This is a genomic window from Flavobacterium chungangense LMG 26729 (assembly GCF_000735715.2).
GTDB classification, from domain to species: Bacteria; Bacteroidota; Bacteroidia; order Flavobacteriales; family Flavobacteriaceae; genus Flavobacterium; species Flavobacterium chungangense.
In genome coordinates, this window is record NZ_JASY01000001.1 from 461371 (window position 1) to 519041 (window position 57671).

The following is a 57671-nucleotide window of genomic DNA, read 5'->3' on the forward strand; positions in this document are numbered from 1 at the left end:
TGTTTTATCTCTTTTTTAGTTTTTTTAGGAACAGACTCATTGATACTCCACAAGAATGGATATTCTTTATGCAGGATACTGATTCCTGACTTTTCCAGATTATTTTCAACAGTAATCAAAGCATTGGAAACTTCAATTTTTCGTTGTACTGTTAATCTTTTCTTTGTGTTTAGAATCCCTTGATTTTTAGTCATTAGACTATCTGTTGCAAGATATCTTTTTTTAAGGTTTGCAAATTCCTTTTTAAACTGTTTTCTTCGAATAGTATCTTTTAAAAGCCCCGTGAGTGTTTTGTCTTTTCGGAGTTCAATAAATCTGCCTTTAATTTTTTCCAGATTCTGGTTGCGCAAATTAATAGCGGTATTTTGTTCGTCCAGTTGCTGCTGCAATTCTTTTAGAACTGTATAGTACATTTGCTGGTTGCGAACGTTTGGGTTAGCATCTTTCAAACTTGCCAGAATAAGGTCAAGTTTGCCTTGTGTTCTTTTAATTTCGCCAAACAAATGATGAGATGCACTGTCAAAATCGGCATCGTTGTAAGCTGATTCCATTACCTCACCGGCTTTTTCAATAGCCATTAAATAATCGCTGTCTGTAGTAGTTTCTTCAAATAATTTTGAACGGTTTTCTTTTTTTTGAGATGACGTTTGCGAACTCACATTTACGTTATAAAATAAGATAATCAATGTCGCGAGAAGATGAAGAAAATTTCTTTTTTGGAACATAATTTTAAATATAGATTTGGATTTTCAAATGTAATTTTTTTAAAACAGTTTAGTTGTATTTACAGATGAATTATTATAAAAACTTAACTGAAATTAAGTTTCAATTTGCTCATAGGAATGTTTTAATTAAATGAGTCTTACCTGACTGATATTGATGAGATAGATATTTTATAAAATTTAAAAGACAACATATAAAGCGATCTGTTTTGCGTAGTCTAAATTTGAAAGTGAAATAATTAAAACACAGATAAATATGATACATATAATTGATACTGCAGATAATGTAGTGGCTTTTAGAGCACTTGCAGAAGTAACAAAGGAAGATTTTCAGACAGCTGTTGTTCCTGCCATAGATAATTTGGTAAAAAGAATTAATGAAATCAATTTTTTACTGGTATTAGATACTGATATTGGAAACTTTACGGCAGGAGCATGGCTTCAGGATGCTTTAATTGGATTGAAACATTTGGGAAAATGGAACCGGGCTGCTATTGTTACGGATACTGAAGAGATTATTTCATTTACTAATGGATTTAGCTATGTCGTTCCGGGAGAATTTCGTGGTTTTAAAAAAGAAGAATTTAATAAAGCACTGAATTGGGTCGAAGGAAACATTTAAATTATTTTTTGGCATTAAAGTTTTACATGTTTTTTTTCTTTAATATTGTTTTGATACGACTAAATCTTATCAGTTGATTTTTATTATATGATAACAGACAAAAATGAATTCAGCAATTTGATGACTAAAATTTACAGGCATGGTGCAACTGGGGCGCTCCTTGACGAATATGAAAAGGCAATTACTGAAGTACAACAACTAATTTCTGATATTTCTGATATTGAATTAATTAAAATTATTGATGATAATACAACCGATCCGAGTTGTAAATCTATACAAACAATTTTAGCACATGTTGTATGTTCGGGATTTTGTTATGCAATGGATATTAGACAGTTTTTAGGAGAAAAAGTAGAGTATCCTGATGATTTGCTTCGTTTTACAATAAAGGATTATAATACTGATTTAAATCGTTTTTTAGCCTTCACAATCGAGACTTTTAAAACTATTCAGGATAATCAACTCGAGGAATTTGACAATAGTAAAAAAATAGCTACTCCCTGGGGACAGGTTTATGATATTGAACAAATGACAGAGCATGCAATTGTACATGTTTTACGGCATAGACGACAAATTGAAAAATTCAAAATTATATTGAAGAAATCATTATAATGAGCTTTCATGTAAAGGGTATCTAGGATTTTTTGTATTTAAAGTCCTTCACCTTCGTTCAGGATCACAATTGAACGTGATTTATATTGATTAAAACAAAAAACATTCTCAATTTCTTGAGTAAATTTTCGAAAATCAGAGTCCCAGTAAAAGATAAGCAATGCCATTAGGCAGATTGTACAATTTATCTGTTTCCAATTCCTTAAAATTCATCAATTAGTAAATAATAACTAAAAAACTTGTGTAAAATTTTTTTCTTTAAACACAATACCATATTTTTACGCAACCGATTGTTTTTGTTATTTTGTTTATGATAATGTATTTTTTAAGGTGAAATTTAATCAAATGTATTATTTAAGCATTAATTCAATTCAAAATGTTTTTAAAAAGAATAAATTAGTAAAAGATGATTTCATTGCGATTAATTCTCCTTGTATTTATTATTTCCTCTTCTGCAATAGCTCAAAAGGATTATAAATTATGGCTTCAATTTGATAGGATAACAGATACCCGGCTGGCTTCTGAATACAGAAGTAGACTGCAGGGGATTGTTTCTTTCGGGAATTCTGAAACTTCCAAAATTGCAACAAAAGAATTAGAAACAGGAATTTTTAATATGCTGGAAAACAAACCGGATGTTCTTTCAGAAATTAAAGGAGAAAACAAAATAATTATAGGCTCAAGAGCGGTATTAAATTCTGAAATACAAAAGTCAATAAGCTCTGATTTTGATAAAATAAACGAAGAAGGATTTATCATCAAAACCATTTTATTCAAAAACAAGAAACACATTCTAATTACCGGTAAAAAAGAGGTTGGGGTTTTGTATGGTGTTTATAATTTCTTGAGGTTGCTTCAGACTAATAAATCAATTCAGGATTTAAATATTGCTGATTCTCCAAAAACGAATATTAGAATTTTAAATCACTGGGATAATTTAGACAGAACGGTTGAGCGCGGTTATGCAGGTTTTTCTTTATGGAACTGGCAAAAACTGCCTGATTTTATTGACCAGCGATATATCGATTATGCCCGTGCAAATGCTTCAGTAGGTATTAACGGAACCGTTTTGACCAATGTAAACGCAAATGCCTTAATCTTAACGCCTCAATATTTAGAGAAAGTTGAAGCTTTGGCAAATGTATTCAGGCCCTACGGAATAAAAGTCTATCTAACAGCACGTTTCTCAGCACCAATTGAAATTGGAGGATTGAAAACTGCTGATCCAAAAGATGCTGATGTGTCCAATTGGTGGAAAAATAAAGCAGCCGAAATCTATAAACGAATCCCGGATTTTGGAGGATTTTTGGTAAAAGCCAATTCAGAAGGACAGCCGGGACCGCAAAATTACGGCAGGGATCATGTTGACGGAGCGAATATGCTGGCAGATGCCGTAGTCCCTTTTGGAGGTGTGATTATGTGGAGAGCTTTTGTGTATTCTGAGCATGATGCAAATGACCGTGCCAAACAGGCTTACGCAGAATTTCAGCCGTATGATGGAAAATTCAGAGATAATGTAATTGTACAGGTAAAAAACGGTGCCATTGATTTTCAGCCAAGAGAACCATTTCATCCGTTATTTGGAGCAATGCCAAGAACTCCTTTAATGATGGAGTTTCAAATTACACAGGAATATTTAGGGTTTAGCACACATTTGGTTTACCTGCCTAAATTATATCAGGAGATTTTAGAGTCAGATACGTATCAAAAAGGTAAAGGAACAACAGTTGCTAAAGTGATTGACGGTTCTTTGACAAAAACTAAATTGACCGGAATTGCCGGGGTTTCGAATATTGGAAATGATTTAAACTGGACAGGACATCCTTTTGCACAGGCAAACTGGTATGGTTTCGGAAGATTGGCATGGAACCCTAATTTAGATTCAGAAACTATTGCGGATGAATGGCTGCGATGTACTTTTTCAAATCAGGAAAATTTTATAAAACCGGTTAAAGAAATGATGATTCAGTCGCGTGAAGCGGTTGTGAATTATATGACGCCATACGGTTTACATCATATTATGGACACAGGACATCATTACGGTCCCGGGCCATGGGTTTCAAACTTGTCAAGACCGGAATGGAATCCTGTATATTACCACAAAGCTGATAAAAACGGAATTGGTTTTGACCGTTCAAAAAAAGGAACGAATGCCACAGCGCAATATGCTCCTGAAATAGAGAAAATTTTTGATAATTTAGAAACTTGTCCGGAAAAAGATTTATTATGGTTTCATCATGTTTCCTGGGATTATAAATTAAAAAATGGACAGACACTTTGGAATGGTATGGCTTTAAAGTATCAGGAGGGCGTAAACCAGGTAAAAGATATGCAGAACATTTGGAATAAAACAGAAAAATATGTTGATGCTGACCGTTTCAGGGAAGTTCAAATGTTATTAGAAATTCAATATAAAGAAGCAAAATGGTGGCGTGATGCATGTTTATTGTATTTTCAGCAATTTTCAGGAAAAGAATTACCAAAAGGAGTAGAGAAACCTATTGAAACATTAGAATATTTCCAATCATTAAAATTTCCTTTTGCACCGGGAAATTAAAAATAATCCAAAGTGTAAAAACTAAGTATTTAGGTTTTAAATAATTAATTCAGGTCGAAATGTATTATATAAAATTTCCTTTGTTGCCCGTAATTTTAATGCTTTTCCTATTTGGAATAAGCACAAAATCGCATGCAATAAATGGAGAGAAATATGTAGTAAATAAAGTTTCTTCAGAAAATTTTCCATTGGCATCAAAAGGAAAAACTGCTTCTGTTTTAATAAGTAAAAATGATTTTGCAGGTGTTTTAAGAGTTGCCGGACATTTAGAAAATGACCTTTTTAAAGTAACAAATGTTTATCCGAATCAAATTAATACAATTTCTGAAGCGAATGATTATGTACTCATTATTGGTACAATTGGAAAAAGCGAAATTATAGATCAATTGATTCGTGAAGAAAAAATTGATGTAAGTGAACTGAAAGGGAAATGGGAAAAATTCACTACACAAATTGTTGTCAATCCTTCAAAGGGAATTAAAAAAGCATTGGTAATTGCGGGATCAGATAAAAGAGGAACGATCTACGGAATTTATGATCTATCTAACCAAATAGGTGTTTCTCCCTGGTATTTTTGGACAGATGTTCCGGTGAAAAAACAATCAGAATTGCATATTTTACCTGGAATTCATACAAATGGAGAACCAAAAGTAAAATACCGTGGTATTTTTATTAATGATGAAGCCCCGGCATTATCAGGCTGGGCATTTGATACTTATGGCGGATTTAATGCGAAATTTTACGATAAAGTTTTTGAATTAATTCTGAGAATGAAAGGCAATTATTTGTGGCCATCGATGTGGGGAAGAATGTTTTATGTAGATGATCCTCAAAACGCTGTCCTGGCTGATGAATACGGAATTGTAATGGGAACTTCGCATCATGAACCGTTAACAAGAGCGCATGCGGAATGGGCTACTTTAGGGAAAGGAAAATGGGATTTTAGTACGAACTCTGAAAACCTGATTTCGTTTTGGAAAGAAGGAATGAAAAGAATGGGCAATACAGAAACCATTGTAACGGTTGGAATGCGCGGAGATGGCGATGAACCCATGACACAGGGAACCGCGATTGATCTTCTGGAAAATATTGTAAAAATACAACGAGAAATCATAAAAGAAACCAATCAAAAACCAATTGAAGAGATACCTCAAATGTGGGCGCTTTACAAAGAAGTTCAGGATTATTATGACAAAGGAATGCGCGTTCCGGATGATATAACACTTCTATTATGTGATGACAATTGGGGGAATATCAGAAAGTTACCAGAATTAAATGCAAAACCCAGAAAAGGCGGTTACGGCATTTATTACCATTTTGATTATGTAGGCGGACCCCGAAATTACAAATGGATCAATACCAATCAAATAGAACGAACATGGGAGCAAATGGATATGGCGTACCAATATGGCGTTGATAAAATTTGGATTGTCAATGTGGGTGATATCAAACCAATGGAATTGCCAACGGAATTTTTCCTTGATATGGCATGGAATCCGGAAAAGTTTAATGCCGGAAACTTACAAGAATATTATGTGAATTGGACCAAAGAAAATTTTGGAAATCAGTTTACAGCAGAAGTTGCAGAGATTTTAAAACTGTATACCAAATACAATTCAAGAAGAAAACCGGAATTATTGGACGAGAAAACGTATAGCATTTCGAATTATGAAGAAGCAGATCGAGTTGTTGCGGATTATCAAAAATTGGTTGAAAAAGCCAATGCCATAAACGCGAAATTGCAACCCGAATATAAAGATGCTTTTTATCAGCTGGTTTTGTATCCGGTTTTGGCAAGTGCAAATTTAAATGAATTGTATGTTGCAACCTCTAAAAATTATTTGTATTCAGAACAGTGGAGGCTTTCGGCAAATGATTATGGAGAAAAAGTAAAAGAGTTGTTCGAAAAAGACAAACAGCTTACGAATTATTATCATACCCAATTAGCAAACGGCAAATGGAATCATATGATGTCGCAGACGCATATTGGCTATACAAATTGGCAACAGCCAGATAAAAATGTGATTCCGGTAACAAGACATCTTTTATATAATTCAGAAATAAAAGAAGGAATTGTAATTGAAGGAACAAAAGAAGCTTTTGACGGAGTTCTTAGAAGCAAAGGGGTATTAATGGAAATAAATTCATTAGAAAATAACACAGCATACGTTGATATCATAAATTCTGCAGAGAAAAGTTATCCATTTAAAATTATTTGCGATAAAAGCTGGATTTTGTTTTCTCTTACCGAAGGCACAGTGCAGAGCGAACAAAGAGTTTTAATCAATATTGACTGGAAAAAAGCACCGAAAGGATTTGCTAAAAATCAATTTATAGTTATTGCTGATCATAAAAAGTTTACTTTTCAAATAAAAACTAATAATATAAAGTCTGATAAAGTTCGTGGTTTTATAGACAGTAATGGTTACATTTCGATTGAAGCTCAAAATTACTCAAAAGCCATAAATTCTGACGCAGTAAAATGGACGGTAATTCCAAATCTTGGTAAAACCGAATCCGGAGTTACTTTAAAACCTTCCAATGTTCCGTCAATTGAAATTGCTGAAAAATCTCCACGATTGGAATATGATATTCATTTATTTCAAAAAGGAATTGTAAAAGTACACGCTTATTTTTCGCCGACTATTAATTTTTCTGTTCATGACGGATTGAAATATGGAATCGCTATTGACGATGAAAAGCCTCAAATCATTAATTTTAATGAAAATGATTCAGATAAAACCTGGAATAAGGCTGTGGCCGATAATATTAAAATCGTAACCTCGTCGCATTCTATTGAAAATGCAGGGAATCACACTTTAAAGTTTTACGGAATTGATCCTGCTTTAGTACTTCAGAAGATTGTAATTGAAACGGCTTCAGGAGAAATATTGAAATCGTATTTAGGACCACCGGAAAGCTTTAAAGTGAAATAACTATTAACTAAAAAAATAAAAGGATGAAATTAATCAAACCTTGTTTACTTGCCCTTACTACAATGCTGTTTTTGAATTGTACATCAAAAAAAGAATTGGCTTCATTAAAAAATTCTTACAAAAATGATTTTTATATAGGTACAGCGTTAAGTGCAGACCAAATAGAAGAAAAAGATGAGAAAGTTGATTCTTTAATTCGTAAAGAATTTAATGCTATAACAGCGGAGAATATTATGAAATCAATGTTTGTACATCCTGAAAAAGGCAAATACGATTTTGCGTTGACAGATAAATTTATTTCGTATGGCAAAAAAAACAAAATGTTTATTCACGGACATACCTTAATCTGGCACAGTCAGTTGGCACCATGGATGGAAAAAATTAAAGACAGCACAGAAATGAAAGCCTTTATGAAAGATCATATTACAACAATCGTTTCTAAATACAAAGGAAAGATTGATTCCTGGGATGTTGTAAATGAAGCTTTGAACGAGGATGGTACATTAAGAAAATCGGTTTTTTTGAATACATTGGGAGAACAATATCTTATTGATGCTTTTAAATTAGCTGCTGCAGCTGATCCTAAAACCGATTTGTATTACAATGATTATAATAATGAAGAACCTGCAAAAAGAAAAGGGACTATTAATTTGATTAAAAAAATCAAAGAAGGGGGAGGAAAAGTTGACGGAGTTGGTATTCAGGCGCACTGGAGATTGGAAAGTCCGTCATTAGAAGAAATTGAAACAAGTATTTTGGAGTATTCAGCACTTGGAATTAAAGTCGCTTTTACAGAATTGGATATCACAGTTTTGCCAAATCCCTGGGATTTAAAAGGAGCAGATATAAATCAGAATTTTGAAGGCAGTGCCAAAATGAACACGTATCCTGAAAAACTTCCGGATTCAGTTCAGGAAAAACTGGCACAGCGTTATTCAGATATATTTAAATTATTTCTGAAACACAAAGACAAAATTAGTCGCGTGACTTTTTGGGGAGTTCATGATGGGCAGTCCTGGTTAAATGACTGGCCCATTAAGGGAAGAACAAATTACCCATTGTTATTTGATAAACAACTTAACCCTAAAAAAGGTTTTGAAGCTTTGATAGAATTAAAAAAATAACAGCTTTAATAATTACTAAGCATTATTTAATATATAAAATTTTAAAATAAAACTCTAAATAGATAAACTAAATTTGGTTGCTATAGATTTTTTTATAATTTTACACAACCGATTGTTTAATTTGTTTTTCTTATTTTCTTAGTACATAATATTAGTTAATTGCTCTAAGTATTTAAAAAATTAAATAAACATTTAAATAAGTTTTTTTTTAGCTTAACTAACCTAATCAAACCATAAATAAGTAATGAATTTATCCTCTCAAAAATTATCCATCAAAGAAAAAATAGGATATAGTCTTGGTGATCTTGCCGCCAATTTAGTTTTTCAGACACTGATGACTTATCTGGCTTATTTTTACACAGATATATATGGATTATCACCAACACATTCTTCCATAATAATGCTGGTTGTAGGTTTGATAGCTGCCTTTATTTTTAACCCAATCATTGGGGCTTTGGCAGACAGAACGAATACAAAATGGGGTAAATTTCGTCCCTGGATTTTGTGGACATCAGTTCCTTTGGGGGTCATTGCACTTTTGGCTTTTACAACTCCGGCATTTTCGTATCAGGGAAAAGTAATTTATGCAGTGATAACGTATTCATTATTGTTGTTATTTTATGCAGCTAATAATTTGCCTTATTCTGCCTTAAGCGGCGTGATAACAGGCAATATGGGTGAGCGTAACAGTATGTCAGCATACCGGTTTGTAGCTGTAATGTTTGCACAGTTTTTTGTACAGGTTTTTATGCTTGGAATTATCAAAAGTGCCGGAAACGGTGACAAGGCAATAGGTATCGAAAAAGTAATGACAGCACTTGCAATTATTGGTACTATTATGCTATTGATTACTTTTCTAACAACCAAAGAGCGTATCGTACCAAAACCGGAACAAAAATCCAGCGTAAAGGAAGATTTAAGCGATCTGATAAAAAACAAACCCTGGATTATCATGCTGACGCTTACTTTACTGGTTTTTGTAACACTGGCGATGAAAGGCGGCTCGTATGTATATTATTTTGAAAACTACGTAAACAAAGCGGAGTTAGCTGTTTTTATTCAGCCTATTTTAGATTTTCTTTCCAATATAGGTTTAAATACGTTTGGAGACGACCCTGTTTCTGCAGGATTCGGATTGTTTAATGCCGGCGGGATTATTTTTATGATAGTCGGAATCACATTATCAAAAAGATTCGCTGATAAATACGGTAAAAGAAACGTCTTTGGATTATTTCTGTTTATTTCGACTTTATTCATAATTGCCTTTTATTTCTTTTCGCCAACTGCTGTTGGTCTGATGTTTTTTTCTCAAATTTTTCATGGTTTTTTCTACGGCATCACAATTCCGCTTCTTTGGGCGATGATTGCAGATGTAGCAGATTATTCAGAGTGGAAAAACAATCGTCGTGCGACGGCCATTATATTTTCGGCTATGATGGTGGGGTTAAAAGCCGGGCTTAGTATTGGAGGTGCATTGACAACGTCTCTTTTAGGGCATTTTGATTATATACCAAATGCTGCTTCGCAAAGTGAAATTGCTATTAACGGAATCAAATTACTGGTAAGCATCTTTCCTGCCATACCATTTTTAATTGGTGGCGCATTATTGTTTTTCTATGAAATTGACAAGAAGATGGAAGTACAAATAGAAAGTGATTTAAAAGAAAGAAGAGCATAAATTATTATCATTAAAACAAAAATACGACTATGCCTGAAGATAGTATTGAACAAATTAATTTTGAAACAATTAATAAAATAGCCATATCGCAGCCTTTGGTAAAACATATGTATACAGCCGATCCTTCGGCGCATGTATTCAAAGGTAAAATTTATATTTATCCATCACATGACATTGATGCAGGAATTCCGTTTAATGACAATGGAGACCATTTTGGAATGGAAGATTACCATGTGTTTTCTATGGAAACTATAGAATCTGAAGTTACAGATAATGGAGTTGCACTGCATGTTAAGGATGTTCCGTGGGCAGAAAAACAAATGTGGGCGCCTGATGCTGCTTGTAAAAATGGTATGTATTATTTGTATTTTCCGGCAAAACGTGCAGACGGAATTTTCCAGATTGGAGTAGCCATCAGCGATTCGCCTACAGGTCCATTTGTTCCTGAACCTGAGGCAATTAAAGGGAGTTACACTATCGATCCGGCTGTTTTTGAAGATAATGACGGGAAATTTTATCTTTATTTTGGAGGGATTTGGGGCGGCCAGCTTCAAAAATACAGAAATAATAAATTCTCTGAAGATAACGAAGAGCCTCATAAAAATGAACCGGCATTAGGGCCGATAGTAGCATTATTGAGCGATGACATGAAGCAATTTGCCGAAGCTCCAAGAGAAATTAAAATCCTGGACAAGAAAGGTGAAGTGCTACTAGCTGGAAATAATGAACAGCGATTTTTTGAAGGGCCGTGGCTCCATAAATACAATGGTAAATATTATTTTTCTTATTCTACAGGAGATACGCATTTTATTTGTTATGCTATTGGGGATAGTCCTTATGGGCCATTTACGTATCAGGGCCGAATTTTGAATCCGGTAATTGGCTGGACTTCACACCATTCTATTTGTGAAGTAGAAGGAAAGTGGTATCTTTTTTATCATGATTCCAGTCTTTCAAAAGGAGTTACCCATTTGAGATCGATAAAAGTTACTGAAATTACATATAATGAAGATGGTTCAATTAATACGATTGATCCTTATGGCAAAGAAGAATAGATAAAACTCTTTAGATTTAATTGAAATATTTAGGAAGCATGTTTAAAAAAGAAACCATACATCTAAAAATTATAGTTGCAGCTATTTTATTGGTTTCTGTTTATTCATGTAAAAAAATTTCACAAAAATCACAATCGGTTGTTTATGCCGATTATGCCTCATTTGACTGGTTTGAGTATAAAGGAAAAGATGAAGCTTATGACAATATATCGAAATCAGACAGCGAATTTCTGAATCCAATTTTAGCCGGGTTTTATCCGGACCCCACCATCTGCAGGGCTGAAAATAAATTTTATCTGGTCAACTCTTCTTTTTGTTATTTTCCTGGGTTGCCTATTTTTGAGAGTACCGATTTAGTCAACTGGAAACAGATAGGAAACATAATAAATCGTCCGGAACAGGCTGATTTTGGTACTTCACGTTTGTCCGGTGGAATGTATGCGCCAACCATAAGGCATCATAAAGGTGTTTTTTATGTGATTTGTACTAATGTAAGCGGTGTTGGTAATTTTATCGTCACTGCTAAAAATCCAGCCGGGCCATGGTCAAATCCGATTGTGCTTCCACAGGTAAACGGAATTGATCCTGATATCTTCTTTGATGAAGACGGAAAAGTTTATATTACGCATAATGGTCCTCCGCCAAATAATGTTTCGCTTCATGATGGTCACAGGGCTATTTACATACTCGAATATGATTTGAAAACACAAAAAACGATAACTGAACCTAAATTAGTCATTAACGGAGGAACAGATTTATCGAAAAAACCAGTCTGGATTGAAGGCCCGCACGTAATCAGGAAGAACGGATTTTATTATATGATTTGTGCTCAGGGTGGAACCGGTTTTAATCATTCGGAAGTTGTTTTTAGAAGCAAAAGCATCTACGGGCCTTATGAAAGTTATGCTCAGAATCCGATTTTGACGCAGTCACATTTAGATGCAAATCGTAAAAATGAAGTTTCGACTACCGGTCATGCTGATTTTGTAGAATTACCAAATGGAGACTGGTGGGCTGTATTTTTAGGCTGTAGACCTTATGGAGAGGATTTATACAATACAGGCAGAGAAACTTTTATGATGTCTGTGGAGTGGAAAAAAGACTGGCCTGAAATTGTAGGAGGAAACCAACCGATTCCGATGATTCATAAACGTCCGAATCTGGCTCTTTCGAAAGAAAAAACAGAGCCATTGAATGGAAATTTCATTTCAAAAGATGATTTTAATTCGAATGAATTAGGACTAAAATGGAATTTAATCAGAACGCCAAAAGAAAAGTGGTACGAGCTGATTAACGGAAAATTGTTAATTAAGCCAAGACCTGAATCGATTTACACCGAAACTAACTTTTCTTTTATAGGAAGAAGACAACAGCACTTAAAATTTGAAGCTTCTATAAAATTAGAATTCACTCCCCAAGATAATGTACAGGCAGCAGGTTTAACAGCTTTTCAGAATGAAAAACATTATTTCTTAATAGGTAAACGACTGAATTCAGCTAACAAACCGGAAGTTTTCGTAGAACGAACAGTCTCTAAAATCAATAATGGTAAACCTGAAGTTATTTCAAAAAAAGAGCTTTCGGACTCAGATTCATCATTATTTGTAAAAATTGAAGGAAACGGAAGATGGTATAGTTTCTATTATAAAACAACAGAAAAAGCAGATTGGAATTTATTGATTAAGGATGTTGACGGTTCTATTTTGAGCACAAAAGAAGCCGGTGGTTTTGTAGGGACGTATTTAGGGATGTACGCTTCGAAGAATCATTTTTAGGGAATAATTTTAAGTAAAGTTTTTAGGTTTAGTTTGTCATTCCGAGGAACGAGGAATCTTCGAGAGTAGCTCTACAAAGATTGGCGACATGCTGTATGGAGTCACTTACGAAGATTCCTCGTTCCTCGGAATGACAGAATTGTCGATATTGTTTGTGATAATATTTGAAGAATTGTACTCCGTCATATCTTTTGAAACCGTACGCGTAAGGGATAGAAGTGGAAAGCCCACAGCAGCGAGGAACGAGCAGGCGAGGACTTGTAACGGATAGCCCGACCCGTAGGGATACGCCCAAATTATTAGAAATAGTAGTTTCAAAAAATTAACAATTTTATTCTAATAAATAATTTTTTATAAAATAATTTTATTTACTTTAGCATACCAGAACGGAACAGAACGGATATGCCAAAAGAAGAAGAAAAGTTTGTATTTATTATTAATCACGAGAGCGATATTCCGAAATATCAGCAGTTGGTAAATGGTATAAATAATGCTATTGCAGAGAATATTTTGCAAAAAGGAGATTTGCTTCCGTCTGTAAATAGTATTTGCAAAACAAATCAGTTGTCGAGGGATACTGTTTTTAAGGCTTATACGATTTTAAAAGAGCAGGAAATAATCGATTCGGTTCCGAATAAAGGGTATTATGTTTCCGGTGAAACCAAAAAGGTGTTATTGGTACTGGATACTTTTAAAGCCTATAAGGAGGTTTTGTATCACTCTTTTGTAAACAATTTGCCGAGTAATGTTATTGTTGATGTACAGTTTCATCATTATAATATAGATGTTTTTAAAACGATCATTAATAACGGAATAGGGAAATATTACAAATATGTGGTAATGAATTTTGATCACAAGGATGTAGCACCGGCGTTATCAGCAATTTCGAATGAAAAACTGCTTTTGATTGACTGGAATATCCATTCAAAGGGCACTAATAATTACATATTTCAGGATTTTGGAAAAGCGTTTTATAATGCATTAAAAGAAGCAGTGGATTTGTTTAAAAGATATAAAAGCATCAGTTTTATTTATCCGGCTTACACAAATCACCCGAAAGAAACAGTAGAATATTTTAAGAAATTCTGTGTTGATTTTAAGCTGAAATATGAAATTGTTACTGATGCCAAAAAGTTTAGTATTGAAAAAGGAATTGCTTACATCAGTATCAGTGATAGGATTTTAGGCCATTTTTTGGAACAATGCAAAGAGAGAAATATGGAACCAGGAGAGGACGTTGGATTTTTGTCTTATAATGAAACCCCAATGAAGAAATTTATTTATAAAGGAATTTCGGTTGTTTCGACAGATTTTAATGAAATAGGAACTAAAGCAGCAGCCTTTATTACTCACGATGAAGTAGTTCAGTGTTATGTGCCAACAAATTTAATATTAAGAGAATCATTATAAAATTATGTATTATATAGGATATGATATTGGAAGCTCTTCGGTCAAGGTTGCCCTGGTTGAAGCAGCAACGGGCAAAAAAGTAATTGTACTGAATGAGCCGCAAAACGAAATGGAGATCTTGTCATTGCAGCCTGACTGGGCAGAACAGGATCCGGAAATGTGGTGGCAATACATTTGTACAGCAACAAAAAGAGCCATTAAAGAAGCCAATGTTGATGCTTCTAAAATTCAGGGTATTGGTATTTCGTATCAAATGCACGGATTGGTTATCGTGGATAAAGACGGCAAATCATTGCGTAATTCGATTATCTGGTGTGACAGCCGTGCGGTTGAAATTGGTAACAAAGCTTACGCTGAAATCGGAGCTGATAAATGTGCTGAACATTTATTGAATTCACCAGGAAATTTCACAGCTTCAAAACTGAAATGGGTAAAAGAAAATGAGCCTGAAGTTTACAGCAAAATTGATAAATACATGCTCCCGGGAGATTACATCGCTTTGAAATTAACAGGCGAAGTAACAACCACTAAAAACGGTTTGTCTGAAGGAATGCTTTGGGATTATAAAGAAAATAAAGTAGCGGACTGGCTTTTGGATTATTACGGAATTGATCAGTCACTGACACCAAATATTGTAGAGAACTTTACAAATCAGGGAATTGTTACCGAAAAAGGTGCACAGGAATCAGGGCTTCCTGCTGGAATTCCGATTGTTTACAGAGCTGGAGATCAGCCAAACAATGCGTTGTCACTAAATGTGCTGCGCCCGGGTGAAGTGGCAGCAACCGGAGGTACATCAGGCGTTTTTTATGCTGTTACCGAAACAAATTCAGGTAAAAGTACACGTGTAAACAACTTCGTTCATGTCAATTATTCCGAATCAAATCCGAGAGTTGGAAAATTGCTGAATATCAACGGAGCCGGAATTCAATACAGATGGATGCGCAACAATACCGGAAATGAGTCGTATGAAGAAATGAACGAGAAAGCATCTCAGGTAAATGTGGGTTCAAATGGATTAGTTGTCATTCCTTTTGGTAATGGCGCTGAAAGAATGTTCAATAATAAAAACATCGGATCGCATATTTTGAATCTGAATTTTAACATTCATTCCAACGCTCATTTATACAGAGCATCTTTGGAAGCCATTGCGTTTTCGTTTGTATACGGAATGGAATGTCTGAAAGATGACAATGCGAAAATTAATGTAATCAGAGCTGGAAATGATAATTTATTTCGTTCAGAAATTTTCTCCAATACGGTAGCAACATTAATTGGGCATGAAATAGAAATTTACAATACAACTGGAGCTGTAGGAGCAGCCAGAGCAGTAGGTTTAACTGATGGTGACTTCGAAAAATTTGGTTCAGGAATTACAATCAACGATCACGTAATGACCTTTTTGCCTTTAAAAAATAAAGAAGAATATGAGAAGGCATATCAAAACTGGAAAAAAGAATTAGAATTAATAGTAACAAATAAATAAAAAAATAAAAATGATAGTTTTAGGAAATAAAGAATACTACAAAGGTATTGGCCAAATTAAATTTGAAGGAAAAGAATCTGATAATCCGTTGGCATTTAAATACTACAATCCAGATCAAATTGTAGCTGGAAAAACAATGCGTGATCACTTCAAGTTTGCTATCGCTTACTGGCATACATTCTGTGGGCAAGGTAGCGATCCATTCGGGCCTGGAACTCAGAATTTTGCATGGGACCAGTCTTCAGATCCTTATCAGGCTGCAAAAGATAAGGCAGATGCTGCTTTTGAATTCATCAGTAAAATGGGATTTGATTATTTCTGTTTCCACGATTACGATTTGATTGCTGAAGGAGCGACTTTCGCTGAATCAGAAAAACGACTGGCATTCATTACAGAATACTTAAAAGAGAAAAAAGCAGCATCAGGTATTAAATTGCTTTGGGGAACTTCAAACTGTTTCTCAAACCCAAGATTTATGAACGGAGCCGCTACAAATCCGGATTTTAATGTTGTGGCAAGAGCCGGAGGACAAGTAAAATTGGCTTTGGATGCCACAATCGCTTTAGGCGGAGAAAACTACGTTTTCTGGGGAGGCAGAGAAGGTTATATGTCTCTATTAAATACAGATATGGGAAGAGAATTAGACCACATGGCACAATTCTTAACAATGTCAAGAGACTACGCCAGAGCGCAAGGTTTCAAAGGTACTTTCTTCATTGAGCCAAAACCAATGGAACCATCGAAACACCAGTACGATTTTGATTCTGCTACAGCAATCGGATTCTTAAAAGAGTACGGTTTAGATAAAGATTTCAAAATCAACATCGAGGTAAACCACGCTACATTGGCACAACACACTTTTCAACACGAATTAGAAGTGGCTGCTAAAGCTGGGATGTTAGGAAGTATCGATGCTAACAGAGGAGATTACCAAAATGGATGGGATACAGACCAGTTTCCAAATAACATTCAGGAGACTACAGAAGCCATGTTGGTTTTCTTAAAAGCAGGAGGATTACAAGGGGGTGGAGTTAACTTTGATGCTAAAATCAGAAGAAACTCAACAGATTTAGAAGATGTTTTCTTAGCACACATTGGCGGTGCAGATACTTTTGCAAGAGCTTTACTAACTGCAGATAAAATCATTACTTCTTCTCCTTACGAGAAATTAAGAAAAGAAAGATACAGCTCATTCGATTCCGGAAAAGGAAAAGATTTTGCTGAAGGAAAATTAAGCCTGAAAGATTTATACGATGTTGCAAACCAAAATGGAGAATTAACACTTCAAAGCGGTAAACAGGAATTGTTTGAAAATATTATCAATCAATACATATAATCTTTTATTGTTTTTAAAATAAATTCTATTCATACAGTTTAGTATAAAAATAGTTATATAACACTGGATCTTAAACGGTTCACTCTCAAAGAAAGCCTTTATTTGAGATAATTTAAAGATAGCTATTTATAGAAAATTAAGGTCGGAGGTTTTAGTTAGTTCCGATGACCTTAATTTTTTTGTGCCTTTTTTTAACCAAATTATTGTTCAGAAAATTTATTAAACCATTAAAATTTAGAAAAATGAAGTTTTTTATAGATACAGCAAATTTAGAAGATATTAAAGAAGCTCAGGCTATGGGAGTTTTGGACGGAGTAACTACAAATCCGTCATTGATGGCCAAAGAAGGCATTACAGGAAAAGATAACATTTTGAAACATTATCTTGATATATGTAATATTGTAGACGGTGACGTTTCTGCCGAAGTGATTTCAACAGATTTCGATGGAATGATTAGAGAAGGTGAGGAACTGGCTGCCCTGCACAAGCAAATTGTTGTAAAATTACCAATGATTGGTGATGGTGTAAAAGCCTGTAAATATTTTTCGTCAAAAGGAATCAGAACCAATGTTACTTTGGTATTCTCTGCAGGTCAGGCGTTACTGGCGGCTAAAGCTGGCGCTACGTATGTTTCACCATTTTTAGGAAGATTAGATGATGTTTCTACAGACGGAATGCATTTAATTGCGGAAATCAGACAGATTTATGACAACTATAATTATCAAACCCAGATCCTTTCAGCTTCTGTAAGACACACAATGCATATTGTCAATTGTGCCAAAATCGGATCAGATGTTATGACCGGACCATTGTCTGCTATCAAAGGCTTATTGAAACACCCTCTGACAGATATCGGACTGAAACAATTTGTAGAAGATGCCAAAAAAATGAATTTGTAAACAGTTCATTTTCATTAAGTTTTATTTGCCCCACAAATCTAAATTTAAGTAATTCAGACTCCTTTCAAATCAATTTTGAAAGGAGTTTTTTGTTTTTTGACAATTCATTTTCTTCCTTTTTAAAATACGCTCTTATCTTTTGTAAGATTTTATGGTTTATATATTCATTTAACAGTTTTTAAACTTTAAAATCAAAAGGAAAATTCCATTCTTTTTTTCTCTTTAGGAATTTTCTGTTTTTTATGTTTTTTTTAAGAAATAATAATAAAGGTTTGTATTAATGTAATGTTTCAGCCTGAAAACTTTCATTAAATGAATAATACTTATTGTTTTATTAATATAAATATATAATATGTTTTTTTAGTAAATATTTTTTTTGAAATTGACAAAAAAAATTAACGCAACCGATTGTGTATTGTTGTAATTTATATATATTTGTTTTTATAAAGGCTACTATAATTCATTTTTGATACAACCAACAAAAAACTAACTGACTAAACTATTAACTAATTAAATCAATTATTTATGACTAACTTTTTAATTACTAAAAGCAAATCGAAATACTTTAAAAACTTAGGGTTTCTGATCCTGATGTTGGTATTTTCAGCTTCGGTAAATGCACAAACAACAGTGTCTGGAACAGTTTCAGATGCAAGCGGTCCTATACCGGGAGTAAATGTTATTGTAAAAGGAACCAAGAATACTACAGTAACTAATTTTGACGGTACATTTACAATTAGTTCTGTTCCTGCAAATGCAGTTTTAAGTTTTAGCTTTATTGGATATAAGACTAAAGAAGTTTCTACTAACAATCAAAATAAAATTAATGTAGTTCTTGAGGAAAACTTAAATAGTTTAAAGGAAGTTGTTGTGGTGGGATACGGCACAATGAAGAGAGGAGATTTGACAGGTGCCATTTCTTCTGTAAATGCTAAAGCAATTTCGCAGTCAGTAGCTACCACCTTAGATCAGGTTTTGCAAGGGCGTGCTGCCGGTATAAATATTCAGGCAAATAATGGAGCACCTGGTTCCAGTTCTTCTGCCCGAATTCGTGGTATTAGTTCAATAACCGGAGATAATGAACCAATTTATGTGATTGATGGTGTAGTAATTAGTGGATCAAGTAATTCAAATAATAATAACCCTCTTGCAGGAATTAATCCGGCAGATATTGCTTCAGTAGATATTTTAAAAGATGCTTCTGCAACCGCTATTTATGGTTCAAGAGCAGCTGGTGGTGTCATTATTATTACAACCAAAACAGGTAAAAAAGGAGAGCTTACTCTGAATTTTGACAGCTATGTAGGCTGGCAGAAAATACCAAAACAATTAGAGGTTCTTAATTTAAGAGAGTACGGAACGCTTAAAAACACTCGTGCCGATTTGGGTATTGTACAAAGAGATCCTTATTTTATTCGTCCTGAATTATTAGGAGAGGGAACAAACTGGCAGGATGAATTGTTTACAACAGCTATGATGAAGAGTTATAATTTGTCAGGTTCAGGAGGTTCTGATAATACAACTTATGCTTTTGGTATTGGCTATTTAGATCAGGAAGGGATCGCAATCGGTTCAGGATTTGATCGTTTTAATCTTAGAGGGGTTATCGATTCTCAGGTAAAAAGCTTTTTGAAAGTTGGAGTAAATTTAGCCTTAAATAAAACAAATCAGATAAATACATTTTCAGACGGCTCTTTAATACTCACAGCTTTAAAGCAAACCCCCAATGTAGCGGCTCGTAATGCAGATGGAACTTTTGATGGCCCTGATACAACAGAATTTGTTCAGAACAATCCATTAGGTCTGGCCTTAATGAGAGATAATCACAATCAAAATTATGGAATAAGGGGAAATGCGTATGCTGAAATTAGCTTTACTAAAGACTTAAAACTAAAAAGTCAATATTCTGTAGATTATAATTTTGGAAACGGTTATACTTTTAGTCCTTCTTATACTTTTGGAGCACTTGTAAATGATGTGCGGGAAGGTACAAGAACAAAATCATTAAGCGATAACTGGATTTGGAATAATCTTTTAACATATAATAAATCTTTTGGAAAACACGCAGTAACTGTAACTTTAGGTCAGGAATTTGTAGAAAACCATTGGGAGAGCTTGTATGGTTACCGTTCTGGTTATATTACTAACGGAGCAACTGATTTGGATGCCGGTGACCCAACAACGGCAAGAAATTCAAATGGAAGTATGACAAAATCTCTTAGTTCATATTTTGGAAGAGTATTTTATTCGTTTAATGACAAATATTTATTAACAGCTACTTTAAGAAGAGACGGTTCTTCTCAGTTTGCTGAAGATAATCGTTGGGATTATTTTCCATCTGCTGCTTTCGCATGGAAGGTTTCTAATGAGAGTTTCCTAAAAGACAATAAGACAATCAATAACCTTAAATTAAGATTAGGCTGGGGACATGTTGGTAATCAAAATAGTTTATACCCTTATCCTTATACATCACTTTATGGTACCTCAGCGACTAATTGGGGCAGCGGGCAAATTGCAACCAATACAGCAAACCCGGATTTAGGATGGGAGAAAACAAAATCAACCAATATAGGAATAGATTTGGGACTTTTCAATAACAGAGTTGAACTGATTGCTGATGTTTATTACAAAAAAACAGACGGATTATTACTTCCTTTATCACTTCCGGCTTATGCAGGAACAACGGGGCAAGGATCTACCACGGCACCTATTTTTAATATTGGTTCTCTTGAAAACAAAGGACTGGAATTGACTTTAAACACGATTAACATAGAGAGAGATGAATTTAACTGGAAATCTAACTTCGTTTTCTCAATGAACAGAAGTAAGGTTCTTGCTCTTAATTCAAAAACAGGAGTTTATAACCAGACACTTCAGCAAGGCTCAGACGTAACTGTTGTTACACGTACGGCAGTAGGTCAGCCAATAGGCCAGTTTTACGGATACAAAGTAATTGGGCGATTTGAGAAAGCGACTGATTTTTATTATAAAGATCAAAATGGAGTAGTGCAGCCAACAGCCTTGCCGGAAGGAATGGTAATTGGAGAAAATGGTGTCTGGATTGGAGATTATATGTTTGAAGATAAAAATAAGGATGGTGTTATCAATGAAAAAGATACAGACTATATTGGAAACCCAGCTCCGGATTTTACTTTTGGTATAGGAAATACTTTTACTTACAAAGGTTTTGATATCAATATATTAGTAACTGGGTCTTACGGAAATGAAGTATTGAATTATCAAAGACGCTGGTTAGAAAATCCTCGTGAAAATACCAATTTATTAAAATCGGCATTAGGTTATGCACAATTAGAATTAATTGATCCAAATGGTCCAAATGATTATCGAAACGTTCAAATTGTAGGAGGAGATCCTTATATGCCCAGAATTGGTGCTTCATCTGCTTCATCAGCATCAAATTACCGTTTGAGTAACCGATTTGTAGAAGACGGATCTTATGTAAGAGTAAAAAATATTTCTATTGGATATAACTTGCCTAAGAGTTTATACTCAAAATGGGGGATTTCGAACGTGAAAGTATATACAAATGCACAAAATGTATTGACATTTACTAAATACAAAGGATACGATCCTGAAGTAGGTTCTATTAACCAAAATAACCTTTTGACAGGTGTTGATAATGGCCGTTATCCATCACCAATCATCACTACACTTGGATTAAATGTTAACTTCTAAACTATTACAAACGATGAAAACGAAAAATATATTTTACAGGGTTCTTCTAATTGCATTACCATTTGTTTACACCAGTTGTAGTGATCTTTTAGATGTTGAACCAGAAGACCGAATTACAAAAGAAAACTTTTATAAAACAGAATCTGATTTTCAGGCTGCTACAGGGCCGTTATACAACAAAGTTTGGTTTGATTTTAATGATAAGTTTTATTATGGTTTAGGTGACGGTCGAGCAGCTAACATGTACGCTCCATTTTCTGATTATGTTTATCCGTTTACAGATTTAACAGAAACAGGATTAACAGGGCCATTAGTGTCCGCGTGGGGATCTTTATATAATGTGATACAACAATCCAACAACGTTATCATTGGTATTACAGGAAGTACTGTTAGTGAATCAGTTAAAAGCAAATACATTGCCGAAGCCCGATTTATGAGAGGTACAGCTTATTGGTATTTGGCTTCATTATGGGGAGATGTAATTATTTCTACAGACCCGAAAGAGTTGGTTAAAAATCCGGTAGTCAATAAAAATCCGTTAAAAGATGTTTACGAATTTGCTATGCGTGATTTAGAATACGCTGCCAAAAACCTTCCGTCACAAGCGGGACAATCAGGGCGTTTAACAAAATATAGTGCTTTTGGTATGTTATCGCGTGTTTATTTGTCTTATTCAGGAGTTAGTGATAATCCTAACAGTGGTACAAGAAATGAGGAATATCTTGATTTGGCTAAAAAGGCTGCTTTAAAAGTAATCGACGAAGGACCGTATGTGTTAATGGATAATTATGCTGATTTGTTTAAAATAGAAAACAACAACAATACCGAATCTATGTTTGCTTTGCAATGGGTACCAAACGGAGATTACGGAGTTAACAATACACAACAGGCCTATTTTGCATTTAGTTCAGATATTACCGGTGATGATGCAGCCTGGGGATATTGGACAAGAGCTTCTTATAATGTTTTGCAGGAATATGAACCAACTGATAACCGTCGCAAAGCTACCTGGATGGCAGATGATGATTTTTATGCAGAAATTAATAAATCAAATGGAGGTTTTACTGTAGATCACAGTAAAGATTTTTTAACAGTTAAAAAAGGAGTGGTTGGTTCTACCAAAGACAATTCTAAAATTACACGTATGAACTCTGCTTTGAATACTTATATGCTGCGTTTGGGTGAAGTGTATTTAAATTATGCTGAAGCGGCTTTAGGAAATAATGCCAGTACGACCGATGCAGTTGCGTTAATGGGAGTTAACAAACTTCGTTTACGTGCTAATGTCGGAACGAAATCAAGTCTTACTTATGAGGATATCAGACACGAAAGAAGAGTTGAGTTATGTATGGAAGGACAATACTGGTATGATTTGGTTCGCAGATCTTATTATAAACAACAGGAAGTTATTAATTACATTACGGGTCAAAACAGAGGGACTATTACACCAATTTTATATGATACACCTACTAATACAGTATCTGTTGATGCATCAAAAAGTACCAGCCCGCGTGCGATTGGTGTAATTGACGCTAGTATTTTTGTCCTGCCTTATCCTGAGTCTGAACTTATCCAGAACCCTTTATTGAGAGAGAATCCTGTTCCATATAAATTTACTGAAGACAGAATAACAGATTTATTCTAGTATTGTGAAAAATAATAAATATAAAAGAGCAATTAATATGAAGAAATATATTTTAAATAAAAATTATTGGACACCCATATTATTTCTTGGGATAATGATTTTTAGTATGTTGTTTACTGCGTGTGACAACAGTGACTCCAGTGAGGGTGGCGGAGAGATAACCATTACAAAAGTCTTTTTGGAAGATGTAAATTCATCAGTACCTGACAGAGAGGTTAATTTTGCAAGATTAGGGCAGCTATTACGCATTGAAGGTTCTGGTTTTAGAGGATTAAGAAAAGTTTACATCAACGGATATTCGACTTATTTTAACGTAGTTTTCGTAACAGATAAATCGATGCTGGTTAGCGTTTCTGCTGATACTCCTATTTTAGATGCTGATGCTTCAGTTAGAAATACAATTCGTTTTGCAAATGATAACAACGAAACAATTTATTCATTTGAGATTCGTGCCGGAAAACCAGCAATTACAAATGTTTCAAACACAATGCCTAATGTAGGTGAAACCATTACTGTTAAGGGAACTGGTTTGACAGAGGTAAGTAAAGTTATTTTTCCAGGAAATATTGAAGTTACTACAGGTATTACTTCAGACGAAGACGGTGAGTTTTTTACAGTAGTTATGCCAAATGGAGTTTCAGAAAATGGAGGTTCTTTATTTGTGCAGACTTCTAATGGAGGCGTTTACTCACCAGCCTATTTTAATTTTAAAAAGGGAGTTATTTTAGATTTTGACGGAAACGGGACTCAGGGGTATTGGAGTACTTCAACCATTTCGGGTATGATTACACCAACAGATCTAGGATCAGCTGCTATTGGTCAAACAAATCTTTCTCATGGGAAATATGTACCACATCGTCCAGATCGTATAGCTTCCATTCCGGCAGCAACAGCCAGAGCAACAGAAGTTTGGACCGCAGGAACAGGAGTAGACAATTGGAGAACACAATTAACACCTTATATCCCTGCAAATACTCCTCTTGATAAAGTGGCATTTCAGTTTGATATTTATGTACCGGATGCCTGGAAAGATTCGGGTTATTTAAAAATATGTACCATCAACAATTTTAATGGAGGAACCTGGGCTGGGGGTGTTTATAATTATATTCCCTGGCTGATCGAAGGAAAATCAGTTGCTTTTCAGACAACTGGCTGGGTAACGATTACTATTCCTTTTAGTAAATTTTATCAATGGTCTAAAGCTGATTTCACTTTTGAAGCAGTACTGGCTTATCGTGAAGCGGCAACTTATCAAAATTTTGGAATATGGTTTGAAAATGGCGATGTAAAAATGAAAGATGTACTGGGTAATGACAGCGAAGTCGAATTTGCTTCAAAACCAACTACGGTAAAAGTGTATACTGATAACTGGAGAGTTGTATCATTAAACACACCGGTTTACGATGATTTTACTAACTAAAAAAAAGATACAATGAAATATAAATATATCATACCAATAATTACTTCATCCTTAATGTTACTGACATCATGTGATGACAATTTAATGGAGTGGGGAAAAGTTGAGGGACATGGTGAAATTGCATCCTCAGAATTGCCTTTAGAATTAGCCGAAAAAATTACAAGATATGAACCGCTTAAAAATTATTCCACTTTCAATTTAGGAAACGGAATCGGGGTTAGTTTGTATTTAGAAGATGGAACCTATAGAAGTATTGTTAATGCAAATTTTGATGAAGTAGTTCCGGGTTACGAAATGAAACACGGAGCCATGGTAAAATCTAATGGGAGCATTGATTTTACAACAATGGATAAATTTGTAACAGAAACTAAAAAGGCTGGTTTATCCATTTACGGACATACATTGGTTTGGCATTCTAATAATAATGCGAGTTACTTAAACGGATTATTGGCTCCAACCATTATTCCGGGTTCAAGTGGTGCAAATTCATTAAATATTGCCGGATTAAAAGATGGTACTTTTAGCAGTTGGTCAAGAAATAATCCCGGTGCCGGAATTTCAATTGTTGATGCCGCAGGATTAACGACCACCTCAAAGGCCGTAAAATTAATTTCAGGTGCGACTTCATCACAAGCTTATAATTTGCAATTAACCTCACCAACTGTTCCTATTGTGAGCAATCATAATTACGAAATCTCTTTTTTCATAAAATCAGATGTAACGGGTAAGGGGCGTGTTTCTTTCAACTCAAGTTTAACCAATATGTATCCCTGGAAAGATTGGTATGCTACTGGTGGATCATTTACAGAAGCATTTGCAACTGGATCAGCATGGAAGCAAGTAAAAATTAAACTTGCTCCAGGTGATTTTGCTCCAGGGGCTACCGGTTTTCAGTTCAATTTAGATTTAGGATATTTACCAAATGTAACTTATCTAATAGATGTAAATACGCTTAATGTAGTAGATTTAGATGCTGCTCCGGCAGTTACAAATCTAATTTCTAATGGTAATTTTGAAGGAAATACATTATCACCGTGGTCTGGTTATGGAAATAGCTCAACTCGTTCTGTCTCTGCTAATGGAGACGGGCATAATGGCGGTTATGCGATGGTATTAACAAATCCAACGGCAGCAAAAAATTATGAGGCTCAACAGGTTTATACTTTTGCTTCTGCTTTAACTAAAGATAAAGAATATACCTGTACTTTCTGGATCAAATCTTCTGTAAGCGCAACATTACAACTTGAATTGCAAAATGCTTCTTATGCTGGCGATTATTACTCAGGTATTTCGGTTGGAACTTCATGGACTCAGATTACCAGAACATTAAAGCCATCAACTGCTGATCGTACAAAATTCGTTTTTGACTTTGGAGAAACCGCTGCTACTTTGTATATTGATGATATTGTGATTCAAGCAGCAGACGCTTCTTCGGGTGCGACCGGTCCAGTTACGATTGAAAAAACAGATGCAGAAAAAGCAACCATCATTGATGCAGCTATGACCGACTGGATTTCAAAAATGATGACACATTTTAAAAATGATGTTCATGCATGGGATGTGGTAAACGAGCCGGTAAAAGAAGATGGAAGTTTACGTGATGGCGTTGTTACTGATATGGCAAATGATGAATTTTACTGGGTTAAATATCTTGGAAAAGATTATGCCGTAAAAGCATTTAAACTGGCACGTCAGTATGGTAATGCTACAGATAAATTATTTATAAATGATTATAATTTAGAATCCAGACTTGATAAATGCGATGGATTAATTAACTATGTTAAATATATTGAAAATCAGGGAGCTACTGTTGATGGAATAGGAACTCAAATGCACATTGGTTTAACAACTGATAAAGCAAAAATCGATCAGATGTTCCAAAAATTAGCAGCATCAGGAAAATTAATTAAAATCTCTGAGCTGGATATTCGTTTAGGAACAAAAAGCCCAACAGCTGTACAATTAGCAGATCAGGCCGCCATGTATCAGTATGTTATTGATTCGTATAAGAAATACATACCTGCTGCTCAACAATATGGAATAACCATTTGGGGAGTATCGGATAACGAACAAGAACACGAATACTGGTTACCTGATGAATCTCCAAACGTATGGGATGCCAGCTATAAACGTAAACATGCCTATAAAGGAGTAGCTGATGGTCTTGCCGGTAAAGATGTAAGTAAAGACTTTTCAGGCGAACTTCAGAAATAACGCCTTTTTATTGTAACTTAATCCATAATATAAATCTGTAAAACAGTTTTGTATTATGGATTACTTATTTGTTTCTGATACATTTAAAGTATAAATTAATTTTGAAAAATTTAGAATGATTGGATTTTCTAAAAAAATAGTCTCAGTATTTTTCTTAACTGTTTTGCAGTTCGGATTTTCGCAGGAAAAAACACCTCGTCTTCAAAAAAAAGGCAATAGAACTCAATTAATTGTCAACAACAAACCGTTTATCATAAGAGGAGGAGAATTAGGAAACTCTTCTGCAACGAGCATGGAAAGCATGGAACCTATTTGGTCCAAAGTTGCTGATATGAACCTGAACACGGTACTGACTCCTGTTTATTGGGAACTCATAGAACCTCAGGAGGGTAAATTTGATTTTTCTTTGGTGGACGATCTGATTCTTAGAGCAAGGAAAGAAAATCTAAAACTGGTATTTCTTTGGTTCGGATCCTGGAAAAACAGTATGTCCAGCCACGCTCCGGCTTGGGTAAAATTAAATCAGAAGAATTATCCAAGGGTTAAGGATGATAAAAATAGAAGTCATGAAATTCTGACTCCTCTTAGCGAAAATAATTTAGAAGCCGATTTAAAAGCTTTTCAGAAATTAATGAGCCATGTTAAAGATTTTGATCAAAAAGAGCAAACGGTCATAATGGTTCAGGTTGAAAATGAAATCGGAATGCTGCCTACAGCAAGGGATTATTGTGTATTGGCAAACGAAGCTTTTAATAAGCCAGTTCCTGATGAATTTTTTAAATACATGCAGAAAAACAAAGAAAAACTGGTTCCTGAGTTCCTGGAAATCTGGAAAAAGAACGGTTTTAAAACTTCAGGAAACTGGGAGCAGATATTTGGAAAAGGTCTTCACACAGACGAAATTTTCATGGCCTGGTATTTTGCAAAATTCACTAATAAAATCGCTAAAGCCGGAAAAGATGCGTATGCGTTGCCTTTATTTGTAAATGCTGCTTTAAATGCTCCAGAGAAAAAACCTGGAGAATATCCAAGTGCAGGCCCATTACCACATTTGATGGATATCTGGAAAGCTGCAGGAACTTCAATTGATTTACTTTCACCAGATTTTTATAATCCTTTGTTTAAGCACTGGAATGATTTGTTTACCCGTCAGGGAGATCCACTTTTTATTCCGGAGCATCGTTTTGATGAAAGTGCTCCATTTAAAGGATTATATGCTATTGGCCATTATGAAGCAATTGGTTTTTCGCCTTTCTCAATCGAATCTGTTGCTGATGCTAAAAAAGAACCGCTTGGCAAAATTTATAATCTGGTTAAACAATTGTCGCCTGTTATCGAAGCCAACAAAGGGCAAGAAAAAATTGACGGAGTTTTATTAGATAAAATAAATCAATTACAGATAATTAAACTGGGTAACTTCGAGTTTACATTTAAACATGATTATACCTTAAACTGGTCTGATGGAGCAAAAGCAGATGTCTGGCCAATTTCCAGCGCCATGATTATTGAAATAGCTCCGGATGAATTCTACATAGCCGGATCCGGAATCGTGGTGACTTTTAAACCTTTAAAAAGTATGGAAATTAACGCCGGAATCTTAAAAACTGACCAGGGAATATTTGAAAATGACGTTTGGAAAACAATCAGACATTTTAACGGTGATCAGACTCATCAGGGAAGACATCTTAGAATTTCGGTGGGCGATTATGAAATTCAAAAGATAAAATTATATACCTATGAATAAGTGTTCTAACAGTTTACACAAAACAAATTTTAGGATATCATGATTCAATTCAATTTCAAACAGATTTGAGCAGATTAAATTTGATTTTTAGAAATAAATCTTTCAAAATCTGCTTAATTTTTTTTTAATCTGTGTAAAAAAATTAGATATAATTTTCTAGGGAAAGTAGGTTTTAGAGTAACATCTTTCCTGATTATTTAATGTTTGACGAAAGTAAAAGCAAAAAGAAAAATGAAAAAAATAATACGACTCACAATACTATTTCTAAGTTTTGCAGCTAATTCGCAAATAAAATTGCCTCGATTAATTAGTGACGGCATGATTTTACAGCGTGATTCCAAAGTGAAAATTTGGGGCTGGGCTGCTGCAAATGAAAAAATAGAATTAAACTTTAATAGTAAAATTTACAAAACCATTACGGCTGAAGACGGAACATGGACCATTATTTTACCTCCGCAAAAAGTTGGTGGACCATACGAAATGACTTTTTCAGCGAGTAATATCATTACTTTAAAAAACATCCTTTTTGGCGATGTATGGATTTGCTCGGGACAATCTAATATGGAACTTCCAATGGAGCGTGTTAAGGACAAATACAGTCATGTAATTGCAAGCGCAGATAATTCAGCCATAAGACAATTTTTAGTGCCTGATCAATATGATTTTGAAAAAGAAAATACAGATTTTTCTTCTGGCGGATGGATTTCAGTGACTCCGATTAATATCTTGCAATTTTCGGCTGTTGGATATTTTTTTGCCCGTGAAATTTATGAAAAGTATAAAATTCCAATAGGATTGATTAATGCTGCTTTGGGTGGTTCTCCGGCCGAATCATGGATCAATGAAGAAGGAATTAAAAAATTTCCGGAGTATTATCAGGAATATCAAAGATTTAAGGATAAAAACCTGATATCCCAAATTGAATCAAATGATAAAAAGAGTAATAACGAATGGTATCAATTACTGAATAAAACCGATGAAGGTTTAAAGAATAAATGGTCAAATACAGAATTGAATGATTCAGACTGGAACACGATGCATGTTCCCGGTTATTGGGCTGACAATGGTTTACCAAATACAAATGGCGCTGTGTGGTTTAGAAAAGAATTTAAAATCCAGAAAGTTAAAGAGAATTCGGTTAAACTCATTTTAGGAAGAATTGTCGATGCCGATTCAGTTTTTGTAAATGGTCATTTTGTGGGAACAACTTCATACCTGTATCCGCCCAGAAAATATTCTTTTAATTCAAATATTTTAAAAGAAGGGAAAAACGAAATTGCCATACGTATCATAAATAATTCAGGCAAAGGAGGTTTTGTCATGGATAAACAATATCAATTAGTAAATGGGAATGATTCTCTGAACTTAAGCGGCATATGGAAGTATAAATTAGGAACAAAAATGCTTCCTTTACCATCACAGACTTTTATCAGATGGAAACCGGTTGGGCTCTATAATGCGATGATTGCTCCTTTAAAAAATTATGCAATCAAAGGCGTTCTCTGGTATCAGGGTGAATCAAGTACAAAAAAGCCGGTAGAATATTCAGCATTAATGGAAACCTTGATTACAAATTGGAGAGCAGAATGGAAACAGGGTAATTTCCCTTTTATATATGTTCAGCTTGCAAATTATATGGAGCCTAAATCTGAACCAGTTGAAAGCAATTGGGCAGAATTAAGACAGCAGCAAAAAAATACGTTATCTGTTCCCAATACAGCTATGGCGGTGACAATAGATTTAGGAGAGTGGAATGACATTCATCCCTTAAACAAATACGATGTAGGCAAAAGGCTTGCTTTACAGGCAAGAAAAATGGTTTATGGTGAAAAAAAATTAGTTTCATCAGGGCCACTTTTTAAATCCATGAAGCGAGAACAAAATAAATTGGTACTAAGTTTTTCAGATATTGGAACTGGTTTGATTGCAAAAAATAATGCAATTTTAAAAGGTTTTTCCATCGCTGGTGCTGATGGAAAATTTGTGTGGGCAAATGCCAAAATCATAAACAATAAGATTATGGTTTGGAGTGATTCAATTGCAGTGCCTGTAAAAGTCAGATATGCCTGGGCTGATAACCCCTCAGAAGCTAATTTATACAATAAACAAAATTTACCTGCATCGCCTTTTGAAAGCAATATTTAACTGTTGGGCTGTAATATCAATAGAATTCCAAAAAAGTAAACTTAAAAAGCTGTATTGAATGTAATTTCAATACAGCTTTTTAAGTTTTGAATTAATTCGCCTATATTATAAAAAAAAAGAAATTATAAAAGACTACTAAAAAAGGTAATAAATAAGCTATTTGATCTTTTGTCAGTCAATTTGGCAATTCTATATTCTTTAATGCTGATAATTTTACAATTGTTAAGAATGAGTTTAATCATAAAATATAGAAAACATGGAATTTATTAACGATCAAAAGACTTTGGAATCTATTGTTAAAAAAGCATGGGAAGACCCTGTTTTTAAAAGCAATTTACTAACCAGTCCGCTATCAGCATTAGAAAGCTTTTTAGGGCGGCCGATTCATTTAGCCGAGGGAAAAACAATTACTGTTACTGACCAGTCAAATACATCTACGCTATTTATTAATATCCCTTCCAACCCTAATTTGGTTGAAGTTGTAGATGATATTGAACTATCAGAAGAACAATTAGACATTATTTCTGGTGGAGGTGACGGACAGACGCCTCCAATCATTATAAAATGATTATTAGACGGAATGAATTTTAACCGGTGGGATAAAGAAACGTATGTGTACATTGAACATATACGTTTTTAATTTAATAGTACTGATATGAAAAATTTGCACATCTATTTATTGTTTTTTCTTTTTCTCACTTTGAGTGCCGGAATAAAATTACACGGGCAAACAAATATATCAAACAAACAACTTTTTGACAATAGGAAAACTGCAGACAGTTTATTAAATAGTGGAACAAAGTATCAGGATGCCGGACAATTTCCGGAGGCAATGGTTTTATTTGAAAAAAGTTTAAAAATATACCAAAGTTTCAAAGATCAAAAAGGAGTTGGAAATGTCCTGAACAAAATTGCAACAACATATTATTATCAGGGAAATTATGCAAAAGCTCTTGCTTATTATACGAACAGTAAGGAAATTTGTGAGAAGATTGATTTCAAAAAAGGAGTCTCGTCAGCATTAAATAATATTGGCGCTGTTCATTATTACTTAGGTAATTACCCAAAAGCGCTGGAGTTTTATAATCAGGCAATAAAAATTCAAAAAAAAATTGGCGATAAAAAAATCATTGCAGCGACTACCCAAAATATTGGCGGAATATACATTGATATAAAGGATTATTCCAATGCTATGATTTATTCTCAAAAAGCCAATACCATTTACAAAGAGTTAAAAGATTCAGTAGGAATTTCCCACAATTTAAATGCGGCAGGTAAAATCTACATGATGCAAAAGCAGTATTCTAAAGCTTATAATCATTTGAGCCAGGCTTTAGCCATAGCAGATACAATAGGAGATGAACAAAAAAAAATAGAAGCACTCTACAATTTAGGTGAACTGTTTAATATTCAGGGAGATTATACAAAATCTTTATCATATTATAATCGCTGTTTAAAATTATCCCAAAAAATTAATAGTTTACAATATACAGGTACATCAGAAGTAGCTATTGGCAGTATATTGACTCAATTAGGAAAGAATACTACAGCTATAAAGAAATGTAAAAAAGGACTGGGAATTGCAGAAAATTTAGGAGCCATATCTTTAAAAAAAGAAGCTTGTAAGTGTCTTTATGAAGCTTATAAATCTTCTGGAAATGCTACAGAAGCTCTTAATTTTTATGAAAAATCAAATGCATATAATGATAGCTTACAGTCCGAAGAAACCTCCAATAAGATTTTGAACATGGAATTTCAAAAAGCACTCTTAATGGATAGTATTGCCTATGTCAATAAAGAACATAAAATAGAACTTAAACATAAAGAAGAAGTTCAGAAAAAAGAAACCCAAAGAAACGTCATTATAATTTCTTTGGGTTTCATATTATTGATTGTCATTGCTTTATGGAACCGTTTGAACTATGTTAGAAAATCCAGAGAAGCCTTAAAAATAGAAAAGGATCGTTCAGAAAAGCTGTTGTTAAATATTTTGCCTGAAGAAATCGCAGAAGAATTAAAAGAGAAAGGCTTTGTCAATGCCCGTGATTTTAATTTGGTTTCAATCCTTTTCACTGATTTTAAATCTTTCACTCAAACTGCTGAAAAAATGTCACCTAAAGATCTTGTAGAAGAAATTAATGTTTGTTTCAAGGCATTTGATTTAATCTCTGATAAGCATAAGATCGAAAAAATTAAAACTATTGGGGATTCCTACATGGCAGCAGGCGGAATACCAAATCCAAATGAAGATTCACTAAAAGACATTGTATTGGCAGGATTAGAAATGCAGGAGTTTATGATTGAAAGAAAAATTCAAAATTCAATCACAAATAAGCCTGCTTTTGAAATGCGTCTTGGTATACACGCTGGTCCTATTGTTGCCGGAATAGTAGGAGTTAAAAAATTCCAATATGATGTATGGGGCGATACAGTAAATACTGCCAGCAGGGTAGAAAGTAATGGAATGGCAGGTAAAGTCAATATAAGTGAATCTCTTTATAATCTGATAAAACACGAAGAGTGCTTTTTGTTTCAGTACCGTGGTAATATTTATGCTAAAGGAAAAGGGGAAATCAATATGTATTTTGTCGAAAAGAATGTTTTTTTTGTCGATAAAAAGAATGTTTTTATCGACAAAATACATGTTTAAGTATTTTTTGTCAGTTTATTTGGCATTTTTATAATATAATGTAATTCTAATTTTACATTGTACAAAAGGAAATAAATCATGGAACAGAAAAAAGAAGAAGAGGTTTTGAGATTAATAATATCTAAAGCATGGGAAGATATTAATTTTAGAAAAAGCCTTGTTTCAGATCCAATAAAAGCAATTGAAGATTTGACAGGTGCGAAGATTGTTTTACCAGAAGGGAAGACGCTGGTAATAAATGATCAGACTGATAAATCTAAGGTTTATGTCAATATTCCAAGTGAACCTAGTATTGAAGACATTGAACTTACAGAAGATCAATTAGAAATAATTGCCGGCGGAGGACAGACAGTTTGGCCGGATCTGGTTAATAGTTTATTTCCCGCATTAAAGAATTACATCGTTGTATAATAACCTTAGAAGACTTTAAATTAAGTTTTATAGGCATAATTATAAAATAATATTTTTTTTAACCCATATTTTACTATTAATAACTCAAAAAAAACATTATCATGGAAATTACTAAAGAACAAAAAATCTACGCAGAAATTGTGCAAAAAGCATGGGAAGATGCTGAATTTAAAAAAGAATTAGTAGCAAATCCGGTAGCTGCAATTGAAAAATTTACAGGAAAAAAATTGAATTTGCCGGAAGGAAAAACATTTGTTGTAAGAGATCAAACAGACGAATCGGCTGTATATATCAATATTCCTGCAAAATCAAGTTTAGATAATGTTGAATTAAGCGATAAACAACTGGAAGCTGTTTCAGGAGGTGTAATATTTCCTATAATTCCTATTGATATCGTTCTTCCGATTATCAAATGGCTGGTTTAAATAAATTTAAATATTAATATTAAAAATACAAATCATGGAAATTACACAAGAACAGAAATTGTATGCAGATATTGTGCAAAAAGCATGGGAAGATACTGAATTCAAAAAAGAATTAGTAGCAAATCCAGTTGCTGCAATCGAAAAACTTACAGGAAAGAAATTGAATTTGCCGGCAGGTAAAACATTCGTTGTAAGAGATCAAACGGACGAATCGGCTGTATATATCAACATCCCTGCAGCACCAAAAAAAACTCAGGATACACAATTAAGTGACGAACAATTAGAAGCTGTTGCGGGAGGAATTATAGGACCAGGAGGTTGTATCCTTTTGCCACCGGGACCATGGAATCCAACTTTTCCTAAAGACATTGTTCTTTACTAAAATTTTTAACTCAAAACCTTAAAATCATGGAAATTACACAAGAACAAAAATTGTATGCAGAATTGGTACAAAAAGCATGGGAAAATGCTGAATTTAAAAAAGAATTAGTAGCAAATCCAGTTGCTACAATTGAAAAATTTATTGGCAAAAAATTGAATTTACCAGAAGGAAAAACATTAGTGGTAAGAGATCAAACAGATGAATCTGCTGTTTATATTAATATTCCGCCTGCAGCAAAACAATCTGCAGATGCACAATTAAGCGAAGAGCAGTTAGAAGCTGTAGCAGGAGGTGTTGGAAGTATTGCAATTTGGCCTCCAATTACAACACTGCCATGGTTACCGAGTCCAACTTTTCCAATAGATGTTATAAAATATTAATTCATACTAACTATTAAAATTATAAAAATGAAATATACTAAAGAACAACAGGAAAAAGGTGCTGAGTTGATAAAAACTCTAGTCGAAAAAGCTTGGGCAAATGCGGCTTTTAAAGATCAGTTGGTTAAAAATCCTGAGGCAACTATTCAGGAATTTACCAATAAAAGTTTTTCATTGCCGGATAACAAAAAAATCGTTGTTGAAGATCAAACCAATGAATCTGTTATCTATTTTAATATTCCGGCAGAACCTAATTTTGATGAATTAGAACTGACTGATGAACAGTTAGAACTAGTTGCCGGTGGAATTACACCAGCATTTTATGTAGGAGTTACAGTTGGAGTTGCAATATGGGCCGCAACACATCAATAATAATTTGAAAATATAAAGACATGAAAATCACATTAGAACAACAGAAAAAAGGAGCAGAGTTAATAAAAGCTCTAGTAGAAAAAGCTTGGGAAAGTGCAGCTTTTAAAGATCAATTGCTAAATAATCCAGAACAGGCATTGCAACAATTAACAGGTAAAAATATTCCTGTTCCGGAAAATGTTAAAATAATAGCTGAAGACCAATCAAATGAGAATATTATTTATTTCAATATTCCGGCAGAACCTAATTTTGATGAATTAGAGCTAACTGAAGAACAATTAGAATTAATTGCAGGCGGTTTGACCCCGGCATTATATTTTGGTGGTGTGGCAGTAGGTATTGGTATCTCCTGGGCGGTATCTCATCTTTAAGACAATAAAAACCCCTTGATTACCAATAAAAATCAAGGGGTTTTATATTAAAAAATCATAATAATGAAATTGCAATTTAAATATAATTCAAATTAAAAATATGGACACTACGTTTTATCGAACTTCAGGAACTATTTGCGCAATTATTTTAGGAATAGCAGCTTATAGACAATTTGATTTTGAGCACTTAAAGTTTCAAAATTTAGGTATTGGAATTGTATATATAATTGGTTTTATAGTTTCACTTTTTATTGTTTTTAAAAGCACACAAAAAGTAGAATAAAATTCAAAAACAGCAATTTACAGCTTCATTTTAAAGTTTATAATTAGAGGTGAATATGTTGCATAATGCTAATAAAACAATTAGAAATTTTTATAGATTTTAAAACGAATAATTTGAAAATGAATACGGAAGCAACATATTTTATAAAAGAAAATTTTCAAACTATTCCTTTTGTTGATATAATTATGCCCTATACGTATAGTTTTATTAGCAATTCTAATATAGAATTGTTCATACTAAAAGATAAGTTGCATACTAAACTATTAGAAGAATTAAGTGTTATTGCAGAGCTAACATTACAATTCGAATTAGATAATTTTATTAAAAATGGCAATGATGATTATAATTTGTTTGTTGACAAAATGTCCATGTCAATAATGAATGATTTTCCCGTTTTGGATAACTTACTTAAGATTAAGACAGAAAATTTTTCAAAACATATTAATAACATTTTTTCTCGTTTTTATAAAGATCTTGAAATAATAGAATTTACATTCAATCTCAACGATATACGAATTGTAGATATTGATGTAAGTCTTGGAGATGGTCATAAAGGCGAAGGTACCTCTATGGTTTATTTATCTAATGAAAAAAAACTAATATATAAGCCCAGAAATATAAATATAGTGAGTTCGTATAATTCATTTATTGATTGGATTAATAATAAATTAGAAACAGATTTAAAAACATTTCAAATACTGGATTGCGGAGATTATGGGTGGCTTGAATTTGTAAATAATGATGAAGCAAATTCTAAAGAAGATTTACAAGAATATTATTTTAAAGCAGGTATGCTTCTGGCTGTTGCTTTTCTCTTGGGCAGTAAGGATTGTCATCGTGAAAATATTATTGCTTCAGGCAAAAATCCGGTTATGATAGATCATGAAACTATTATTCAGCCTTTTTTGGCCGGTCAGTCTGTAGAACGATCCTGGGATGAGTCACAAAAAATCCCTCTTTTTTCTGTATTAGAAAGTGTACTCATAGTTAATAGTAATACTAAAGTTCCTATAGATTGTACAGGTTATGGTGTAAGAGGAAATTTGCATGTAACAGATTTTGGAAAAAAAATTGTCAATCCAAATACTATAAATTCTAAAAGAGTAACCCGTTTTATAACCCGCGAATTGGTCGAAAAAAATATACCTGTGTACAATGAAAATCGAGTTTTTGTAAATGATTACGCTAAAAATTTTGTTGATGGATTTTCTTTGACTTATGATTTGTTTACCAATTCTAAAGAAGAATTGAAATCCTCAGTTTCACCAATTAATTCCTTTAAGAATCAGGAAGCGAGGTATGTCTGGAGGCCAACTTTTGTTTATTTTAATATATTAAGATATATGAGATCACCGACACTTATGTCTAGTCATGAGAACTATAATTTCAAACTAAAAGAGTTATTATCTAAAGCATATCGTGCAGACAGTATGAAAAATTATAAATTTATCATGGACTTCGAAATTCAGCAAATGCTTAACGGAGATATTCCTATTTTTAGTTTAAGTAGTTTAGATGACTATTTGGAGGGGAATGAATCATTTAAAATATTTGAATATAATTGTATAGATAATATTATTAAGAGAATAGATATTCTTTCTCATGATCATAAAAAAGAGCAGTTAGAATATATCCATCGATGGGTTACTATTTAATGCTAAAATAGTTTGATATAGTCGTAGAACGTTATTTTTAAATTAGCTTATTATTAGTAGCATAAACTATAGCTTCTGAAATATTGGTTACTTCTAATTTTTCAAATAGTTTTCTTCTGTGAAATTTTACGGTATCAGGAGAAACAAATATTTCATTTGCAATTTCATTTATATTAAATGCCCTGGTAGAAAGTTGTAAAATTTCTTTTTCTCTTTTGGATAAAGATATTTTTTCAGAATCTTCCCATAAGCCCTGATTAAGATTATAATTATAGACCTTATTCTCTCCGTCTTTATAGATTTTAATATTGCCAGCTTTACGTTCTGATGATAGCGTAATGATACATATTGCTTTCCATATTTTTCCGGTATCAGTTAGAAAAACAGGAGTGAGTTTTTGGTTTATCAAAATCAATTTTCCTTCTTTATTTTTCAAATGAAAATCGTACGTGATGGTATGGTGAGTTCTTTCTTCTACGGGCAGCTTTTCATAAAAATCAAACCCTGCAGAATTAATTTTTAACAATAACTCTAAATCTACTTCAGGTACATGATTAAAATAAAACACATATCCCATTTCCAACACTTCTTCAGCAGTATTTCCACATAGAAATAGCGGATTTTCTGAAACAAATTCAAAACCTTGTTTTAAGTAATCAATAACATATATACTGGTACATGTAGCCCTTGAAAACGCTTTTATGGGCTCTAAATATTCCATTTTTTTCGATTTTTCCTCATCTGTTAAGCCATGGATCGCATTTCTGGAATAAAAAAATGAATTTAAATCAGCTGCATTCATCATATTTTAGTTTTAATTCAAATTTAATTATTTTTTTTTATGTATGAAAATAATTACATAAATATGGTAGTTATTTAGTAAATAAAAATATACAGGACATTTATATAGAAATAATTTACATTTTTAACTGATTATCAATTGATTAAATAAGTATAACCGCAAAATATTGCAATCTATATTCAATCTCATAAAATCAAAAAATTAACGAAAGAGATTTAGTTTCTCAAAAGAGTTAACTGTCTATTTATTATTTATAAAGATTACTAAAAACAGCATCAGATCGATTTAACAATACTTCTTTTTGCTTTGAATTAATTAAAAACCAAACTACCTAAAAGTGTAGTTTGTTGATTTTCAATAAAATACTACTAATTAGGGTAGCAAAATAACAATGTAGGAAAATTAGCTTTGTAATGAATCTAAAAGCTATGAATATTACTTAAAATTATCTGAAACAATTAGAATTAGATCAGGTAACGGAATTAGCAAATTTTAAAATTTCAGTCATATTGCCAAAGTTTAATTAGAAAGGAAATTGTAACTGGCATATGCTCCAAAAGGGAATAAATATTTTTCAGAAGATTAATAATGTTTGCTAGCCCCAAATATGCAAACAAAAAATGTTGTCTTTGCTGAGTGTGTCAACCAATTATTAAGAATTATGAATTTCGTTTGAAAAACAGAGGCTACATGAACTTCTGTTAATTATATAATTTTTCCAAAATAGATCAGTTACGACGAATTAAAAGATTTTTTTATTTTAAAAATAAGTGCTTTGGTAACCTTCTCAATATAAATATCAGCCAATATTTTGAAAATACGAATATAACTATCAGGCATAATATTAAAATATCCTTTTCTGAATGATAAAAACAGATTAAAATTAACAAAAAGACTTGTCAGAGCCAGGTTTTTAAAATTGTTGACTAACAAATTAATTTCCATTAAAATGACAAATCAAATTACAAAAGGTACTACAATAGATTGGTCCTCTCCAGATATTTTAAATCAGATTATTCAAAACATCAAGAATCCATTAGCAAACATTATTACGGCAAGTAAACCGGATACTATTGATAGTAAAGCTCAAAATGAGATTATATTTTCAAGCAGCACTCAAATAAATGATCTTATTGAAGAAATTTTAAAAGAAATCAAATCAAAATCTGTAAGCCTTACTATTCAGGGACGTCCTGATATTTTTGACATTTATGAAACTAATAAAAATGTTCAGAGTTTATGTCTGAACAAAATAAACCCGCAAAAAGTCACAAGATTAGATCAGGACTGGTTAATAAATCTGGAAAAGGAAATTTATAGTTCAATTAATCAAAATGATATGAATTTATATGAACTATCATATAAAATGGCGGTTAGCGAAAGACAATTGCATAGAAAAATAGCCCATTTAGTTCATTTAACACCTAATAAATACATAAGAATACTTCGACTGCACAAAGCAAAACATATTATTGATAATTACATTCAAAACTCCATTTCGCAAGTTGCTTATTCAGTCGGTTACAATGATGTACATTATTTTTCTAAGTTATTTTCAAGTCAATATGATATTTCGCCTAAGGAACTAATCAATTCTTTAAGATGAAAATATAAAATAGCAATCAGCATAAATAAATTAAAAAGTCGAAAATGATATTAACAGAAGAACAAAAAAAAGGTCAGGATGTATTTCTCAGAATCATAACTGAAGCCTGGGAGAATGATGAATTTAAAAAATCATTGCTTACTAATCCTGAAGAAACATTAGAAAAGTTTTTTGGAAGAAGTCTGCCAACAGGAAAAAAAATTAAGGTAACAGACCAGTCTAATCCGGAGTATATTTACATAAATATCCCTGTAAAACCACAGCCTAAAGATGTAGAACTGGATGAAAAAAAATTGGATACTGTTAATGGTGGTGCTTCAAATGGAACAAACGTGTCTGATCATGAAAGCTTGTACGATTCTTTGCGCAACATGTATAAGTAAATCGTTAATGTCAGATATATCAGACTTTTTGTCTTAAACAGCAGTATGAATTCAAATAAATTAGTATAACCTTAAATAATACATTATGAAAAGAGCACTTTTTTTCTTAGGCCAGTTAGATAGCAGAGATGTAGAATGGATGATTCAGAATGGTCAAAAAATAGAATTAGGAATTGGTGAAAAATTGATACAAAAAGGTAATTTTATTGACAATCTATATATCATACTTTCCGGTCAATTGTCGGTATGTGCAGAAAATGGCGATAAAGAAGATATTGCAACATTAGGATCCGGAGAAGTTGTAGGCGAAATGTCATTTTTAGAAACAAGGCCTCCATCGGTTTCTGTAATTGCTACAAAAATAGCAACAGTATACAAAATTTCTAAACAGGTTATAGAAGTAAGACTTTCTACAAATCCTGATTTTAAAGCCAATTTTTATTATGCGCTGGCATTATTTCTTTCTAACAGGTTAAGAAAAACGACAGATCAGTTAGGATATGGTACTCCGGAAGAAGAAGATTTAATAGATACTAAAATACTGGATCATGTGGCACAGGCCGGATCTCGTTTTGGGCAAATTTTAAATAGGTTTTCACAGGCATAATGATATATAAATCATAAAGATCAAATTTATATGAGGGCTTACTATTTCTTTTTTATATTATTGATTGTTGTTGCTAATAACCTCTACAGTCAGTCTAAAATTAAATGCGATTTGATTGAAATTTCCAGTATCGCATTCAATAAAAATCCAAATATTAAAAGCACTTATTATGCTATACAAACTGCAGAAGTAGGCGTTCAGGTACAAGCAGGTACATTTGATTATAATTTAAATTCGGCACTTACATACCAAACCGGCAGATATAATCTGTATGATGCTGATCCCAGAAACGAATTTATTGATCGTTCATTAAAATCCAATTCTGTAGATTTTTTTGCCAGTATTCAAAAAAGATTCCGGACATCACAAATTGCAGAAGTTGGTATAAAATATCTTTACAACGACAGCAATTTTCCCTATAATTCATTTAATGAATTTGTAGGGCCTTTTTATGGCAGGCATACAGGAGTGATTAATTTTTCATTAACCCAGCCACTTTTAAAGGGGCGGGGAAAAAGAATCGCTACAATGGGAGAAAGGATTTCCAGCCTTTATATCGATAAAAATAAGCATGATTATGAGTTTACAAATTCATATGAAATTTTACAAATTGGTGTTGCTTATTGGAGTTACTATACAGCATATAAAAGCTTAGATGTTTACCTGCAAAATGAAACACGAGTGCGAAATTTGTTGGAAATGACAAATGAACTGATTAAAGCCGATAAAAAACCTCAGGGAGATCTTGCCCAAATTAATGCAGATTTAACCAATCAGGAAAGATTAACGGTTGTTGCCAGACAAAATTTATACAATGCAAGACTAAATCTGGGTAGAGTTATTGGCTTATCTGATGAAGAAAGTCAGCAATTAGATGTTCCTTTGAATGATTTTCCGGCAGTTGGAGAGAGTGGTTATACAGAAAACACCAATAAAGAACCTTTTCTGAAAGCCGCGATAAATAACAGAGGAGATCTAAAAGCGGTTAAAAAAGTGACGGAGGCTGTAGAACTTCAGTATCAATTGGCTCAAAACAATTTGAAACCACAGCTGGATTTGACCGGTTTCGTTTATTATGGAAGTACCAGTAACGGAAACGGAATGGATAAAACCCTGACTTCTTTTGTAAATAATCAGGGACAGGATGTTGGAGGAGGGGCAAAATTAACTTTTTTATTTCCACTAAATAACAATGCAGCAAAAGGAAACTATTCGATCAGTAAAATTGCAGTAAAAGATCAGGAAATAATAAGTAATAACACACAAAGAAACATAGAATTAAATATCAATATTGCATTCAATAATTTAAGAAACAGCGCTTTAATTGTTGACAAAGCAAAAGAATCAATGGCGTTCTATCAGCAAGCTTTTAATAATGAACAGGAGAAATTTCAAATTGGTCTTACAACTCTTTTCAATTTGATGCAGTTTCAGGAAAGATTTACCTATTCAGAATTGGAATATCTGAATGCAGAGCAACAGTTTTCAAATGCAATTATAAGCCTCAGACACGAAACAGGGACACTTGTTTCTAAAGAAAAACTGGATTTTGGTATCCTTAAAAATACATTTTATACGGTTCCTACTATAGAAAATTAATAAAAAAGAGAAATCATGTCAGCAAGTTTTTTCAGAAAATCGGCGTTAGAAAAGCTTTCTACTCCCGAAAAATTAGATCAGTTAATAAAAGTCACCGGACCAAAAGCATGGATAGCCCTTACAACAGTTGCACTTGCATTATTTACCGGAGTAGTCTGGTCATTTGCTGGTACGGTAAAAACAAAATTAGATGCTGTTGGAGTGGTTTTAGGAGGCGAAGTTCATGAGGTTGTAGCCACTTCACAAGGGCAATTGGTAGAATTGAAAGTAGCCATTGGTAATAAGGTGAAAAAAGGAGATATCATCGCAACCATAAAACAGCCTGACCTGTCCCAACAAATAGAAGATGCAAAAGCAGTTGTTTCAGACAGAAAATTCGAGATGGGGAAATTATCATCGTACGGAAACCAGGGAACACAGCTCCAAAGCGAAATGATCAAACAGACTCGTGTGAGTATACAGGGTGAGATTGAATCAGAGAAAAAGAAATTATCGTTTTTAAACAATCAGCTGGAATCAGAGAATGTTCTTCTTAATAAAGGTTTGATAACAAAATCTGAAGTTGCCAATACAAAACAGCAAATTGAAGCTTCAAAAAATACGATTGAAAGGCTTAAAGGCCAAAAAGTAGAAACATCAAACCAGCAGCATAATTTAGGTTTTGATATGCAGCAGAAAATTACGCTGCAAAATCAAAGAATAGCCGAAGCTGAAAGAAATTTACAGTTCCTGACAGAACGCTATGATATTCAGCGAAATATAAAAAGCCCTTATGACGGAGAAGTTGTAGAGGTTTTAACCGATGCGGGAGTTGTCGTAGGTGCAGGAACTCCATTATTTAAGCTTAAAAACCTTCATAGAAGTTCAGAATCAAAATTAAAAGGGGTACTTTATATCCCTTCGCAGGACGGAAAAAAAATTAAAAAAGGAATGGAAGCCTTAGTGGTTCCTTCTACGGTCCAGCCACAGGAATATGGCTTTATAAAAGGAAAAGTGACTTATGTTTCTGATTTTCCGGTAACACAACAGGGTATGCTAACCTCTGTTAAAAATGACCAGCTTGCAAAAGGCCTTTTAGCCGCCGGACCACTATTTGAAGTTCATGTAGATTTTGAGAATGACCCCGATTCATATAGTGGTTTTAAATGGACTTCGGCAAAAGGACCGGATGTTTTTATAAAAGAAGGTACTTCCTGCATGGGTAAAGTTACGATAAAAGAAGAACCTCCTGTAACTATTGTTGTTCCGGCATTCAAGAAATTTTTTGATCTATATTAATACATACAAATGGCAACCAGTACAACTTTTGTTATAGAAAAACAAGCCAGGCCCGTTAAGGTTCCAACTGTTTTACAGATGGAAAGTGTAGAATGTGGTGCTGCGGCTCTGAGTATTATTTTAGGCCATTTTGGAAAGTTTGTTCCTCTTGAAAAATTAAGAATAGCTTGTGGAGTTTCCAGAGATGGTCTAAAAGCTACAAATATCATAAAAGCCGCCAAAGAGTTTGGACTTGAAGCAAAAGGATATGCAAAGTCTATAGAAAAACTGATGCAGATCAAAACACCTGCGATTATTTTCTGGAATTTCAATCACTTTTTGGTTCTTGAAGGATTTACAAAAAACAGAGTTTATTTGAGTGATCCTGCACAAGGAAGATATTATGTAAGCCATCAGGAATTTGATGATTGTTATACAGGAGTTGTCTTAACTTTTGAAACCAATACAGCTTTTGAAAAAGGAAATGAGAAACGCGGTTTAATTTCGTCATTATTGTCCAGAGTGGCCAACTCTAAATTGAGTATTTCTTATATCATTTTAGCCAGTCTGTTTTTGGTGATTCCGGGGTTAATAATTCCTTCTTTTCTTAAAGTATTTATAGATAAGTATTTAATCAACAGTTTTTCAGGATTCGTAATGCCATTGCTTTTGATCATGGCAGCAATCTTAATTATTAATTCGGTTTTGGTTTATCTCCAGCAATATTTTCTACTCAAATTAGAAACAAAACTGGCATTAGTCACATCCAGTAAATTTCTTTGGCATGTTTTTCACTTACCAATAGCATTTTTTACACAGCGTTACAGCGGAGAAGTAGGCAACAGGGTGTCTCTGAATGACAAAGTAGCCAAATTGCTAAGCGGAGATCTGGCTAATGCAGCATTAAATGTTATCGCAGTATTATTTTATGCCACCCTAATGTTTTCTTATAATGTTATCCTGACGTTAATTGGGATTTTTATGGCCGGATTAAATATTTTAATTCTTAGATATGTTTCCACAGCCAGAAAAGATGGAAGCCGCAGGCTTAGCAATGAAACGGGAAAGTTATTAGGCACAACAACTTCCGGAATTAGTATGATAGAAACCCTAAAAGCATCCGGAAGAGAAAATGATTTTTTTACAAACTGGATAGGATATCTGGCAAAAGTAATGAATGCCCAACAGGAATTAGGATGGCTAACGATTAGACTGAATGTTATGCCCAGTTTAATCACTTCATTAACAAACTCTCTGATTCTAGGAATAGGTGCATTGCAAATTATGAATGGCGAAATGACTTTGGGAGCTTTGGTTGCTTTTACTTATCTAATGTCAAATTTTATTAATCCTGTTAATCAGTTGGTTAGTGTAGGAACGTTGCTTCATGAGACTGAGAGCGATATGAACAAAATTGATGATGTTCTGAACTACGAGATTGATAATCAGTTTAGAAAAAAAGAGCAAAATGAAAATATCAAACAAGCTAATAATGAACAAAAAAGCAAATTAATTGGATATTTTGAAATGAAAAATGTCACATTTGGATACAACACTACTATGCCGGCATTGATTGAAAACTTCAATTTAAAGCTAAGACCAGGAAGCAGAGTCGCGTTAGTAGGAGGTTCTGGAAGCGGCAAATCTACAGTAGCAAAGATTGCTTCCGGGCTTTATGATCCATGGGAAGGAGAAATTTTGCTGGATGGAAAAAATCGTGTAGATATACCAAGACACATCATTACAAGTTCATTAGCAGTAGTAGATCAGGATGTAATTGTTTTTAACGGTACCATCAGAGAGAATATTTCTTTTTGGGACACCATGATTCCTGAAAAACACATTATAAATTCTGCCCGTGATGCAGTCATTCATGATGTTATTGCAGCCAGAAATGACGGATATGAAAGTAATGTAATGGAGGGCGGAACCAATTTTAGCGGAGGACAGCGCCAACGTATTGAAATTGCAAGAGCTCTTGCCGTTAATCCGACTATTTTGGTAATGGATGAAGCTACAAGCGCTTTAGATCCTACAACAGAGAAAACAGTAATGGATAATATAAAAAAAAGAGGGTGTACCTGTCTGATTGTTGCCCACAGATTGAGCACCATAATGGATTGTGATGAAATAATTGTTATGGAATTCGGAAAAATCGTGGAGCGGGGCTCTCATCAGGAATTATTAAAATTGAATGGTGTTTATTCTCATTTGATCGAAACAAAATAAATTTAGTCATTATGTCAGTGAAAGAGAAAATACATATCAGGGTCGATAAGCCATTGATTCTTAATAATACAGACTGTTTCTGGATGATTATTTCGGGAGAAGTAAACGTGTTTCATACCAAAATTGATGATGAGGAAGAATACTTATGTGCCTTAAAATACCTTTATTCAGCAAAACAAGGAGAATTATTATTTAGTTTATTGCCTCATGAATGCGATAATAATATAAGACTGATTGTTTTTTCAAATGAAGCAAAATTATTAGCTATTCCAAAAAACGAACTTTTGAATGTGGATCGTTTCTTTTTAAAAAATATGATTAACAAATGGATTTTAAAAACTTCATCTGAATTAAGCTTCAACACCACACCAAGGGTTTACACAGCGCTTAATGATTTTGAAAATTTAACTTTAAAAGAAAATCATATTGCATATCCTTCTAATGGAATAAATTGGGTACGATTACTTAAAGGAAATATTTCAGTTTTTTCAAATGAAATTAATATATATTCAACTAATAACGAACCTGGTTATCCCATACCGGTATCTAATAAATTATGGATAAAATCGCTATCTGATAACACAGAAATAAAAATATTAAGTACCAGTGAAGTTATCGAAGAAGAAATTAATTTTTTAATTTCTTTAGAAAAAATGCAATCTTATTTTTATAATCAACTTAATAAAGATATAGAAAAGAACAGTAAATTAGAAAATACACACTTTATTGAGAAACTTACGAATGAGGAAGAAGAATTAGAAACTACGCTTGAAAAAATAAAATCTATAGTTACAGGCTATAAAAAAAATACTTCAATAGCATTCAATAAGATAAACAAACAGAGTATATTTTTTTCGACATGTCAATTAATTGGGGATTATAGCGGATTTAAACTTGAGGAACCAAAACATATTGAAACATTTCAAAATACGGCAAATAATCTGTTATATGCAATTGCAAAAAGCTCTAAAATAAGAGTACGCAAAATTATCTTAAGAGATGTTTGGTGGAAAGAAGAAAACGGACATTTATTGGCTTTTTTAAAACCAAATAATACACCTGTTGCCCTAATACAAAAAAAATCAGATTCTTATTTGATCAAAAATTTAGAAACGGGTACAGAGTCTGTTGTAAATCAAAAAATCGCAGAGTCATTAGAGCCAATTGCATATATGTTTTTTTCAGGATTCAATGTTAAAATGGATTCCATGAAAAAAGTATTACGCTTTGCCATGAACGGAGTCTTAAGAGATGCCAAATTATTAATTTTAGCCTCATTTGCCGGCAGTTTAATTGGTTTGTTGATTCCAATTCTATCGGGTATAATTTTTGACGATGTTATTCCAACAGCCGACAGATCAATCCATTTTGAAGTATTTAGCATTATGATCATTATTGGATTAGTTTCGGCTGGTCTTCAGCTTGTCCAGGGCGTATTGCAAATGCGGGTTGAATCTAAATCCAGCATTAATTTGCAGGCCGGCGTTATGGACTACATTTTAAGATTGCCAGTAACATTTTATAAAAAATATACAGCTGGAGATCTCACTAACAGAGTACTGAGTATTAATTCTATCAGGCAAATATTATCGAGTACATTGATGACAGCGGTTTTGAGTGGTGCATTTTCGTTTGTTAATCTTATACTTTTGTTTTACTACGATTCAGGTTTAGCCTGGGTAGGAGTAGGTTTGGCTTTAGTTGCTGTTGTATTTATGATAACCATGGGCTGTTTAAAGCTCAAATACGACAGAGAAGTTTCTAAATATCAGGGAGAAATTCAGGGTTTTCTTTTTGAGTTTTTATCCGGAATTAGCAAAATTAGAATTACAGGTGGCGAAAGAAGGGTTTTTGCACTTTGGGCGAACAAGTTTTCAAAACTAAAAACATTAGGATTCAGTTCCGGAAGTTATCAAAATTTTGTCGAAGTTTTTAATAGTTCTTATCCGCTTTTTACAAGTATTTTCTTTTTTTCATTTATATATCATACTGTTCTTAATTCTGACAAAACAACCAGTATGCTGACGGTAGGTGCATTTATGGCTTTTATTACTGCATTCAATAAGTTTTTGAGTGATAGCCTGAGGTTGAGTATGGCTTTTATTACGTCACTCAATGTTATTCCGCTTTATGAAAGGGTAAAACCAATTTTAGAAGAAGAAACCGAATCTGTTGAACAAAGTATTGATCCGGGAGAATTAGCCGGTGAAATTGAAATGAATTCGGTTTCATTTAGATATAACGAGAATCAGCCTTTGATTTTAAAAAATATTACTTTCAAAATTAAGCCAGGAGAAATGGTTGCCTTTGTAGGTGCTTCCGGCTCAGGAAAATCAACTATTATGAGGCTTCTTCTCGGATTTGAACATCCGGAAATGGGCTCTTTATTTTATGATGGAAATACTTTTGACACTATGAATAAGGAATTGGTAAGAAGGCAAATAGGAGTAGTATTACAAAACGGGGCACTGATGTCGGGCAGTATTTATCAAAATATAGTAGGAAATTCAGAATTGACACTGGATGATGCCTGGGATGCCGCACGTATGGCCGGAATGGAAGAAGATATCAAAAATATGCCTATGGAAATGCACACTTTTATAAGTGAAGGAGCGGGAACATTTTCCGGCGGTCAAAGACAAAGGCTCATGATTGCAAGAGCTATTGTACACAAACCAAGATTGCTTTATATGGATGAAGCAACCAGTGCATTAGATAACAGAACGCAAAATATTGTAGCAGAAAGTCTGGATAAACTTCAGGCAACCCGTATTGTTATTGCACACAGACTGAGTACCATCGAAAATGCAGACCGCATTTTTGTTTTGGATAAAGGAGAAATTACAGAATCGGGAACATATGAAGAATTAATGCAATTGAACGGTTTGTTCACACAACTTGCTAAACGACAAATAGCCTAATATGAATTCACCTTCCTCAAAACTGCCTGATAATTTTCCTTTTAAGTTATCCCCCGGTCTTAAAGAATATCTTTTTAATAGATTTGAGAAGACATTCAAAAAACCATTTTTTACAGAAGAATCAGCTTGTGAATTTTGGCATGACCATTCAAAAAATAATGATGGCAATACTATATTTGATATTCTAAAAAAATGCTATCCTCAACTCAATTTTCCGATTGAAACAGGAATCGAAAAATCTGAGTTGTACAAAGACTTCGTTTTAAGAGGTAAAAAAAATTTCACAAATTTAAAAGCCTGCACGGAATTAAATGATTCCAAAAGTATAAAATTTGAAGTCAGTAAAAATTTAGCGGGCAAAATACCTCTCTTAACAATCTCAAATGAAGAAGATTTTGTAAGACTCATACAATCTTTATTGTACAAAAATAATCCTGTTGAAATTCCTCATTCAATGGGAGCAGTATTAATAAATGGTATTAATAATTGGGAGAGAATCAATATTTTAAAAAATCGTTGGCTGGCAAAGAATCCGTTAGGAAACTGGAATCAGGAATTTTCTAATGTGATACTTAATAAATCTTTATACAAGGATAAATTGATTATTTTGAGCACAAAACCTTATAGCAATGTGCCTGCAAATCAACTGGGGTTAAATGATGATATATGGATTTCACATTCCATTTCGATTAGAAAGGAACATGAATTTACACATTTGTATACTTTAAAAAGATACGGATTAGCTTCAAACAATCTGCATGATGAGTTAATTGCAGATTATATAGGAATTATTAAAACAATAGGATATTTTGATAAAGGCTGGATGCTGAATTTCCTGGGATTAGAAGAATATCCAAAGTATAGAAGAGGAGCGAGATTAGAAAATTATATAAAAGAAAACAGATTATCTCAGGAAGATTTTAAGCAATTGATAACGATTATCAAAAATGCTATTGAAGCCATCGCTATATTTGATAAAAAAATGGGCAAATTAATATCAGCCAAAGACCAAAGGTGTAGGATAGAGGCGCTTTGTGAAACAGGTCTTACCATATTAGCTTCTCAAAATGGTTCTTCTGTATTACTTGATAATTACTATGAAAGCTTTAATATTCACGAAAGTGTTGACTTAGAATTCCCAAATTAAATATAATAGTTACTGACTATAATCTTTTGCACCTTTAATTTCCTGTTCTATTCTTTTATTGATGTTGATTTTCGCATTTGTAAAAACAAAAAGGGTGGTTTTGAATTCTCTTGCGTATTTATTGGTTATTTCTCCTGCTTTAAAAGCAGATTGAAAATACGGACCGGTTTCTTTAAGTTCATTACTGTTTTTCTCAAATTCTTTAATTCTTATCAGGTTTTTATATTGAATTTTGAGATTAAACCAATTTACATAATCGGCATTAAAAGAAACTGCTTTGATGCCTTTTTTTGTATAATAATTAATAGCTCCCGCTTGTCCGTAATTATCACAAAGCACTAATGTGTTTTGTTGATTGCCTAAAACAGTATAAACAGAATCGGTTTTTCTGGCGAGTTCTTTCCACCCAAGCATATCTGCAAAATCCTGTGGCAAAACATGATCTTTCCCGTCTTCCCAGCGAAGCATTCCCAGTTTTTGATATCTCTCCGGATTGGTACTTATTTCCTGTGGGCTTTTATTTGGAAAAGCAATATCATAAATTGGAATAAACAGCAATAAAGGAATTGCTATAAATATAGGCTGCAGAAAACGTTTCCAGCCAGATTTTAAAAATTCTCCCAAAAAAGCGGCTCCAAAAGCAATATAAACGGGATATAGCCCAATAGCGTAATAAGCTTTGGCTTTAAAATATATAAAGACAAGAAGTGTAAAAATGAAAGAGGTAAAAAAGAATTTATACTTTTTGAAAGGTTTAAAAAACAACAAAGCATAAAAAGCTGAAAGAATAACTAACAGCCCACCAATAAAAAACAGCAATTGTTCTTTTAAAAATTCAACACGGTCAACATTCACCAGTTGTGTTTCTGCCAATTCTTTCATATGATGTACAATAGGAAACTGGTTATTATACTGCCATAAAATATTGGGAAGAATCAATACCAGTCCAAATAATAAAGCTAAATAGAGTTTTTTTTCTGCTAAAATTAGTCTTTGATCAGAAAGCAAGATAGCCGGGATCAAACCAATAAGTAAGAAAATAATATTGTATTTATTTAAGAAACCGATTGCAAATACCATTGCTGCTACATAAAACCACTTTGTTTTTTGAGTTGCAACATATTGAATAATCACATAATAAAAAGCAGTCCAGCACAATACATCAAACGAATTGGGTTGAAACAACATATTAATTCGCAGCAACGAGGAAAATAAAATACAGACTGAACTCAAAATCTGTGCGTATAAATTTCCTTTTAAAGTTTCAATTGTTTTCCAAACCACAATAAGCGTTAAAACTCCAAACAAAGCAGGAAAAAATTTCACCCAGAAAACAGAATTTCCAAGCATAAGAATTATATAGGAAATCCATGAAGTGAGAGGAGGAACTGATAAATATCCCCAGGCTAAATGATTTGCCTGATCAAGATGCAAATATTCGTCTCGTTGCAGGTCATATTCAGGACTTAGCAAAACATATTGCAAAACAAATTTCAGGACAATAAATCCAATTAAAATGATTGTTTTTTTAGTCATAATGCTTAGTCGCTTAATTATAATTAGCTGAATTAGGTATAGAAATCCTGTTGAAAAATTAATAACATTTCAGGAAAAATGTGACTACTTAGAGTACGATTTGTAAACATCACTTTTGAGCATTTCTTTTTCTTTTTCACGATCAATAGCTTTAAATTCTTTCTCAAAATTGCCTTTAAAATTCTTTTTCAAATCTGTTACACCTAATTTTTCTAAGCAGTACAGATATTTGTAAAGAGATTTATCAATTTTTGAATAAGTAGATGTATACCAGAATAATTGTGCAGCAAAATCATAAACTTCCATATCCATTGCGATATCTGCGTATTTATAAATGTCCTCGATTTTATTGTCTTTATTTCTAAATAATGTATCAATCAGACTTCTTCTGTAATGCTGATATGCTTCTCTGGCATCTTTTGCACTCATGTTTACATTATATAAAGGATTATGGCTAAAAATATTACCTTTTATTTTTTCCCAATTTTCAAAACTATTCAGATGTTTGTTTCCAAGTTTATTATTCAGTTCAGACTGAGAATAAAATAATTCAAAATTTGCCCACGATGAATTCGGATAATTTTTAAGTATTTCAGTGTAGATTTCAATAGCTTTTTCAAATTCTCCTTTATCATGTTCTACAATTCCTTTCTGAATTTCAGAAGCTAACTGATTATTGAACAAAATTAGTCTTTCCTTTAGATGAATTAAAAAATTATCGGCATACGTTTCACGCTTAGAAAAAAATTGTACAATTTCGAGATATTTCAAAGCATAATCAAATTCACCCTGAGAAATAAGTATAAAAATTTTCGTAACCGGAATCAGTTCATTGCTTTGCTCCATTTCCATTGTTGCACGCCAATAGTCAGAATTATTAGCTGTTAATTTAGTAATATCCTGATTGTTATTAAAATTAGTATTGGCGACCAGGTTTCCGAAATTTTTCACTCCGGCAAATTTTTCATCCACAATTGTCTGATAGGAACTTAAAACTGGTAAAGCTTCGTTTATTGCGAAACTTTTATTCATCTCAAATTTTCCTTTCAAATCTGCCTTTTTATAATCTTCAAGTGATACATCTTTTATTACAGGAGCACCATTTTGTGAAAATAATATAGAACTAAATAAAAGAATACAAAAAGTAATGTTTTTCATTTTTTAAGATTTAAAGAGATTTTAAAGGATTTGATATAATGATTTCTTTGACGAATGTAGGAAAATTTATAGTGTACTTTCCAATCAGGTCAGCTTAATTATTTAAATATTTTGTTGAATAACCAAGGAATAGGTCCGTAATGGTTTAAGATAGATTATATACATTTAACATCTGTAATAATTATAATCTAAGATGTTAATATAAAATCATAAAAATGAAAATTAAAAGAGAACTTATTTATTTCGTTTCAGTACTTATATTCGCTTTTTTATGTTTAAAATTTCCTCAAAACAGGCATGATAAAAATAGCAACATAAAAACCAACCAATTGCCTAAAGAAGAAATGCTGTCGGAGGAGACATTAAAATCAATCGATTCTTTAAATAAAAGTATAGATTCACTTACGATTAAAAATAACACTAAAATAGGACCGGTTATAGAGGTGAAAATTAATTGATGAGTTTGAAATATTTTTAAGTAAATATTGTAATACAAATGATTACATGTCAATCTTAGTAGCCATAAAGCTTTCTACGCCAACAATAATATTTCTAAAATATAAAAACTGCAACCCTAAAAAAGTTGCAGTTTTTATATTTAACAGAACTCCTAAGCAAAGGAACAAACTATGGATAATATGTCTATAGTTTTGAATAATGCGTCCATCTCTCAAAGGTTTTATATCAATAATTTTATCATTAGTTAAACATCTGATTTTATTTGATGGTTATCAGATGGTATAAAGTGTTTCATGTCCATTATTGCAATCAATACTGGATTAAAATGAGTTAGTTTTTGTGTTAGTTAAAGGGAGATTTATTAATGATCTCCCTATTTTTTGTACTTATATTTTAAGTAATAATTTGATTTTAATCTAATATAATATATATGAGAAGTGAGTGTTTGAATATTAAAAATTATAATGCTTTGAAGAATAACGTTATTCTGTTTTTTGTGATGCTGCTTTTTTTAGCCCCTAATGGATATTGCCAAAATAAAGAAAATACAAAAAGTGCCAGAGCGGTAATAGAAAGACTAATTGGCAATCGGGCAAAGGATTTTGATTTAAATATTGTGCAAAGCAAAAACCAAAGTCAGGATTCGTTTGAAGTAGAATCAGCAGGTAATAAGATAATAATTAGCGGAACTTCAAATGCATCAATTTGTTATGCAGCTTATACTTTTCTAAAAGATATTGGGGCAGTTTCAATTAGCTGGGAAGGAAACCGGATTGATTTGCCTAAAACATGGCCTAAATATTCCAAAAAACAGGATACTCCTTTTAAATACAGAAAATATTTAAACGCCTGTACATTTGGTTACACTACACCCTGGTGGGATTGGAAACGATGGGAGCAGGAAATTGACTGGATGGCACTGCACGGGATTAATCTGCCTACCGCTTTGGAAGGTCAGGAATCAATCTGGCAGCAATTATGGAAAGAGTATGGATTAAAAGACAAGCAATTGCAGGAACATTTTACAGGACCCGCATTTTTACCCTGGCAGCGAATGGGGAATATAAATACCCTCGACGGACCGCTGCCACAGGAATGGATTAATAAAAAGCAAAACATTCAGAAGAAACTATTGCAAAGAATGAGGGATTTGGATATGCATCCGGTAGTACCTGCTTTTAGTGGTTATGTACCTAAAGCTTTTGCAGAGTCACATCCCAACTCAAAAATCAGTGAATTAAAATCATGGTCAGGTGGAGGTTTTGAAAGCACTTATTTATTAGATCCCAATGATCCCTTGTTTAAAGAAATAGGAAAACGATTTATAGAAATCTACACTCAGGTATATGGACCGTCTGACTTTTATCTGGCCGATTCTTTTAATGAAATAACGCCACCGGTTTCAGAACAAAATAAATACGAAGAACTCGCAGATTATGGAAGTACCATTTTTGAAACTATAAATGAGGCTTCCCCAAAAGCAACCTGGGTAATGCAGGGATGGCTTTTTGGTGATAATAAGGAGTTCTGGACAAAAGAAGCCACGAAAGCTTTTCTGAGTAAAGTACCCAATGACCGAATGATTGTTCAGGATTATGCAAACGACAGATATAAGGTATGGGAAAATCAGGAGGCTTTTTACGGAAAACAATGGAGTTATGGTTATGTACATAATTATGGAGGATCGAATCCTGTTTATGGAGATTTAAATTTTTATAAAAATGAGCTTACAGGCTTATTAGACAATCCTCATAAAGGAAATCTTGTAGGTTATGGCGTAATGCCCGAAGGCCTGAATAATAATTCTATAGTCTACGAATATATTTATGACCTTCCATGGTCACAAGGAAAAGAACCTGTAAATGACTGGCTAAAAAAACATTTAAATGCGAGATATGGAAAAACTTCAGATGCTGTTTTTCAGGGTTGGCAATTGTTAATCGAATCTGTTTACAGTACTAAATATTGGGAAACCCGCTGGTGGAATGACTGGGCAGGTGCTTATTTATTTTTTAAAAGACCTACGCTTAAAATAACCGAATTCAAAGGTAATCCTGGAGATATGGATAAACTAAAACAAGCTCTGGATATTTTAAATAAAGAAAGTAAAAATTACAATAAAAATAAGCTGTATAAATATGATCTTATAGACGCTTCCAGACATTATTACTCACTTTATATCGATAAAATACTCATAGAATGTGTAAAAGCTTATGAATCAAAAGACATTCAAAAAGGAGATGAGTTATTTAAAAAAATAGAAAAAACAGCATTGGATATTGACAGTATGATGTCTGCTCAACCTTTGAACAGCCTGAAAAACTGGGTAAAATCGGCATCAGATTACGGAACAACCCCTGCCGAATCCAGATTATATGTAAAAAACGCCAAAACATTAATAACGCTTTGGGGCGGAGAAGGACACCTGAATGATTACGCTTCAAGAGCATGGAAAGGAATGTACAAAGATTTTTATTGGCCAAGATGGAAAAAGTTTTTGCAGGCCCAAAGAGAATCAGCTGTTAATAAGACAGTATTCGATGAAGAAAAAGTAAGAGCTTCGATAAAAGAATGGGAAACAAAATGGAGCGAAAGCAGTGAAATGTAGTAGGGATTATAATCAAATATTAACAATAAAAAATAAAGCAATGTTAAAAAGCAGTATAGACAAAGCAACAAGTTTTGAAAAGCGATTTGAGAATATTGGTACTGTGGTTTATGAAAATTCAGTGATAGCATCTAAATCAGTAGCCAATGAAATAGCAGGTCTGATTAGAGAAAAGCAGTCTCAAAATCAGTTATGCATATTAGGTCTCGCCACCGGATCCAGTCCAAAGAGTTTGTATGCAGAGCTGGTTCGGCTTCATAAAGAAGAAGGTTTGAGTTTCAAAAATGTAGTTTCATTCAATTTAGATGAATATTATCCTATGGAACCCGATTCGATCAATAGTTATGTGCGTTTTATGAAGGAGCTGCTATTCAATCATATTGATATTTTACCGGAGAACGTTCATATTCCGGATGGCACTTTATCAAAAGAAGCAATTGGGGATTACTGTGCTAATTACGAAACGAAGATCGAAGCACTTGGTGGTATTGATCTGCAGGTTTTGGGAATTGGAGGAAACGGTCACATCGGATTTAATGAGTCAGGTTCACTTCAAAATTCAAAAACACGTTTGGTAGCTTTGGATCATATTACGCGTGTTGCAGCCAGTAACGATTTTTCAGGCCTGAATAACACACCAAGAACTGCCATTACACTGGGAGTTAAAAAAATTATGGAAGCCAAAAGGGTGATACTTCTGGCATGGGGCGAAGGAAAATCAAATATTATTAAAGCATCTGTAGAAGGTACAGTAACTAATCTCGTACCGGCAACTTTTTTACAAGAACACAGTAATACCACATTTGTACTGGATAAAGCCGCAGCTTCAAAGCTGACACGCATTAACACACCATGGCTTGTTGAAAAAGTAAACTGGACAGACAATCTTATACGAAAAGCAGTTTTAGGTTTGGCTTTACATCTAAAAAAACCAATCTTAATGCTTACAGATGCTGATTATATTGAAAACGGAATGAGTGATTTACTGGCAGATTTAGGTCCGGCCTATGATATCAACATTAAAATTTTTAACAAACTGCAAAACACTATTACCGGATGGCCAGGCGGAAAACCAAATGCCGATGACAGTAAAAGACCGGAAAGAGCAGAACCTGCCAAAAAACGTGTCCTTATTTTTAGTCCGCATCCTGATGATGACATTATAAGTATGGGAGGAACTTTCAAGCGCCTGCATGAACAGGGACATGAAGTACATATTGGGTATCAGACTTCAGGGAATATTGCAGTTGCTGATGATGAAGCATTGCGATTTGCCGGTTTTGTTTGTGACTATAATGATAAATTCGGTATTAAAAGTGTTGAGGCCGATGATATTTATAAAGAGTCCTTGAGA

43 protein-coding genes (2 of these 43 only partly in view) are annotated in these 57671 nt (G+C 33.3%); 39 read left to right on the plus strand and 4 right to left on the minus strand.

The genetic code is table 11. The features are described from left to right. Window positions 1–725 carry the 5' end (the start) of a mechanosensitive ion channel family protein gene (locus JE46_RS01830; protein ID WP_031453551.1) on the minus strand. The gene continues 1633 nt to the left of window position 1, outside the view, so the window shows 725 of its 2358 coding nt (coding positions 1–725); its start codon is at window positions 723–725; its stop codon lies beyond the left edge, outside the window. A 253-nt stretch (window positions 726–978) separates the two neighbouring features. Between JE46_RS01830 and JE46_RS01835 the strand changes: the two genes are divergently transcribed. The 28 genes from JE46_RS01835 to JE46_RS01970 all read left to right on the plus strand — a co-directional run bounded on the left by JE46_RS01835 (window position 979) and on the right by JE46_RS01970 (window position 38005). Then, on the plus strand, window positions 979–1344 hold the full coding sequence (locus tag JE46_RS01835) for a SpoIIAA family protein (protein ID WP_031453552.1): 366 nt from the start codon (window positions 979–981) through the stop codon (window positions 1342–1344). Window positions 1345–1431: 87 nt separating this feature from the next. After that, entirely contained in the window at window positions 1432–1956 is a 525-nt protein-coding gene (locus JE46_RS01840) for a DinB family protein (RefSeq protein ID WP_236010781.1), read from the plus strand. 406 nt (window positions 1957–2362) lie between these two features. Next, window positions 2363–4513: an alpha-glucuronidase family glycosyl hydrolase gene (locus JE46_RS01845; RefSeq protein ID WP_031453554.1), complete on the plus strand. Its 2151-nt coding sequence runs from the start codon at window positions 2363–2365 to the stop codon at window positions 4511–4513. Window positions 4514–4572: 59 nt separating this feature from the next. Next, window positions 4573–7449, plus strand: coding sequence for a glycosyl hydrolase 115 family protein (locus JE46_RS01850; RefSeq protein ID WP_035136359.1), 2877 nt, complete (start codon window positions 4573–4575; stop codon window positions 7447–7449). Between the two features lie 23 nt (window positions 7450–7472). Beyond that, on the plus strand, window positions 7473–8573 hold the full coding sequence (locus JE46_RS01855; protein WP_031453556.1) for an endo-1,4-beta-xylanase: 1101 nt from the start codon (window positions 7473–7475) through the stop codon (window positions 8571–8573). A 244-nt stretch (window positions 8574–8817) separates the two neighbouring features. Then, window positions 8818–10251, plus strand: coding sequence for an MFS transporter (locus tag JE46_RS01860; protein WP_031453557.1), 1434 nt, complete (start codon window positions 8818–8820; stop codon window positions 10249–10251). A gap of 29 nt (window positions 10252–10280) precedes the next feature. After that, window positions 10281–11306: a glycoside hydrolase family 43 protein gene (locus JE46_RS01865; protein ID WP_031453558.1), complete on the plus strand. Its 1026-nt coding sequence runs from the start codon at window positions 10281–10283 to the stop codon at window positions 11304–11306. A 38-nt stretch (window positions 11307–11344) separates the two neighbouring features. After that, window positions 11345–13081: a glycoside hydrolase family 43 protein gene (locus tag JE46_RS01870; protein ID WP_031453559.1), complete on the plus strand. Its 1737-nt coding sequence runs from the start codon at window positions 11345–11347 to the stop codon at window positions 13079–13081. Window positions 13082–13483: 402 nt separating this feature from the next. After that, window positions 13484–14491 (plus strand): GntR family transcriptional regulator, encoded by a 1008-nt coding sequence (locus JE46_RS01875; RefSeq protein ID WP_031453560.1) that lies wholly within the window; start codon window positions 13484–13486, stop codon window positions 14489–14491. Window positions 14492–14495: 4 nt separating this feature from the next. Then, a complete protein-coding gene (locus JE46_RS01880) occupies window positions 14496–15977 on the plus strand; it encodes a xylulokinase (protein ID WP_031453561.1) in 1482 nt (493 codons plus the stop codon). Window positions 15978–15987: 10 nt separating this feature from the next. After that, window positions 15988–17313, plus strand: a complete 1326-nt coding sequence (xylA, locus tag JE46_RS01885; RefSeq protein WP_031453562.1) for a xylose isomerase — start codon at window positions 15988–15990, stop codon at window positions 17311–17313. Between the two features lie 242 nt (window positions 17314–17555). Then, the gene (gene fsa, locus JE46_RS01890; RefSeq protein WP_031453563.1) at window positions 17556–18212 is read left to right on the plus strand and encodes a fructose-6-phosphate aldolase; all 657 of its coding nucleotides are present in this window, start codon (window positions 17556–17558) and stop codon (window positions 18210–18212) included. 525 nt (window positions 18213–18737) lie between these two features. Continuing rightward, complete coding sequence (locus JE46_RS01895; protein WP_031453564.1) at window positions 18738–21908, plus strand: SusC/RagA family TonB-linked outer membrane protein; 3171 nt, start codon at window positions 18738–18740, stop codon at window positions 21906–21908. A gap of 13 nt (window positions 21909–21921) precedes the next feature. Next, on the plus strand, window positions 21922–23553 hold the full coding sequence (locus JE46_RS01900; protein ID WP_031453565.1) for a RagB/SusD family nutrient uptake outer membrane protein: 1632 nt from the start codon (window positions 21922–21924) through the stop codon (window positions 23551–23553). Window positions 23554–23590: 37 nt separating this feature from the next. Beyond that, window positions 23591–24973 (plus strand): glycan-binding surface protein, encoded by a 1383-nt coding sequence (locus JE46_RS01905; protein ID WP_031453566.1) that lies wholly within the window; start codon window positions 23591–23593, stop codon window positions 24971–24973. A gap of 12 nt (window positions 24974–24985) precedes the next feature. Further along, the gene (locus tag JE46_RS01910) at window positions 24986–27187 is read left to right on the plus strand and encodes an endo-1,4-beta-xylanase (RefSeq protein ID WP_031453567.1); all 2202 of its coding nucleotides are present in this window, start codon (window positions 24986–24988) and stop codon (window positions 27185–27187) included. Window positions 27188–27302: 115 nt separating this feature from the next. Further along, window positions 27303–28931 (plus strand): GH35 family beta-galactosidase, encoded by a 1629-nt coding sequence (locus JE46_RS01915; protein WP_031453568.1) that lies wholly within the window; start codon window positions 27303–27305, stop codon window positions 28929–28931. Window positions 28932–29162: 231 nt separating this feature from the next. Beyond that, the gene (locus tag JE46_RS01920; protein WP_031453569.1) at window positions 29163–31076 is read left to right on the plus strand and encodes a sialate O-acetylesterase; all 1914 of its coding nucleotides are present in this window, start codon (window positions 29163–29165) and stop codon (window positions 31074–31076) included. A 256-nt stretch (window positions 31077–31332) separates the two neighbouring features. Further along, on the plus strand, window positions 31333–31644 hold the full coding sequence (locus JE46_RS01925; protein ID WP_031453570.1) for a hypothetical protein: 312 nt from the start codon (window positions 31333–31335) through the stop codon (window positions 31642–31644). 87 nt (window positions 31645–31731) lie between these two features. After that, entirely contained in the window at window positions 31732–33726 is a 1995-nt protein-coding gene (locus JE46_RS01930) for an adenylate/guanylate cyclase domain-containing protein (RefSeq protein ID WP_051872789.1), read from the plus strand. 78 nt (window positions 33727–33804) lie between these two features. Beyond that, a complete protein-coding gene (locus tag JE46_RS01935) occupies window positions 33805–34137 on the plus strand; it encodes a TOMM propeptide domain-containing protein (RefSeq protein ID WP_031453572.1) in 333 nt (110 codons plus the stop codon). Window positions 34138–34238: 101 nt separating this feature from the next. Continuing rightward, the gene (locus JE46_RS01940) at window positions 34239–34562 is read left to right on the plus strand and encodes an NHLP leader peptide family RiPP precursor (protein ID WP_035136360.1); all 324 of its coding nucleotides are present in this window, start codon (window positions 34239–34241) and stop codon (window positions 34560–34562) included. Window positions 34563–34596: 34 nt separating this feature from the next. Further along, window positions 34597–34944 (plus strand): NHLP leader peptide family RiPP precursor, encoded by a 348-nt coding sequence (locus JE46_RS01945; protein WP_035136361.1) that lies wholly within the window; start codon window positions 34597–34599, stop codon window positions 34942–34944. A gap of 26 nt (window positions 34945–34970) precedes the next feature. After that, window positions 34971–35324 carry an NHLP leader peptide family RiPP precursor gene (locus JE46_RS01950; protein WP_035136362.1) on the plus strand — a complete coding sequence of 118 codons (354 nt, stop codon included), beginning with the start codon at window positions 34971–34973 and terminating at the stop codon, window positions 35322–35324. A gap of 27 nt (window positions 35325–35351) precedes the next feature. After that, window positions 35352–35696 carry an NHLP leader peptide family RiPP precursor gene (locus tag JE46_RS01955; RefSeq protein ID WP_035136363.1) on the plus strand — a complete coding sequence of 115 codons (345 nt, stop codon included), beginning with the start codon at window positions 35352–35354 and terminating at the stop codon, window positions 35694–35696. Between the two features lie 20 nt (window positions 35697–35716). Then, the gene (locus JE46_RS01960; RefSeq protein WP_051872790.1) at window positions 35717–36067 is read left to right on the plus strand and encodes an NHLP leader peptide family RiPP precursor; all 351 of its coding nucleotides are present in this window, start codon (window positions 35717–35719) and stop codon (window positions 36065–36067) included. A 100-nt stretch (window positions 36068–36167) separates the two neighbouring features. Next, on the plus strand, window positions 36168–36350 hold the full coding sequence (locus JE46_RS01965; protein WP_051872791.1) for a hypothetical protein: 183 nt from the start codon (window positions 36168–36170) through the stop codon (window positions 36348–36350). Window positions 36351–36469: 119 nt separating this feature from the next. Further along, window positions 36470–38005: a type 2 lanthipeptide synthetase LanM gene (locus JE46_RS01970; protein WP_167343410.1), complete on the plus strand. Its 1536-nt coding sequence runs from the start codon at window positions 36470–36472 to the stop codon at window positions 38003–38005. A 37-nt stretch (window positions 38006–38042) separates the two neighbouring features. Here the strand turns inward: JE46_RS01970 and JE46_RS01975 are convergent, their stop codons facing one another. After that, window positions 38043–38810, minus strand: coding sequence for a response regulator transcription factor (locus tag JE46_RS01975; RefSeq protein WP_230408856.1), 768 nt, complete (start codon window positions 38808–38810; stop codon window positions 38043–38045). Window positions 38811–39756: 946 nt separating this feature from the next. On the opposite strand from JE46_RS01975, the gene JE46_RS01985 reads away from it, so the two are divergent. The 8 genes from JE46_RS01985 (at window position 39757) to JE46_RS02020 (ending at window position 50556) form a co-directional block, all read left to right on the plus strand. Beyond that, window positions 39757–40413 carry a helix-turn-helix domain-containing protein gene (locus JE46_RS01985; protein ID WP_031453582.1) on the plus strand — a complete coding sequence of 219 codons (657 nt, stop codon included), beginning with the start codon at window positions 39757–39759 and terminating at the stop codon, window positions 40411–40413. 44 nt (window positions 40414–40457) lie between these two features. Beyond that, window positions 40458–40796, plus strand: a complete 339-nt coding sequence (locus JE46_RS01990; protein ID WP_051872792.1) for an NHLP leader peptide family RiPP precursor — start codon at window positions 40458–40460, stop codon at window positions 40794–40796. Between the two features lie 85 nt (window positions 40797–40881). Further along, window positions 40882–41403: a cyclic nucleotide-binding domain-containing protein gene (locus JE46_RS01995; protein ID WP_031453584.1), complete on the plus strand. Its 522-nt coding sequence runs from the start codon at window positions 40882–40884 to the stop codon at window positions 41401–41403. A gap of 30 nt (window positions 41404–41433) precedes the next feature. Continuing rightward, a complete protein-coding gene (locus JE46_RS02000; protein WP_083480830.1) occupies window positions 41434–43002 on the plus strand; it encodes a TolC family protein in 1569 nt (522 codons plus the stop codon). A gap of 15 nt (window positions 43003–43017) precedes the next feature. Beyond that, on the plus strand, window positions 43018–44280 hold the full coding sequence (locus tag JE46_RS02005) for an NHLP bacteriocin system secretion protein (protein WP_031453586.1): 1263 nt from the start codon (window positions 43018–43020) through the stop codon (window positions 44278–44280). Window positions 44281–44289: 9 nt separating this feature from the next. Beyond that, window positions 44290–46488: an NHLP family bacteriocin export ABC transporter peptidase/permease/ATPase subunit gene (locus JE46_RS02010; RefSeq protein ID WP_031453587.1), complete on the plus strand. Its 2199-nt coding sequence runs from the start codon at window positions 44290–44292 to the stop codon at window positions 46486–46488. Window positions 46489–46499: 11 nt separating this feature from the next. Then, a complete protein-coding gene (locus tag JE46_RS02015) occupies window positions 46500–49409 on the plus strand; it encodes an NHLP bacteriocin export ABC transporter permease/ATPase subunit (RefSeq protein ID WP_031453588.1) in 2910 nt (969 codons plus the stop codon). Between the two features lies 1 nt (window position 49410). Beyond that, a complete protein-coding gene (locus JE46_RS02020) occupies window positions 49411–50556 on the plus strand; it encodes a DUF7005 family protein (protein ID WP_051872793.1) in 1146 nt (381 codons plus the stop codon). 9 nt (window positions 50557–50565) lie between these two features. On the opposite strand, the gene JE46_RS02025 is transcribed toward JE46_RS02020, so the two are convergent. Then, complete coding sequence (locus JE46_RS02025; RefSeq protein ID WP_031453590.1) at window positions 50566–52092, minus strand: glycosyltransferase family 39 protein; 1527 nt, start codon at window positions 52090–52092, stop codon at window positions 50566–50568. A gap of 84 nt (window positions 52093–52176) precedes the next feature. Then, window positions 52177–53250, minus strand: coding sequence for a hypothetical protein (locus JE46_RS02030; protein WP_031453591.1), 1074 nt, complete (start codon window positions 53248–53250; stop codon window positions 52177–52179). A 215-nt stretch (window positions 53251–53465) separates the two neighbouring features. Between JE46_RS02030 and JE46_RS02035 the strand changes: the two genes are divergently transcribed. The 3 genes from JE46_RS02035 to nagB all read left to right on the plus strand — a co-directional run. Next, a complete protein-coding gene (locus tag JE46_RS02035; protein WP_031453592.1) occupies window positions 53466–53708 on the plus strand; it encodes a hypothetical protein in 243 nt (80 codons plus the stop codon). 470 nt (window positions 53709–54178) lie between these two features. Continuing rightward, on the plus strand, window positions 54179–56317 hold the full coding sequence (locus JE46_RS02040; RefSeq protein ID WP_236010767.1) for an alpha-N-acetylglucosaminidase: 2139 nt from the start codon (window positions 54179–54181) through the stop codon (window positions 56315–56317). A 40-nt stretch (window positions 56318–56357) separates the two neighbouring features. Next, on the plus strand, window positions 56358–57671 hold the 5' portion of the coding sequence (nagB, locus tag JE46_RS02045; RefSeq protein ID WP_031453594.1) for a glucosamine-6-phosphate deaminase. The gene runs 615 nt beyond the window's last position; 1314 of the gene's 1929 nt are visible here — the first part of the coding sequence; its start codon is at window positions 56358–56360; its stop codon lies beyond the right edge, outside the window.

Excerpts from the sequence above, each read along its gene's own strand:
- JE46_RS01835 (WP_031453552.1), top strand. The coding sequence starts at position 979 with ATGATACATATAATTGATACTGCAGATAATGTAGTGGCTTTTAGAGCA.
- JE46_RS01840 (WP_236010781.1), top strand. The coding sequence starts at position 1,432 with ATGATAACAGACAAAAATGAATTCAGCAATTTGATGACTAAAATTTAC.
- JE46_RS01845 (WP_031453554.1), top strand. The coding sequence starts at position 2,363 with ATGATTTCATTGCGATTAATTCTCCTTGTATTTATTATTTCCTCTTCT.
- JE46_RS01850 (WP_035136359.1), top strand. The coding sequence starts at position 4,573 with ATGTATTATATAAAATTTCCTTTGTTGCCCGTAATTTTAATGCTTTTC.
- JE46_RS01855 (WP_031453556.1), top strand. The coding sequence starts at position 7,473 with ATGAAATTAATCAAACCTTGTTTACTTGCCCTTACTACAATGCTGTTT.
- JE46_RS01860 (WP_031453557.1), top strand. The coding sequence starts at position 8,818 with ATGAATTTATCCTCTCAAAAATTATCCATCAAAGAAAAAATAGGATAT.
- JE46_RS01865 (WP_031453558.1), top strand. The coding sequence starts at position 10,281 with ATGCCTGAAGATAGTATTGAACAAATTAATTTTGAAACAATTAATAAA.
- JE46_RS01870 (WP_031453559.1), top strand. The coding sequence starts at position 11,345 with ATGTTTAAAAAAGAAACCATACATCTAAAAATTATAGTTGCAGCTATT.
- JE46_RS01875 (WP_031453560.1), top strand. The coding sequence starts at position 13,484 with ATGCCAAAAGAAGAAGAAAAGTTTGTATTTATTATTAATCACGAGAGC.
- JE46_RS01880 (WP_031453561.1), top strand. The coding sequence starts at position 14,496 with ATGTATTATATAGGATATGATATTGGAAGCTCTTCGGTCAAGGTTGCC.
- xylA (WP_031453562.1), top strand. The coding sequence starts at position 15,988 with ATGATAGTTTTAGGAAATAAAGAATACTACAAAGGTATTGGCCAAATT.
- fsa (WP_031453563.1), top strand. The coding sequence starts at position 17,556 with ATGAAGTTTTTTATAGATACAGCAAATTTAGAAGATATTAAAGAAGCT.
- JE46_RS01895 (WP_031453564.1), top strand. The coding sequence starts at position 18,738 with ATGACTAACTTTTTAATTACTAAAAGCAAATCGAAATACTTTAAAAAC.
- JE46_RS01900 (WP_031453565.1), top strand. The coding sequence starts at position 21,922 with ATGAAAACGAAAAATATATTTTACAGGGTTCTTCTAATTGCATTACCA.
- JE46_RS01905 (WP_031453566.1), top strand. The coding sequence starts at position 23,591 with ATGAAGAAATATATTTTAAATAAAAATTATTGGACACCCATATTATTT.
- JE46_RS01910 (WP_031453567.1), top strand. The coding sequence starts at position 24,986 with ATGAAATATAAATATATCATACCAATAATTACTTCATCCTTAATGTTA.
- JE46_RS01915 (WP_031453568.1), top strand. The coding sequence starts at position 27,303 with ATGATTGGATTTTCTAAAAAAATAGTCTCAGTATTTTTCTTAACTGTT.
- JE46_RS01920 (WP_031453569.1), top strand. The coding sequence starts at position 29,163 with ATGAAAAAAATAATACGACTCACAATACTATTTCTAAGTTTTGCAGCT.
- JE46_RS01925 (WP_031453570.1), top strand. The coding sequence starts at position 31,333 with ATGGAATTTATTAACGATCAAAAGACTTTGGAATCTATTGTTAAAAAA.
- JE46_RS01930 (WP_051872789.1), top strand. The coding sequence starts at position 31,732 with ATGAAAAATTTGCACATCTATTTATTGTTTTTTCTTTTTCTCACTTTG.
- JE46_RS01935 (WP_031453572.1), top strand. The coding sequence starts at position 33,805 with ATGGAACAGAAAAAAGAAGAAGAGGTTTTGAGATTAATAATATCTAAA.
- JE46_RS01940 (WP_035136360.1), top strand. The coding sequence starts at position 34,239 with ATGGAAATTACTAAAGAACAAAAAATCTACGCAGAAATTGTGCAAAAA.
- JE46_RS01945 (WP_035136361.1), top strand. The coding sequence starts at position 34,597 with ATGGAAATTACACAAGAACAGAAATTGTATGCAGATATTGTGCAAAAA.
- JE46_RS01950 (WP_035136362.1), top strand. The coding sequence starts at position 34,971 with ATGGAAATTACACAAGAACAAAAATTGTATGCAGAATTGGTACAAAAA.
- JE46_RS01955 (WP_035136363.1), top strand. The coding sequence starts at position 35,352 with ATGAAATATACTAAAGAACAACAGGAAAAAGGTGCTGAGTTGATAAAA.
- JE46_RS01960 (WP_051872790.1), top strand. The coding sequence starts at position 35,717 with ATGAAAATCACATTAGAACAACAGAAAAAAGGAGCAGAGTTAATAAAA.
- JE46_RS01965 (WP_051872791.1), top strand. The coding sequence starts at position 36,168 with ATGGACACTACGTTTTATCGAACTTCAGGAACTATTTGCGCAATTATT.
- JE46_RS01970 (WP_167343410.1), top strand. The coding sequence starts at position 36,470 with ATGAATACGGAAGCAACATATTTTATAAAAGAAAATTTTCAAACTATT.
- JE46_RS01975 (WP_230408856.1), bottom strand. The coding sequence starts at position 38,810 with ATGATGAATGCAGCTGATTTAAATTCATTTTTTTATTCCAGAAATGCG.
- JE46_RS01985 (WP_031453582.1), top strand. The coding sequence starts at position 39,757 with ATGACAAATCAAATTACAAAAGGTACTACAATAGATTGGTCCTCTCCA.
- JE46_RS01990 (WP_051872792.1), top strand. The coding sequence starts at position 40,458 with ATGATATTAACAGAAGAACAAAAAAAAGGTCAGGATGTATTTCTCAGA.
- JE46_RS01995 (WP_031453584.1), top strand. The coding sequence starts at position 40,882 with ATGAAAAGAGCACTTTTTTTCTTAGGCCAGTTAGATAGCAGAGATGTA.
- JE46_RS02000 (WP_083480830.1), top strand. The coding sequence starts at position 41,434 with ATGAGGGCTTACTATTTCTTTTTTATATTATTGATTGTTGTTGCTAAT.
- JE46_RS02005 (WP_031453586.1), top strand. The coding sequence starts at position 43,018 with ATGTCAGCAAGTTTTTTCAGAAAATCGGCGTTAGAAAAGCTTTCTACT.
- JE46_RS02010 (WP_031453587.1), top strand. The coding sequence starts at position 44,290 with ATGGCAACCAGTACAACTTTTGTTATAGAAAAACAAGCCAGGCCCGTT.
- JE46_RS02015 (WP_031453588.1), top strand. The coding sequence starts at position 46,500 with ATGTCAGTGAAAGAGAAAATACATATCAGGGTCGATAAGCCATTGATT.
- JE46_RS02020 (WP_051872793.1), top strand. The coding sequence starts at position 49,411 with ATGAATTCACCTTCCTCAAAACTGCCTGATAATTTTCCTTTTAAGTTA.
- JE46_RS02025 (WP_031453590.1), bottom strand. The coding sequence starts at position 52,092 with ATGACTAAAAAAACAATCATTTTAATTGGATTTATTGTCCTGAAATTT.
- JE46_RS02030 (WP_031453591.1), bottom strand. The coding sequence starts at position 53,250 with ATGAAAAACATTACTTTTTGTATTCTTTTATTTAGTTCTATATTATTT.
- JE46_RS02035 (WP_031453592.1), top strand. The coding sequence starts at position 53,466 with ATGAAAATTAAAAGAGAACTTATTTATTTCGTTTCAGTACTTATATTC.